Source organism: Pseudomonas sp. RIT-PI-r (genome assembly GCF_001297015.1).
In the GTDB taxonomy this organism is placed as follows: Bacteria; Pseudomonadota; Gammaproteobacteria; order Pseudomonadales; family Pseudomonadaceae; genus Aquipseudomonas.
Genome location: NZ_LIGE01000031.1, coordinates 111,501 through 169,171, shown reverse-complemented (window position 1 = coordinate 169,171; position 57,671 = coordinate 111,501). Strand labels below are relative to the sequence as shown.

General features: G+C 60.1%; 42 protein-coding genes (2 of these 42 cut by a window edge). 30 read left to right on the top strand and 12 right to left on the bottom strand.

Translation table 11 applies throughout. The annotated features are described in order from the left end of the window. On the bottom strand, window positions 1-135 hold the beginning of the coding sequence (locus AK821_RS19145) for a PepSY domain-containing protein (RefSeq protein ID WP_064391107.1). The gene continues 135 nt to the left of window position 1, outside the view; only the first 135 of its 270 coding nucleotides appear in the window; it begins with the start codon at window positions 133-135; its stop codon lies off the left edge, out of view. A gap of 152 nt (window positions 136-287) precedes the next feature. Between AK821_RS19145 and AK821_RS19140 the strand changes: the two genes are divergently transcribed. After that, window positions 288-1,289, top strand: coding sequence for a FecR family protein (locus AK821_RS19140; RefSeq protein ID WP_064391106.1), 1,002 nt, complete (start codon window positions 288-290; stop codon window positions 1,287-1,289). Window positions 1,290-1,516: 227 nt separating this feature from the next. On the opposite strand, the gene pvdQ is transcribed toward AK821_RS19140, so the two are convergent. Then, on the bottom strand, window positions 1,517-3,862 hold the full coding sequence (pvdQ, locus tag AK821_RS19135) for a bifunctional acylase PvdQ (protein ID WP_064391105.1): 2,346 nt from the start codon (window positions 3,860-3,862) through the stop codon (window positions 1,517-1,519). 302 nt (window positions 3,863-4,164) lie between these two features. Between pvdQ and AK821_RS19130 the strand changes: the two genes are divergently transcribed. Next, entirely contained in the window at window positions 4,165-4,542 is a 378-nt protein-coding gene (locus tag AK821_RS19130) for a fe2+ zn2+ uptake regulation protein (RefSeq protein WP_064391104.1), read from the top strand. 18 nt (window positions 4,543-4,560) lie between these two features. On the opposite strand, the gene AK821_RS19125 is transcribed toward AK821_RS19130, so the two are convergent. After that, window positions 4,561-4,749 carry a hypothetical protein gene (locus AK821_RS19125; RefSeq protein WP_064391103.1) on the bottom strand — a complete coding sequence of 63 codons (189 nt, stop codon included), beginning with the start codon at window positions 4,747-4,749 and terminating at the stop codon, window positions 4,561-4,563. Window positions 4,750-5,287: 538 nt separating this feature from the next. On the opposite strand from AK821_RS19125, the gene AK821_RS19120 reads away from it, so the two are divergent. The 5 genes from AK821_RS19120 to AK821_RS19100 are packed head-to-tail and all read left to right on the top strand — an operon-like array spanning window position 5,288 to window position 12,365. Continuing rightward, on the top strand, window positions 5,288-6,508 hold the full coding sequence (locus tag AK821_RS19120; RefSeq protein ID WP_064391102.1) for an MdfA family multidrug efflux MFS transporter: 1,221 nt from the start codon (window positions 5,288-5,290) through the stop codon (window positions 6,506-6,508). Between the two features lie 46 nt (window positions 6,509-6,554). Further along, entirely contained in the window at window positions 6,555-7,685 is a 1,131-nt protein-coding gene (locus tag AK821_RS19115; RefSeq protein ID WP_064391170.1) for a LuxE/PaaK family acyltransferase, read from the top strand. 1 nt (window position 7,686) lies between these two features. Then, window positions 7,687-10,089, top strand: a complete 2,403-nt coding sequence (locus AK821_RS19110) for an aldehyde dehydrogenase family protein (RefSeq protein ID WP_064391101.1) — start codon at window positions 7,687-7,689, stop codon at window positions 10,087-10,089. Between the two features lie 48 nt (window positions 10,090-10,137). Further along, entirely contained in the window at window positions 10,138-11,439 is a 1,302-nt protein-coding gene (locus AK821_RS19105) for a phenylacetate--CoA ligase family protein (protein ID WP_064391100.1), read from the top strand. Continuing rightward, window positions 11,427-12,365: a GNAT family N-acetyltransferase gene (locus tag AK821_RS19100; RefSeq protein ID WP_064391099.1), complete on the top strand. Its 939-nt coding sequence runs from the start codon at window positions 11,427-11,429 to the stop codon at window positions 12,363-12,365. Before AK821_RS19105 ends, AK821_RS19100 begins: the two co-directional genes overlap by 13 nt. 53 nt (window positions 12,366-12,418) lie before the next feature. Here the strand turns inward: AK821_RS19100 and AK821_RS19095 are convergent, their stop codons facing one another. Then, window positions 12,419-12,946 carry a hypothetical protein gene (locus AK821_RS19095; RefSeq protein WP_064391098.1) on the bottom strand — a complete coding sequence of 176 codons (528 nt, stop codon included), beginning with the start codon at window positions 12,944-12,946 and terminating at the stop codon, window positions 12,419-12,421. A 382-nt stretch (window positions 12,947-13,328) separates the two neighbouring features. On the opposite strand from AK821_RS19095, the gene AK821_RS19090 reads away from it, so the two are divergent. The 19 genes from AK821_RS19090 (at window position 13,329) to AK821_RS19000 (ending at window position 39,233) form a co-directional block, all read left to right on the top strand. Next, entirely contained in the window at window positions 13,329-15,320 is a 1,992-nt protein-coding gene (locus tag AK821_RS19090) for a methyl-accepting chemotaxis protein (protein WP_064391097.1), read from the top strand. Between the two features lie 314 nt (window positions 15,321-15,634). Then, complete coding sequence (locus AK821_RS19085) at window positions 15,635-16,081, top strand: DUF411 domain-containing protein (RefSeq protein ID WP_064391096.1); 447 nt, start codon at window positions 15,635-15,637, stop codon at window positions 16,079-16,081. After that, a complete protein-coding gene (locus AK821_RS19080; protein WP_064391169.1) occupies window positions 16,081-16,515 on the top strand; it encodes a YqaA family protein in 435 nt (144 codons plus the stop codon). Before AK821_RS19085 ends, AK821_RS19080 begins: the two co-directional genes overlap by 1 nt. Before the next feature lie 87 nt (window positions 16,516-16,602). Continuing rightward, the gene (locus tag AK821_RS19075) at window positions 16,603-17,652 is read left to right on the top strand and encodes an alpha/beta fold hydrolase (RefSeq protein ID WP_064391095.1); all 1,050 of its coding nucleotides are present in this window, start codon (window positions 16,603-16,605) and stop codon (window positions 17,650-17,652) included. 13 nt (window positions 17,653-17,665) lie between these two features. Next, window positions 17,666-18,619 (top strand): D-2-hydroxyacid dehydrogenase family protein, encoded by a 954-nt coding sequence (locus AK821_RS19070; protein WP_064391094.1) that lies wholly within the window; start codon window positions 17,666-17,668, stop codon window positions 18,617-18,619. 592 nt (window positions 18,620-19,211) lie between these two features. Beyond that, window positions 19,212-20,798 (top strand): glycogen synthase GlgA, encoded by a 1,587-nt coding sequence (glgA, locus tag AK821_RS19065; RefSeq protein ID WP_064391093.1) that lies wholly within the window; start codon window positions 19,212-19,214, stop codon window positions 20,796-20,798. Window positions 20,799-20,816: 18 nt separating this feature from the next. Beyond that, window positions 20,817-22,619, top strand: coding sequence for a malto-oligosyltrehalose trehalohydrolase (gene treZ / locus AK821_RS19060; RefSeq protein ID WP_064391092.1), 1,803 nt, complete (start codon window positions 20,817-20,819; stop codon window positions 22,617-22,619). Continuing rightward, window positions 22,616-24,694, top strand: a complete 2,079-nt coding sequence (gene malQ, locus AK821_RS19055) for a 4-alpha-glucanotransferase (RefSeq protein WP_064391091.1) — start codon at window positions 22,616-22,618, stop codon at window positions 24,692-24,694. The genes treZ and malQ overlap by 4 nt, the downstream gene beginning before the upstream one ends. Continuing rightward, the gene (locus tag AK821_RS19050; protein ID WP_064391090.1) at window positions 24,691-27,459 is read left to right on the top strand and encodes a malto-oligosyltrehalose synthase; all 2,769 of its coding nucleotides are present in this window, start codon (window positions 24,691-24,693) and stop codon (window positions 27,457-27,459) included. Before malQ ends, AK821_RS19050 begins: the two co-directional genes overlap by 4 nt. A gap of 27 nt (window positions 27,460-27,486) precedes the next feature. Next, complete coding sequence (locus AK821_RS19045) at window positions 27,487-27,801, top strand: DUF2934 domain-containing protein (RefSeq protein ID WP_064391089.1); 315 nt, start codon at window positions 27,487-27,489, stop codon at window positions 27,799-27,801. A gap of 224 nt (window positions 27,802-28,025) precedes the next feature. Beyond that, window positions 28,026-30,185 carry a glycogen debranching protein GlgX gene (glgX, locus tag AK821_RS19040; protein WP_064391088.1) on the top strand — a complete coding sequence of 720 codons (2,160 nt, stop codon included), beginning with the start codon at window positions 28,026-28,028 and terminating at the stop codon, window positions 30,183-30,185. Between the two features lies 1 nt (window position 30,186). Beyond that, window positions 30,187-31,185 (top strand): acyl-CoA dehydrogenase family protein, encoded by a 999-nt coding sequence (locus AK821_RS19035; RefSeq protein ID WP_064391087.1) that lies wholly within the window; start codon window positions 30,187-30,189, stop codon window positions 31,183-31,185. Next, entirely contained in the window at window positions 31,182-31,940 is a 759-nt protein-coding gene (locus tag AK821_RS19030) for a PIG-L deacetylase family protein (protein WP_064391086.1), read from the top strand. Before AK821_RS19035 ends, AK821_RS19030 begins: the two co-directional genes overlap by 4 nt. Beyond that, the gene (locus AK821_RS19025) at window positions 31,937-32,536 is read left to right on the top strand and encodes an SAM-dependent methyltransferase (protein ID WP_064391085.1); all 600 of its coding nucleotides are present in this window, start codon (window positions 31,937-31,939) and stop codon (window positions 32,534-32,536) included. The genes AK821_RS19030 and AK821_RS19025 overlap by 4 nt, the downstream gene beginning before the upstream one ends. Continuing rightward, on the top strand, window positions 32,533-33,189 hold the full coding sequence (locus AK821_RS19020; protein ID WP_064391084.1) for a glycosyltransferase: 657 nt from the start codon (window positions 32,533-32,535) through the stop codon (window positions 33,187-33,189). The genes AK821_RS19025 and AK821_RS19020 overlap by 4 nt, the downstream gene beginning before the upstream one ends. A gap of 187 nt (window positions 33,190-33,376) precedes the next feature. After that, window positions 33,377-34,135: a PIG-L deacetylase family protein gene (locus AK821_RS19015; RefSeq protein ID WP_064391083.1), complete on the top strand. Its 759-nt coding sequence runs from the start codon at window positions 33,377-33,379 to the stop codon at window positions 34,133-34,135. A 188-nt stretch (window positions 34,136-34,323) separates the two neighbouring features. Further along, window positions 34,324-35,106: an endonuclease/exonuclease/phosphatase family protein gene (locus AK821_RS19010; RefSeq protein WP_064391082.1), complete on the top strand. Its 783-nt coding sequence runs from the start codon at window positions 34,324-34,326 to the stop codon at window positions 35,104-35,106. A 195-nt stretch (window positions 35,107-35,301) separates the two neighbouring features. Then, a complete protein-coding gene (locus tag AK821_RS19005; protein WP_064391168.1) occupies window positions 35,302-37,839 on the top strand; it encodes an autotransporter family protein in 2,538 nt (845 codons plus the stop codon). 323 nt (window positions 37,840-38,162) lie between these two features. Further along, window positions 38,163-39,233 (top strand): autotransporter domain-containing protein, encoded by a 1,071-nt coding sequence (locus AK821_RS19000; protein ID WP_064391081.1) that lies wholly within the window; start codon window positions 38,163-38,165, stop codon window positions 39,231-39,233. A 123-nt stretch (window positions 39,234-39,356) separates the two neighbouring features. Here AK821_RS19000 and glgB read toward each other — a convergent pair whose 3' ends face one another. From glgB to AK821_RS18985, 3 genes are all read right to left on the bottom strand, one after another. After that, window positions 39,357-41,588 carry a 1,4-alpha-glucan branching protein GlgB gene (glgB, locus tag AK821_RS18995; RefSeq protein ID WP_064391080.1) on the bottom strand — a complete coding sequence of 744 codons (2,232 nt, stop codon included), beginning with the start codon at window positions 41,586-41,588 and terminating at the stop codon, window positions 39,357-39,359. A gap of 2 nt (window positions 41,589-41,590) precedes the next feature. Continuing rightward, entirely contained in the window at window positions 41,591-44,932 is a 3,342-nt protein-coding gene (gene treS / locus AK821_RS18990) for a maltose alpha-D-glucosyltransferase (RefSeq protein WP_064391079.1), read from the bottom strand. A 169-nt stretch (window positions 44,933-45,101) separates the two neighbouring features. Further along, window positions 45,102-47,096 carry an alpha-1,4-glucan--maltose-1-phosphate maltosyltransferase gene (locus AK821_RS18985; protein WP_064391078.1) on the bottom strand — a complete coding sequence of 665 codons (1,995 nt, stop codon included), beginning with the start codon at window positions 47,094-47,096 and terminating at the stop codon, window positions 45,102-45,104. Window positions 47,097-47,312: 216 nt separating this feature from the next. Between AK821_RS18985 and AK821_RS30930 the strand changes: the two genes are divergently transcribed. After that, window positions 47,313-47,471 carry a hypothetical protein gene (locus tag AK821_RS30930; protein WP_016985118.1) on the top strand — a complete coding sequence of 53 codons (159 nt, stop codon included), beginning with the start codon at window positions 47,313-47,315 and terminating at the stop codon, window positions 47,469-47,471. 125 nt (window positions 47,472-47,596) lie between these two features. On the opposite strand, the gene AK821_RS18980 is transcribed toward AK821_RS30930, so the two are convergent. After that, the gene (locus tag AK821_RS18980) at window positions 47,597-48,109 is read right to left on the bottom strand and encodes an MgtC/SapB family protein (RefSeq protein WP_064391077.1); all 513 of its coding nucleotides are present in this window, start codon (window positions 48,107-48,109) and stop codon (window positions 47,597-47,599) included. 123 nt (window positions 48,110-48,232) lie between these two features. Between AK821_RS18980 and AK821_RS18975 the strand changes: the two genes are divergently transcribed. The 3 genes from AK821_RS18975 to mapR all read left to right on the top strand — a co-directional run bounded on the left by AK821_RS18975 (window position 48,233) and on the right by mapR (window position 51,829). Next, window positions 48,233-48,481 carry a DUF3203 family protein gene (locus tag AK821_RS18975; protein ID WP_064391076.1) on the top strand — a complete coding sequence of 83 codons (249 nt, stop codon included), beginning with the start codon at window positions 48,233-48,235 and terminating at the stop codon, window positions 48,479-48,481. A 195-nt stretch (window positions 48,482-48,676) separates the two neighbouring features. Further along, entirely contained in the window at window positions 48,677-50,107 is a 1,431-nt protein-coding gene (gene ccoG, locus AK821_RS18970) for a cytochrome c oxidase accessory protein CcoG (RefSeq protein WP_064391075.1), read from the top strand. Window positions 50,108-50,419: 312 nt separating this feature from the next. Beyond that, window positions 50,420-51,829, top strand: a complete 1,410-nt coding sequence (gene mapR, locus AK821_RS18965; RefSeq protein ID WP_007919188.1) for a GntR family transcriptional regulator MpaR — start codon at window positions 50,420-50,422, stop codon at window positions 51,827-51,829. Between the two features lie 149 nt (window positions 51,830-51,978). Here mapR and AK821_RS18960 read toward each other — a convergent pair whose 3' ends face one another. From AK821_RS18960 to AK821_RS18945, 4 genes are all read right to left on the bottom strand, one after another. After that, window positions 51,979-52,725 carry an SDR family oxidoreductase gene (locus tag AK821_RS18960; protein ID WP_064391074.1) on the bottom strand — a complete coding sequence of 249 codons (747 nt, stop codon included), beginning with the start codon at window positions 52,723-52,725 and terminating at the stop codon, window positions 51,979-51,981. Between the two features lie 180 nt (window positions 52,726-52,905). Beyond that, entirely contained in the window at window positions 52,906-54,987 is a 2,082-nt protein-coding gene (locus tag AK821_RS18955; RefSeq protein WP_064391073.1) for a putative bifunctional diguanylate cyclase/phosphodiesterase, read from the bottom strand. Between the two features lie 348 nt (window positions 54,988-55,335). After that, window positions 55,336-56,808, bottom strand: a complete 1,473-nt coding sequence (locus AK821_RS18950) for an efflux transporter outer membrane subunit (protein WP_064391072.1) — start codon at window positions 56,806-56,808, stop codon at window positions 55,336-55,338. Next, on the bottom strand, window positions 56,805-57,671 hold the final stretch of the coding sequence (locus AK821_RS18945; RefSeq protein ID WP_064391071.1) for an efflux RND transporter permease subunit. Its footprint extends 2,241 nt past the window's final position; only the last 867 of its 3,108 coding nucleotides appear in the window; the start codon falls outside the window, past its right edge; its stop codon occupies window positions 56,805-56,807. Before AK821_RS18945 ends, AK821_RS18950 begins: the two co-directional genes overlap by 4 nt.

Genomic DNA, 57,671 nt, shown 5'->3' with positions numbered 1-57,671 from the left:
ACCGGCCTTGGTCTTGATAATCTCGATAGCCTTCTCGATGGTGATCCATCCCGCACCCGGTCGGTCGGCCATGGCCGCGCCGGCACTCAACAAGGCGGCAGTGGCCACGAAAGCTGCGAAGGTTCTTTTGATCATTTTTTCACTCCATTTATGGATGATGTTCCTCAGACGTCCTGTTTTTGGGTGTCGGCGAGGAAAATAAGTTCCAAATTGATGGGTAATTGCCATGACGGTTGTTCTCGACCAACGGTTCGCAAGGTTAGAATGCAGCAAACCAGGATGAGTCAATGACCGAAGACACCCTCTCGGAAGCCGAATACGATGCGATCACCGATGCCGCCGCGCATTGGTGCATGCGTCTGCACGCAGTCGACTGCTCCGCCGAGGAGCGTTTGGCATTCGAGCAGTGGCGCGATGCGCATCCGCTCCATGCCTTCGAATATGAAGCCATGCTGGAAATCTGGGACGTCGCCGAGCATCTGCCGCGTCCGGAACCCGTCGAAACGCTGCCGGCCATAAAACCGGCCCCGGCCTGGCATCCATACGCCGTCGCCGCCTGCGTATTCGCGCTGGGCCTGCCGCTGGCCGCCTACACCGGATGGAACATGGGCTGGCTGCCCAACAGCTATCAGCATTTCGAAGCCAGGGACAATGTCCGCCAGGTCACTTTGAACGATGGCAGTCAGGTCGAACTGAACCTGAATACTGAGCTGACCTACAGCAACTACAAGGACGAGCGCCAGGTCACCCTGAAAAAGGGCGAAGCGTTTTTCAACGTCAGTCACGACGTCACGCACCCCTTCATCGTCAAGGCTGCCGAAGGTCGAATCCGCGTCACCGGCACTCGCTTCAACGTGTGGATGTACGAAGATCTGGTACGCGTCAATCTGGTCGAAGGCTCGGTGCTGGTCACCAGCAACACGGCATTGCACGGCGATGGCCTGCGTCTCGGCCCGTCGATGCGGGCGCAGTACAGGCATGGCGACTACACGCCGCAAATCAGCCAGACCTACGCCAATGACAACTCAATGGCCTGGCGCAACGGTAAACTGGTCCTCGACAACCTCGCACTGAACGAAGCGCTCCCCCTGATCAACCGCTATCTGAACAACCCGCTGATGCTCGCCGACACCAGCACCGGCGCGATCCGCGTGGGCGGCGTTTACAACATCAAAGAGATCAACGGCCTCGTCAACTCCCTGCCCAAAGTGTTGCCGGTCTACCTGACCCGCAATGCTGAAGGCAATCCGGTAATCAACTCGATTCCCAAGCATCCAGCGAAGCCCTGACAGCACCTGTGGCGTGGGGATTTATCCCCGATGGGTTGCGCAGCAGCCCCATGCAAATCTCGGTTCAGCCCTTCAAATCCTTCGCCACCTGGAATGTTCCGGCTGCTGCACAGCCCTAAAACAGAGCACTGCATGCCGACCAGGTCCGGCGCCACAGACAATTGTCAGTAAAAAAAACCGCCGCCCTCAATCAGAGGACGGCGGCTTTCTCATACCGGTGCAGAGGCTTACTGCGCAGCCACCTTCGCCGCTTTATCTGCCGCCTCGCTGATGGTCTGTACCTGATACTGCGGATCGGCTTCGATCTGTTGTTGAGTGAAGGGCAAGACGCTCCATTGTTTCTTCGAAAACGCTTCGGTCTGGTCACGCGAGTATTTCGACGCCGGATCGCTGGACAGCGAGAAGGCCAGCAGCCCCTGAGCGTGCGGCCCTTTGTCATCAAAGGTCACCACTTGCAGATAGCTGGTACCGCTGACCACTTCGAGTTTGCCGTCTTCACGCGGGACACTCTGAATGGCGTTGTAGATGCCGAGAGTACCTGGCCCGCCATGAATCGCGGTTTGCTGACCGCCACTGCTGACCACTTGGATATCGCCCCAGCGGGTATCAGGCTTGATGCCCATTTTGCTGCTCAGTTCGAGCGAGGCCAACATCGCTTCGCGCACGGCTTTGCTGACGTCAGGCTGTTCGATGGCAAGCCCGCGCGGCGTGCTTTGCGCGGCCTTCGGGTCGAACGCGACACGCCAGATCTGCGGTGATTCCTGCAGGGTTTGCATGATGTTCTGGAAATGCACCAGGCCGCTGCCGGAGTCCAGGTTCGCGCGGCCGTCCCAGGCCTTGAGGCTGGCGCAGACCGGCTTCAGTTTGCTCGTGTCCGCACCAAGGTCATTCGCGCAGAATTTCAGCAGGTCCGGTAATACCTGGCTCGCCAGATAGACGTTGTCGTCCATCACCATCTGTTGCAGATCCTGCACCGCCAACGGACCTTTCTTCTCCAGCGAGGCGAGGCGATTCAGGGCGAAGCGCGAGCGCATGCCCAGCGGTTGGCTGTCCTGACTGATCAGCGGCGAGAAACCTGTCAGCGGTTGCACCGGGTTGGCCAGCCACGCGGAGTCGTTGGAATGCTGGACGAAGTCTTTTCGCAGCAATTGCGGCAACTGGCTGGAGGCATAAATGCCCGGCTGCGCGGCTTGCGGATCGATATCCCAGGCACAGCCGCTGTGAGAACCATCCAGCACGATCATCCGCAAGCCGGCACGCGGATCACTGCACTTGGCGAGCTTGTCGGCGCTGACGTTCGGCACTACTGACAGGTTCATGTACAGCGTCTGGCCCTTGTCATCTACCGCCAGTGTATTGACCCACGGAATGCCTTGAATCTTGTGTACCGAATCCTGCAGATCCTTGAGATTCGCGGCCCGGTTCATCGCATACCACTGATTGAGCACCCGGTCATTTTCGAGGTTGGCATCGCGCAGGCTGAACGCGTATTGATGATCCCAGTCAAGCTTGCCCGGCCACTGTACGATCGGCCCGAACTGCGAGCTGTAGATATCACGCGACACTGGCACGACCTGGCCATCCGCCTGTTTGACCTGCACGGTCACCGTCTGCTTGTTCAGCGGCAGTGATTTGCCGTCCAGCAGATAGCGCGTCGAATCCTTCGGATCGAGTTGCAGGCGATACAGGGTGAAGTGCTTGGAAGAGTCGACCGTGTGGGTCCAGGCCAGATGTTGATTGAAACCAATGTTGATCATCGGCAACCCCGGCAACGCAGCCCCCATGACGTCGAGTCTGCCAGGAATGGTCAGGTGCATCTGATAGAAGCGCATACCACCGACCCAAGGGAAATGCGGGTTGGCCAGCAACATCCCTCGGCCATTGAAAGAGCGCTCGCTGCCCACCGCCACTGCGTTGCTGCCGCGATCCAGGGCAAAGCGTTGTTGACGCGTATCGGCCAGTTGCCAGGCGTGTGATTGCTGCACGACCTGCGCACTGGATTGCGGCGGTGTGGCGCCGGCCAGAGCCTCGGCGAACTGCCCGACACCGCCTTCAACCAGCAGACGACGGGTCAGTTTGACCAGGTCTTCGGTGGCGATATCACGGACCCATTCACCTTGGCATTGTTGCGGCAACCCTTGCTGACGACGCTCGGCGAGATAGTGGTTATAGCCGGCGACATAACCCTGCATCAGGTCGCGCACCTCGGTGGGTTGTGCCTGCCAGAATGCCTGCACTGCTTGGGGCGTGTTCAGCCAGGTGAAGAACACATCGCTGACCCGGTTTTCACGCTCCTCGACAGTGAACTGGTCCGGGCCGAAATAACGCGAGCGTTGGCCGTTCACTGTAACGATCTCATTGGCCAGCAAGCACAGGTTGTCCTGCGCATAGGCGTAGCCAATACCGAAACCCAGGCCGCGCTCGTTCTCGGCGCGAATGTGCGGCACACCAAAAGCGGTGCGACGAATATCGGCGCTGGCCTGCGTGGCGGGACTGAGCGCATGGGCTGACAGACTCAGCCCGAGAAACATGCCAGCAAGGGCCAACCCGGTTAACTGCCTGGAAATAATCACGCTCGCTCCTGATCGATAAGGCAAGGATCGGCCCGGGCATGGCGTTGAAAATACCTGTTTCGCCGGAGCCGATCTGAAATTCATGCACGCGCCTGGGCGCATTGCGGCTGTTCAGGAAACGAATCGGCGAAAAAAAATTTAGGCCGGCCGACAGCAATGTGGTGCCGTGATTACGGGGAAACGACAAATAAGCGACAAATTTTATACATATTGCCCTTCATGATTTGCCGTGCTGAAACGTCTTGTTTAGAGAGAGCACTAAAAAACCCTTTCCTGATCAGGTCCTGAAAAGGAGTCACCGTATGTACAACTCGCAACTACCAACGGAAGGTAGCCAGGCGCCACAAGGAGCTTCCATGGGCCCCAGCGCCAGCGATTTCGGACAAAGGATCGAGCGTCACGGCAATGAGCGAATCCGCCTGCTGCTCAAAAGCTTCGGACTGCGCACCAGCCTGATTCGTCTGAAGGTCATTGACGCGCTGCTGAGCGCTGCGCAAAGCCAGCGTCGCCTTGGCGTACGTGGCGTGCACAGCCAATTGCTCGACCTGGACATTCCGTTGTCGTTTCTCAGCGTGCGCGAAGTATTGAAGCGTTTGTGCGCCGAAGGCGTGATCACCATCAACGCCGACAAGAGCTACAGCCTGCACCCGCAGGCTGCTGCGATTCTCGACAACGAGTGATGCAAAGCGCAGTCGCCGTCAGGGTTTGACCTTGCGGCGCATCACGCCGTTGATCACTACCACGATTACCGCCACACCAATGGCGATGTACTGGAACGTTTTCTCACTGATCGTCCCGGCGTTTTGCAGCCAGGACAGGCCGAGCATGATCGCCAGCACCATGAGGGCGATCAGAATCGAGTATTTCAAGCGTTGCGACTGAGTCATTGCAGTTTCCTGAAGCGTTGGAATGTATCCGGTTCGTATCCGCTTGCATGCCAGGCACATACCTTGTTTCGGGGATGCGCGGCAATTGCCGGAGTCTCATGTTACAGCCGCTGAAGAGTTTTGGCTTCATGGCGGCGTAACCATGAGGATTGTAGAAATGTTCCGTCGAATCGCCTGGCTGATTCCCCTGCTTGCCGTGCTGACCTTGAGTGGTTGCATCATATTTCCCCACGGCGGGTGGCACGCTGACCATCATCGCTATTATGGCGGTGGTCCTGGCTACTACCATCGATAGAACAGGATTGCTCGCCCCGCTGAGTGATGGCTGCTCCCATTGATTCAAAAGCAAAAAATGCTCGCCTTCTGGTGGGCATTTTTTTTTGCTTCAGATTCTATCAAGGAGCCGCCAGCGAGCGCGGAGGATTGCCGAAACAAGCAGGTACTTTTTGAAATCTTCTGTCGCAGCAAAGTGTTATGCCACCAAACCCAGCACTCCTAGGCTATGCAACAGGTTTTTGACAGAAGAGAAAAGGTTGCAATGCAGAGAACACTCATCGTCCTTGGTCCGGTAAAAATCATTGGATTTTGCCTGGCCATTACTCTCTTCGAACTTTTGACCTACATGGCCAGCGACATGATCATGCCAGCCATGCTCGGCGTGGTTCAGGAGTTCGAAGCAGACGCCCGCCACGTACCGAATGCATTCAATCTTTACCTGATCGGCGGAGTCTGCCTGCAATGGCTGATCGGGCCGTTATCCGATCGTTTTGGGCGACGACGCTTGTTGTTGATCGGCTGCGCTCTGTTTGGTGTAGCCATTACGGCGGCCACCGCAACGCGCTCGATCGAAGCATTCAACGTATTGCGCCTGATCCAGGGCATGGGCCTGGGTTTTGTCGTCGCCGTCAGCTATCCGGCACTGCAGGAGGTTTTTCGCGAGGGCGATGCCGTGCGACTCATGGCGTTGCTCGGCAACGTTGCATTGCTGTCCCCGCTACTCGCACCCTTGTTGGGCAGCCTGTTGCTGGAATGGTTGAGTTGGCGGCAGCTGTTTTTCGGCTTGGGGTTTGCCACCGCATTGGCCTGGCTGTTATTGCTGTCGTGCATGCCGGAAACCATTGGCGCGCAGCGCAATGATGGCGTGCACCTGGCGCCAACGCCGCTGTCATTGAGGCACGTCTTACGACGCTACGCAGCGCTGCTGCACAATCGCACCTTCCTTAGCGCAAGCCTTGCGCTGGGTTTCATGAGCCTGCCACTGATTGCCTGGATCGGCCTTGCCCCCCTGCTGTTGATGCAATGGAAAGGCCTGTCTGCCGTGGAATATGGCCTGTGGCAAATACCGGTGTTTGCCGCCGTCATTGTCGGCAACCTGCTACTGGATCGACTGCTGCCAACCCACGCACTACCGCGCTTGATTCGCCTGGCGCTCTGGCCTTACTGCCTGGGGTTGCTTGCCCTGCTCGGCTCGATGCTGACTGACGAATCCGTGCCGGCGCTGGTCACAGCGCTGGCGGTGTATGCGGTCGGCCTGGGCATGAGCAACGCGGTGCTGTATCGAATCGCCCTGTTTGCCAGCGATGACAGCAAAGGCCTGGTGTCAGCCATGATCGGCATGCTTTCGATCGCGGTCATGGGCGCTGGCGGCTGGTTGATGGCGACGCTCGGAAGCGGCGCCAGCCTCGAACTCTTTGGATTGTGGGCCGCCATCGGTGGCCTGTTGTGCCTGCCCCTGTTGCAGCGGGTTCTACGCACCTGACCGGGTGCACTCCCCCCTGCTTCCTTCTGGATGATGGATATTGATGATTAATCACTTCCCCCTGGGCGATGCGCTGTGTGCGTTGCCGCAGCCCTATTGCGCCGATTCCGTGCCGGCCGGTCTGTTCGACCGGGCGATGGCTGAAATCAGTCACTTTCATTGTCAGCAGACACCGGGCTACCAGCACTGGCTGAATGCCAACGGCTTGCAGGCCAGCGATCTGGACAGTCTCGATGACTGGTCGCGTTTGCCGGCGATCTTCGCCAACTTCTTCAAGCAACAATTGCTGCTCAGCTCAACGGGAGAGAACGCCATGGAGTTGACTTCCTCCGGCACCAGCGGCCAGAAAAGCCGTATGCGCTATGACGAGCGCAGCATTGCCGGTGCGCAATACATGGTCGAGCGGATTTTCCAGCATTACGGCTGGAACACCCCGGACACACCGTGCAACTACCTGCTGTTGAGCTATGAACCGCAGGGGCAAATCAGCCTGGGAACCTCCTACACCGACCAGTTCCTGTGTCGTTTTGCGAAAACCAATCGAGTCGCCTATGCGTTGCGCAACACTGGCGACGGACATCAATTCGATGTGTTCGGAGTGATCGCCGCTTTGCAGTCGTTTGCCGATGAAGGTTTGCCGGTACGGATTTTCGGTTTCCCCGCCTTCCTTTGGCAGACCCTCGAGCATATGCAGGCAACCTCCGTGAAAGACCTGCAATTGCCATCAGGCTCTCTGGCGTTTTTTGGTGGAGGCTGGAAAACCCGGGCCACCGAGGAAGTCCCCAAAGCGCAGCTGTATGCACGCATCCACCAGCAACTGGGCATCGATAGCGCGCATTGCCGTGATGGCTACGGCGCGGTCGAACATGCAGTGCCATATATCGAATGCAGTCACCACCACTTCCATGTACCGGTGTATGCCAAAGCCTATGTACGCGACCCGGTCGACTTCAGCGTCTTGCCCTATGGCCGGCGCGGCCTGCTTGGGCTCGTTTCACCTTACATCTCCTCAAGCCCTGCCCATGCGGTGGTCATGAGTGATCTCGCCACCCTGCATGCCGGTACAAGCTGCGGCTGCGGATTGAGCGCCGACTGGTTCGAACTGCACGGCCGTGCCGGCACCAGCGCCAGCAGAAGCTGCGCGATGGCTGCGGCTGAATTGCTCGGAGGGCATTGATATGTATTTGATCAACGGACAACTGCACGCCGATTACGCTCTCGACATGGCTCTGGAACAACTGCATGACGCGTTGCCGCATCATCTGGCCACCCCTCTGCACAGCAGCACGGTAATTGAAGCGGCAGCGCGGTTTGCCGAGCGACTGTGCAGCGGCGACAGCAACGTCGTGCTGGATGAAGAACAGCGCCAGGCATTGATCGGGTTTTGCCAGCCTCAGGCGCTGCAGAGCAAACTTGAACGGGAACTCGGCGACCAGCCCGGCTCCCTGCGGCGCCTCGATTACACGCAAGCGCGCTTCGAGAACTGGAGCCCGCTCGGGCTGGTAGTGCACATCACCCCGGCGAACGCGCCAATGCTGGCGTTCTGTGCAATCATCGAGAGCCTGCTGGCCGGCAACATCAACTGGCTGCGGCCCAGCAGCAGCGATCAAGGCCTGAGTGCACGCTTGCTCAACGCACTGGTGCAATGCGATCCAAGCGGTCAGCTTGGTCATTACCTCGCTGTGTTGCCGGTGACCACCGCGCAAATCGGTCAACTGTGCAAACGGGCCAACGGCGTTGCCGCATGGGGTGGCGCAGCGGCGTTGCAGGCCATTCGTCAACACCTGCCTTCCGGGTGCCGCTGGATCGACTGGGGACATCGCATCAGTTTCGTCTACATGACGCCCGATTCGGCCTCCGAAACAGCGCTGGATGCCATCGTCGACGAAGTCTGCCGACTCGATCAACAGGCGTGTTCGAGCCCCCAGTGGTTATTGGTCGACAGTGACGAGCCGGACGTGCTCAAGCACATCGGCGCGGCATTGGCTGAAGCATTCGGCCGGCGTGCCGAACGCTGGCCAGTGTTGTTGCCGACGCTGCAGGAGGCTTCGGAAATCACCAGCCGTGTAGCGATGACGCGGCTCGGCCAGAGTTTTTCCGAGCTGACCGCCGAAGTCTGGAGCGCACCTGGCTGGCGCGTGATCTGGACTCACGATCAGGCGCTGAGCCCCTCCCCGCTGTTTCGCACGCTGCTGCTCAAGCCGCTGCCGCGTTCACGCCTGGCACACGTCCTGCTGGATTGGCGAAACGTGCTGCAGAGCTGTGCGCTGATATGTCCCCAGGCACAGATCGGCGAACTGTCGCGCGCCTTGATAGCTGCTGGCGTCACGCGCATTGCGCCGATCAATGCCATTCATGACGGATACGACGGCGAACCCCATGACGGCGTGTATGCCCTGCAACGCCTGAGCCGCCGCGTCTCGGTCAGCTTGCCGGCAACCTTGCTGACGACTCACGCGACGCTCGATCCGCAGCCTGAGGCATCAGGTCTGAGCGGCCGGCCGATCATGGATAAACAAGCCTTCATCGATCGGCCGGCCAACGCGGCAGCGCAGTTGTATTTCCGTTCGGGAGGCAGCAGTGGCACGCCGACATTGTCAGGCTTCAGTCATCGCGACTTCCAGCGACAAATGCGTGCGACCGCCGACGGTTTGTTCGCCGCAGGCCTCGATCCACGCCACGACAGGGTGATGAACCTGTTCTTCAGCGGCGGCCTATACGGCGGTTTTTTCAGTTTCGCCAAAGTGCTGGAATTGCTGGGCGCCACGCACCTGCCGATGGGCGCACCGGCCGATGATGATTACAGCGAGATTGCCCGACTGATCGTTGAACAACGTGTAACAGTGTTGATCGGCATGCCGAGCACCCTGCACCGCTTGTTCCTCAACGAGCAGCAAACGTTGCGCGACTACGACGGGATCGAAAAAGTCTTCCTTGGCGGTGAACACCTCAGTGAGCCCTGCCGTGAGCTGCTGCAAAGTTGCGGCGTCAACAGCGTGCGTTCGGCCGTTTATGGCAGCGTCGATGCCGGTCCGCTTGGCCACGCCTGCGCCGCGACGGGCGATGGCATTTTTCATCTGCTGAGCGATATCCAGTCGCTGGAAATTGTCGCGCTCAATGAAGATGTGCCGGTTGTCGGCGACGAAGTCGGCCGACTGTTATTCAGCTCGAAAGCGCGTGAAGGCCAGCCGATCCAGCGTTATGACGTGGGTGACAGCGGTCGCTGGCTGTCCGGCCCATGTGATTGCGGCCTGACGTCGCCGCGTTTCGAACTATTGCAGCGACATGGCCGGCTGGTGCGTATCGGCACCGATTTCATTTGCCTGAACACCTTGGCCGAGCATCTGCAAACCGAATTTCAATTGCTGATGGCGCACGCGCCTGACGGCGTTGAAAGCCTGCTGTTTCGCAGTTCCCGCGAGCCGGCGGATGTGCTCGAACGCCTGCAAGGCTATTCCATTCTGGCAACCCTGGTGCGCAGCGGACTGCTGAAGCTGGAGGTCGAGGTTTGCCCACCGGCGTTATTCCACCGCAACAAGCACAGCGGCAAAACCCCTTTATTGATTGATGCGCGCCGTTGAAGTGCTGCCTCCGCACCCGGACTGGCGCCATTACTTAAAGAGAACACCATGACAGCTGCAATAGAACTGAACCAGTTGGTCGGCTTTGCTCGAGCGCATTCGAATTATTATCGCGAACATTTACACAATGTTCCGTCCTGTTTGACGAGCCTCTGTGAATTACCGCTGATTGATCCGCACACTTACTGGCAATCAAGCCATGACCTTGATCAATGGCCAGTACTGACAGGCAACTTCGCCAAGGCGCTGGTGTTCAAGACCGGTGGCACTACCAGCAACGGCAAACTGTCGGTATTCACCCGCGACGAATGGCAGACACTGGTCAGCGACTTTGGCGTTCAGCTCACCGCACAACTGAATGACGGCGACCGCATTGCCAATCTGTTTTTCGTCGGCGACCTGTATGCCAGTTTCGTGTTCGTCCACGATACCCTCGCGCATACGGGAAGTGCCGTCACCGAATTTCCGTTTACCGGAAGCGTCGATTCTGCAGTGTTGGCCGATTCGATTGCTCAATACCGGATCAACGTTTTAGCCGGCGTACCGGCGCACCTGCTGACGTTTGCCGCCTGGCTGGAGCGCCAATCGCGTACGCTCGAAGGTATCGACACCCTGCTTTATGGCGGCGAAAGCCTGTTCGGCGGGCAATTGCTGTTGTTGCGCCGGGTCTTTCCCAACGCCCGAATCGCCTCGATCGGTTACGCCAGTGTCGACGCTGGGTTTATCGGTTTCAGCAGCCGTGACTGTGCCCTGGACGAACACCGCATGCTCGAGCGCCACAGTGTGGTGGAAATTCTTGATGAACAGACCGGTGAGGTGATCGAGGATTGCGGGCGGAAGGGACGTCTGGTCCTTACCAATTTCACGCGTCGGCTCATGCCGCTGATTCGCTATCCGGTGGGCGACCTCGCCTGTTGGAAAGAACCTCGTGGCACACCGATGCGAAAATTCGCCCTGATGGGGCGCAGCATGGACAGTCAGCGTGTGCGGGTGGGCAGCATGACCCTGCTGACTGCAGAAATCGGCGAAATCGTGCAACGCATCGCTGCCGGAGGCGAATGGCAACTGGTGCTCGATCATTCGAATGATCGCGATGACTTGCACCTGAAATGGCGGCACGCGGCGCTGCACCTCGACACGGCGCAGGTCAATGCAGACCTGCGCACGGCGCTGATCGATCGCTACCCGTTGATCGAACAACTGACTGTCGATGGATTACTCGATCTGCAAGTGGTGAGCTGCGCCGGGGAGGATTTCGCTTGTCACCCACGTTCCGGCAAACACCAGAAAGTCGTCGACCTGCGCATCTATGGCAATGCTTATCCGGAGCCGCACGCATGGACACCGTGACCCTGAGAAACTACCGCAGTACCGATGCTGTGGCCGTCAGCCGCCTGTTCCGTGCAGTCTATGGCGACCACTACGTTCAACCCCACGTTTATCTGCCCTACATGATCAGCCAGAACCACGACGATGGCCGTTGGCATTCGCTGGTGGCCGTGAGCGGCAAGAAAATCCTCGGGCACGCGACACTGTTCAGAAATGCCGGCTCGCCGATCGCCGAACTGGCGCTGAGCGTGGTTCATCCAGCGACACGCGGGCAAAACATTGCCACGCGGCTGGGGCAACAATTGTTGATCCATGCACAAGCGCTGGGCTGCCGTGGCGTGACGATCAAACAAGTGACCCATCACGCCTACTCGCAAAAAATGGCCGACAGGCTCGGGTTTCACAGCACGGGATTGTTACCCGATTACGCGCCTTCGCCATTTGGCGAGGTGCTGCCAGAGTCGATCGTCATGGGTTTCAGAGCCATCGACGACTACGAGCGGCCGCTGCCATCGCTCGATTGGCCAGCCAGCTGCGCCGATTTCATGCAGCAGATGTGCAACGAATTTGGCACCCGCAAAACCCCATCACCCTGGGTCGGGCCAACGATGCATTTCGACCAACGTTCAGGGCGTTATGACATGGTGCTCAAACAGTTGAGCATTGCCGTGCTCCAGCAACTGCGGCAATTGCCGGCTCACTGGGTGGTTTCGATCAGGCTCAGGCTGGCAGAAGGATTTGCCGGCGCATTGCATAGCCTGTCGATGGCAGGGTTCACATTCACCGGAATTGTCCCCGATGATCGCAGCGAAGGTTGGCTGGCGCTGTTTCACCGGGACTACGTGCCGCGCCAGTTGCAATTGCACTGCGTGCGCATGCAACAGTTGCAGGATCAAATACAGCAGCGCTTCGCCGATTGCTGCAATAGCGAACTGCAAGCTGGCTGAATGAAAGACCGGCAGGCCCGCCAAGAGATTGTGCGGGCCTTTTTCCGTGGTTTTTACGCCTTGGCTTTGACGCCACTGTCCACAGGTTTAGGCATGTTGCCCTCACCGTAGGTTTTCAGGTTCTGCAGGACGTAAATCGCTTTCTTGAACTCGGGAATCAGGCTCTTGCCGTAGGCATTGCCATTGAGCCCATTGGTCTGGATGGCATCGAGCTGGGTCGCGAAATACTCAAGCGCGTTGAATTTCGCATCGATATCTTTCGTCACGCCAAAACGATCGAACTTGTCGCCAGCGTTCTTTAGCGTAAAGGAAGTGATCTCGGAGATCAGCCCGCGGCCTCGCAAGAGTTCACTCAGATTGCCCAATTGTTTAACCGAAACATTGGATGGATCGAAACCCTTGATAGCCTTGCGCAAACCCTGCTTGTCCATTTCGGCAGTATTCAGCGCGGTGGGGTTGTTGCCCACCATGGTGAGCATCTGCTGCACCTTGACGCTCTGGGACACTTGTTTTTTTGCGCCGGTGTCGCGTACCAGAATCCCTGCCTTGGCCTGCCAGCCGCCGACTATACCGATCGTCATGAGAAGACTCCCTGTGAAATGACCATGAAATGTCCGTGTTGAACGCCTCTAATGGCCGAGAGTATCAGCGGGCGAACTGATGGCACCAACTTCTTTCTGCATTTTTTTACAAATCTTGTACATTCCCGATACAAACAGCCCCAATGCCGACAAACGTTGAGCCAGAGGGGCTGCGCCTGTCGATGGACAATCGGCTTTTGACACTGACCAGCAGGCAAGCCCGCTTGAATGTATCGACGCTGATACCGACCAGTCATCGGCCGCCATCTTTTTAGTACGCCAGTGCCTCAAGCTTCTTGCCGGCGCGACGATACGCTGGGATACCCGCACTGTTTAACGCTTTGCCCCCTAACAAGAATCGCAGTTCAAGGACCGGATCCCCATGCCCGCATTCCGTACCATTCAGGCTCGCTACACGCTGTTTCTGGTTCTGTTTATCCTGCTGTTGTCGGTGTTGACCGTGGTCGGCATCAGCCAACTGGTCGCGCCCAAACTGCGTCATACCGAAGAACAAGTCGTCCTCAACCGCATCGCCGAAGTCGCCGAGCAGATTCAGGGCGAGTTGAACAAAGTGCAGGCGCAGCAACGCAGCATCACCCAGACCATCCCGCTGCTCGACAGCGCCGCGATCGACACGGTGCTGCCGGGGTTGGTGGATCAATACGGCGAGCTGAAGGTTTTTGGTGGCGGCATCTGGCCTCTGCCGGGGCAGCGTGAAGCCGGGCGCAACAAATTCAGTACGTTCTGGCATCGCGATGCCTCGGGCAAATTGGCGGTTAACACCTTCTGGAACAGCGACGCGGCGCCCAACTATTTCGACCAGAGCTGGTACAAGGGCGGCATGGCGACACCGCGCGGTCAGTGCGCCTGGGCCGCCGCCTACAAGGACGATGCCAGCGCCGAACCACGCACCAACTGCGCCATGGCCATCCAGAAAAATGGTAATGCCTGGGGCGTGTCGACCATTGACGTGACCCTCGGCTTCTTCAACGATCTGGTGGCGCGTAAGGAAAAAGACCTCAACGCCGAAATGCTCATCGTTGAAGCCGACGGCAAGATCATCAGTAACAGCTCGCGCATCAGTGGCCAGATCGTGCTGAAGAACATCAGCGAACTGGCCGGCACCTCGACCTTCGCCAGCCAGGTCAAGGCCGGGCTGCAGAATCGTGATCTGGCGCAGCGCATCGAGTTCGACAACAACGGCGAAGCCAGCACCTTCTTTATGCGCCCGATTGAAGGCACGCCGTGGTTCCTCGCCACCGCCCTGCCAACGAAAATGCTCACTGCCCAACGTGATGACGTCCTCAGCACCCTGAGCCTGTTGCAAATCCCGCTGGTGATCCTGCTGGTGCTGTTGCAGGTCTATGCGATCCGCCAGTTGATCTCGCGCCTGAAAGCGTTGAAAGCCAACATCGATTCGCTGTCCAGCGGCGATGCCGACCTGACGCGACGCATCACCATTCGCGCCGAGGATGAGCTGGGCGCCATCGGCCATTCGGTCAACACGTTTATCGCTTACCTGCAGAACATGATCGGCGAAGTCACCCAGGCCACCGGTGCCATGGCGTCGAGCCTCGACAATCTGCAACGTACTTCGGCGCATACCAGCCAGATCCTGCTGCGTCACGCCTCGGAAACCGATCAGACCGTCACCGCCATCACCGAAATGAGTTCGACGGCGGAAAGCGTCGCGCAAAACGCCGCCGAGACCGCTGCGTTCACCCAGCGCGCCAACGAAAACGCCGACCGCTCACGCGTGGTGGTGGGTGAAGCGACGAGCAGTGTGGTTGCGCTGATCGACGAAGTGGCCAGCGCTACACACAAAGTTGAAAACATGCAGCAGGACGCCCAACGCATTACCGAGATTCTCGGCGTAATCGGGGCGATTGCCGGCCAGACCAACCTGCTCGCGCTCAACGCTGCAATTGAAGCGGCCCGTGCCGGTGAGCAGGGCCGAGGCTTCGCCGTGGTTGCCGACGAAGTGCGCGCCCTCGCCGCTCGCACCCAGGCCAGCACTTCGGAAATCAACGAGATGTTGACGCGTCTGACGCAAGGCGTGAGCTCCTCGGTCAGCGCCATGGAAAATACCCAGGCGAGTTGCCAGTCGGCGGCGGATGCCACCGCGCGCGTCAACTCGGGCCTTGATGAAATGGCCGGCTCGGTCAGCCACATCAACAGTCTCAGTACCCAGATCGCTACCGCCGCCGAACAGCAAAGCGCAGTGACCGAAGAGATCAACCGCAGCATGGTGCAGATCCGCCACATGGTCGATGAATTGGTGCAGAGCGGTCAGGCCAGCGAACTCAACACCCGGCAACTGCTGGAAGCCAACAGCCGGGTGAGTGCGATCATGGGACGTTTCAAAGTCCGCTGATTCATGCAGGAATTCCTGCCAACCCTATAACCCCTGTGGGAGCGAGCCTGCTCGCGAAAGCGTCCTTTCAGTCACTACTTCCAGTGCCTGACACACGGCCTTCGCGAGCAGGCTCGCTCCCACAGGGCCACAACATCGCCAGATGTGGCCACCTGACAACTTTGTCATCTCTCGCTCAGCAACCTGTCAGCCTTGATCTACGATCATCCTGCCAGCCCGCCTCGCAACAACTGGAAACATTGCGTTGATGCCAGACGGGAAAAACCGGTCAAAATGCGTTCTTTTCTGATCGTCACCCGAGCCGAGAATCCGTCATGCGAACCCACCTGCGTCTGGTCGCCCTGAGCGCCCTGTTCCTTTCATCCCTGGCCCAGGCAGCCGATCTGATCCCGATCGAAGTCCATCGCGACGCCAATTGCGGCTGCTGCAAAAAATGGATCAGCCACCTCGAAGCCAACGGTTTCAAAGTTGAAGATCACGTCGAAAGCGACATGAGCAGCTTCAAGCAGCAACACGGCGTACCACCGCGTCTGGCGTCCTGTCACACCGCAATCATCAACGGTAAATTCGTCGAAGGCCACGTACCGGCTGAACAAGTGCTGGCCCTGAGCAAGCGCAATGACCTGCTCGGTGTTGCCGCACCGGGCATGCCGATGGGTTCGCCGGGCATGGAAATGGATGGCATGAGCGATGCCTATCAAGTGATCGGCCTGAAAAAGGACGGTGCTGACGTGGTGGTGGCGGACTACCCGGCCCATTGATCGGCGCGGCTTATTTCGGGCTGTTCTTCGCCGCGTTCGGTGCTGCGACATTGTTGCCGCTGCAGTCCGAGGCGTTGCTGGTCGGGCTGATCGTCAGTGATCGTTACTGGCTCTGGGGACTGCTCACGGTCGCGACGCTAGGCAATGTGCTCGGCTCGCTGGTCAATTGGTGGCTGGGCTGTCGGCTCGAGCGATTTCAGGATCGGCGCTGGTTTCCGGTCAGTCCCGCGCACATGGCCAAGGCGCGCAAGCACTATGAACGCTACGGCCACTGGTCGTTGCTACTGAGCTGGCTGCCTATCATCGGCGACCCGCTGACGCTGATCGCCGGTGTCATGCGCGAACCGCTCGGACGGTTTCTGTTTATCGTCACCCTGGCCAAAAGCGCACGTTACGGCGTGCTGGCCATGCTGACGCTGGGGTGGCTGGGTTGAACGATCGGGCGCGGGCATTGCCTGTGTTTAACGTCGCCATAATCCGGCCGTTCCAGCATCGGCCGTTTTCAAATGGAGTTTGACCTTATGTCTGTCACGTTTTCCCGTTGGCTCCCCTCCCTGCTCCTCTGCGCCGCCCTGCCCTTGTCTGCGCAGGCTGCCGCGCCAGCCGAAGCAATGCCCGAAGGCCCGGCTTACGGCCCGGAACTGCAAGGTTTCGAATACCCTTACACGCTTAAACACTTTGCCTTCCAGTCTCAGGGCAAATCCCTGCAGATGGGCTACATGGACGTCGCCGCTCATGGCAAAGCCAATGGCCGCACCGTGGTGCTGATGCACGGCAAGAATTTTTGCGCCGCGACCTGGGACAGTTCGATCAAGGCCCTGAGCGAGGCCGGTTACCGTGTGGTCGCACCGGATCAGATTGGCTTCTGCACATCGAGCAAACCGGACAACTATCAATACAGCTTCCAGCAACTGGCAACCAACACCCAGCAATTGCTCAAAGCGCTGGGCATTCAGAAGGCCACCCTGCTCGGCCATTCCACCGGTGGCATGCTCGCCACCCGCTATGCCTTGTTGTTCCCGGAACAGGTCGAGCAACTGGCGCTGGTCAATCCGATCGGCCTGGAAGACTGGAAAGCCCTCGGCGTGCCCTATCGCACCGTGGATCAGTGGTATCAGCGCGAGCTGAAAGTCAGCGCCCAGGGCATTCGTGATTACGAACGCACCACCTATTACGACGGCCGCTGGAAACCGGAATTCGATCGTTGGGTGGACATGCTCGCCGGCCTCAGCAAAGGCCCGGGTAAAACCCAGGTCGCCTGGAACTCGGCGCTGATCTACGACATGATTTTCACCCAGCCGGTGTTTTACGAGTTCAAAGACCTGAAGATGCCGACGTTGCTGCTGATCGGCACTTCCGACACCACGGCAATCGGCAAGGATCTCGCCCCACCGGAAGTAAAAGCCAAAATCGGCCATTACGAGGTGCTCGGCAAACAAGTGGCCAAGCTGATTCCGCAGTCGACGCTGGTGGAATTTCCCGGCATGGGCCACGCGCCGCAAATGGAAGAACCGGCGCAGTTCCACAAAGCTCTGCTCGACTGGCTGAATACATCCAATCCCGTTCGTTGATGAGGTAAGGCTGATGGCGGTGCAGATTGCAGTAATCGATGACTGGCAGGACGTGGCCCGCGATGTGGTCGACTGGTCAGTGCTCGATAGCCTCGGTGAAGTGACGTTTGAACATGATTACCCGGCCGATAACGCCACACTGGCCGAGCGTCTCGGCCGGTATCAGGTGATCTGTGTGATGCGCGAGCGCACGCGTTTCGATGAAGATTTGCTCAAGCGTCTGCCCAATCTCAAGTTGCTGGTCACCGGCGGCATGCGCAATGCGGCGCTGGACATGCCAGCGGCAGCCAGACTCGGAGTCAAGGTCTGTGGCACTGACAGCTACAAACATGCAGCGCCGGAATTGACCTGGGCACTGATCATGGCCGCCACGCGTAACCTGGTGAATGAAGCCAATGCCCTGCGCGCCGGCACGTGGCAGCAAGGTCTGGGCGGCGACCTGCACGGCAAGACCCTCGGCATTCTCGGTCTCGGCAGTATTGGCCATCGCGTTGCGCAGTTCGGTCAAGTGTTCGGCATGCGGGTGATTGCCTGGAGCGAAAACCTCACTGCAGAACGAGCTGAACAAGTGGGCGTGACGTACGTCAGCAAGCAGCAACTGTTCGAGCAGGCTGACGTACTGTCGGTGCATCTGGTGCTCAGCGAACGCAGTCGCGGGCTGGTCGATGCGCAGGCGCTGGGCTGGATGAAACCGACGGCTCTGCTGGTCAACACCGCGCGCGGGCCGATTGTCGATGAAGCGGCGCTGATCAAGGCCTTGCAGAAACAGCAGATCGCCGGGGCGGCGCTGGACGTATTCGAGCAGGAACCGCTGCCGGCCATGCACCCGTTTCGCACACTGGACAACGTACTGGCGACGCCGCATGTCGGGTATGTCAGTCGGCAGAACTATGCGCAGTTCTTTTCGCAGATGATCGAGGATATTCAGGCTTGGGCGGCTGGGGAGCCGGTTCGCCTGTTGAACTGACCCTTCTCTGCAAATAGAGGGTGAAGTCACTATTGCTATCGCGAGCAGGCTCACTCCTACAGGGGATCGCATTTCAACTGTAGGAGTGAGCCTGCTCGCGATAGCGTCATAACAGTCACCCCATCAACAAACTGCCCGCACCACAACAGTGCAACCGCACTGACCACTAGCACAAAATCGTGACCGCCCAGTCACCGTTTTGGCCCTCTCTCGCAAAAAAACCTGCACTTCGTCGGTGCGTTTGCCCCGCCAAAGTACGGTTTGCACAGACTGCCAACCGATTGTCGAACAATTTACCCATTTGCTCTGGCCCGCTCTAGGATCTGGCCTAGACTGGTTTTTTCGAGGTACGACCTGCCAGTCACATTGCGGAAAAAAACTCGAAACTTTTGCGCAAAGCGGCGGGTCATCTGAAAGGCAGGGCCAAAGCGACTGGTGCAATCCTTGCAATGGCCTCTACACCCATTCTGCTTGCGCGTGTTGGGTAGCGTTTGCTCACCGATGCGTGGCGCGTTTGCGCCCGGCCACAGGATGTGGCCATGGACATCACTTGTTCCAGACAAGAATCAGATCAACAAAACGGGAGTTACATATGATCAGTGCGGCATTGGATATTCAGGGAGAGCGTGCTCAGCAGTCAGTTGGCGAATCGAGCAGCGTCAGTGTTCCCGGCAGCCGACAGATCAACGTCCCCGGCACCAAGACGCTGACTCCGGTAGCGAGCCAGAATCCGAACAAAAAGAAAGTGCTGTTCGTGACTTCGGAAATCGCCGATCTGGTGAAAACCGGTGGCCTGGGTGACGTCTCCGCCGCCCTGCCCCGCGCCATGGCGCATCTGCACGATGTGCGCGTGCTGATCCCCGGTTACCCGCAGGTAATGCACAGCGAGAACCCGATCCACATCATCGGCGAACTCGGTGGCCACGCTGCGCTGCCGCCGTGCAAGATCGGCCGTATGGATATGCCGGACGGTCTGGTGATCTACGTGTTGATCTGCCCTGAACTTTACGAGCGCGAAGGCTCGCCCTACGGCGCCAACAACGGCCGCGACTGGCCGGACAATCACATTCGTTTCGCCCGTTTGGGTCTGGCCGCTGCCGACATCGCCGCCAACCTCGCACAAATTCACTGGTGCCCGGATCTGGTGCACGCCCATGACTGGCCGGCCGGCCTGGCCCCTGCCTATATGCACTGGCGCGGGCAGCGCACGCCGACCCTGTTCACCATTCACAACCTCGCGTATCAAGGCGTGACCAGTCTTGGCTCCTGCCCTGAGCTGGGCATTCCCAACCATGCTCTGCAACAGGAAGGCATGGAGTTCTACGGCAAGATGTCGTTCCTCAAGGCCGGCATGGCCTATTCGAGCCACATCACCACGGTCAGCGCGACCTACGCGCAGGAAATCACCACCCCGGATTTCGGCTGCGGTCTCGACGGTTTTCTCGCTGCCAAGACCCAGCAAGGCTTGCTCAGCGGTATTCCCAACGGCATCGACGAGAGCTGGGATGCTGCCACCGATCCGCACCTGTTCGCGCCGTTTGCCATCGGTGACTGGGAAGGCAAAGCGGTCAACGCTGCGCATGTGCGCGAACTATTCGAATTGAATGACTCCGAAGGCCCGTTGTTCGCCGTGGTGTCGCGACTGGTCTATCAAAAAGGTCTGGACCTGACGATCGCGGTGTCCGAGTACATCGTTGAAAACGGTGGCCAGATCGCGATCATCGGTCGCGGCGAGCCGGAAGAAGAGCAAGCCATGCGTGAACTGGCGCTGCGCTTTCCCGGGCAGATCGGCGTGCGCATCGGCTTCAATGAAACCGACGCCCGCCGCATGTTCGCCGGCAGCGATTTCCTGCTGATGCCATCGCGTTACGAGCCGTGTGGTTTGAGCCAGATGTACGCCCAGCGCTTCGGCTCGCTGCCGGTGGCGCGCAACACCGGCGGGCTGGCCGACACCATTGAAAACGGCGTCACCGGCTTCCTCTTTGACCAATCCACTGCTGAGAGCTATCAAGAAGCCCTGAGCCGTGCGTTCAAGGTCTTCGCCTTTCCAGAGCTGCTCAATGCCATGCGTTGCCGGGCGATGGCGGCACCTTTCAACTGGTGCAAAGCGGTTGAACCGTACGCCGAACTCTACGAGCAACTGGTGGCCAAGGCACTGGGTAAAGCGCACCACAAATAACCAGGGAGGTTTTCAACGATGCCGTTACGGTCTACTGAAACCTGGCCCCACGGCGCGATCATGCTGGACGCCGAACACACGCAGTTTGCACTGTGGGCGCCGGATGCGTTTTACGTCAGTGTCGAGCTGGACAACGGCCAGTCCCTGCCAATGCTGCCTCAGGCAGATGGCTGGTTCGTGATCAAGACCCGCTGTGCGGCGGGTTCGCGTTATCGCTATAACATCGACGGTGAACTGGAGGTGCCCGACCCGGCTTCCAGGGCGCAGGACGGCGACCTCGACCGTCACAGCGTGGTGGTCGATCCGCTGGCTTATCAATGGCGACACACGGCCTGGCACGGTCGGCCGTGGAGCGAAGCGGTGATCTACGAGTTGCACGTCGGTGCGCTCGGGGGATTCGCGGAAGTCGAACAACATCTGGCGCGCCTTGCGGGCCTGGGCATCACCGCCATCGAACTGATGCCGCTGGCGCAGTTTCCCGGCGAACGCAATTGGGGCTACGACGGTGTTTTGCCCTACGCCCCGCAAGCCTCCTACGGCACGCCGGAACAACTCAAACACCTTATCGACAGCGCCCACGGCCACGGCCTGGCGGTGATTCTCGATGTGGTTTACAACCACTTCGGCCCCGACGGCAATTACCTCCATCGTTACGCCAAAGGTTTTTTCCGCGAGGACAAACACACGCCGTGGGGCGCGGCGATCGATTTCCGCCGCGACGAAGTGCGGGAATTTTTCATCGAAAACGCCCTGATGTGGTTGCTCGAATACCGCTTCGACGGTCTGCGCCTGGACGCGGTGCATGCCATCGAAGACCCGGATTTCCTCACGGTAATGGCCCAGCGCATCCGCGCGCAGATCGACCCGAGCCGGCATGTCTGGCTGACGGTGGAAAACGAACTGAACCAGTCGAGCCTGCTCGAATACGACTACGACGCGCAGTGGAACGACGACGGCCATAACGCCCTGCACGTGCTGCTCACCGGCGAAACCGACGCCTACTACGCCGACTATGCCGCACAACCCACCGAACAATTGGCGCGCTGCCTCAGTCAGGGTTTTGTCTTCCAGGGCCACATCACCCGCCATGGCGAACCGCGCGGCGAGCCCAGCGAACACCTGCCCTCCACGGCGTTCGTGCTGTTCCTGCAAAACCACGATCAGATCGGTAACCGTGCGTTCGGCGAGCGCCTGCATCATCTGGCCGATCCGCGCGCCGTTCAGGCAGCGACCGTGTTGTTGCTGCTGTCACCGATGATTCCGCTGATGTTCATGGGTGACGAGTTCGCCGCCGAGCAGCCATTCCTGTTTTTCACCAGTCACCACGGCGAACTGGCGGAACTGGTGCGCGAGGGTCGGCGCAATGAATTCGCCGCGTTCAGCGCCTTCGCCGATCCGCACAAGCGCGAGCAGATTCCCGACCCGAATGGCGAAAAAACCTTCCACGCTTCACAGCCAAGGTTGGTCGGTCATGGCAGCGAAAAACAGCAGGAAACCCTCGCGCTCTACCAAAAGCTCCTGCAATTTCGCCATCAATACATCATTCCCCATCTGTCCGGCACGCAAGCGCTCGGCGCGCATATGCTCGGTTATGGCGCGGTCAGTGCGCGCTGGCGTCTGGGCAATGGCAGCGAGCTGCGAATTGACCTGAACCTCAGCGACACGCCAGTGGTCAACCCTCCACAGACCGAGGCCGTGTGGTTGTTTCAACAGCCACCCACCGTCGATCTATCGGAATCGGGCGTACTGCCCGCGTATTGCGCGCTTGTCAGCCTCACGGCCGCAACCCCTTTGCAACCTCTGAATGGAGAGCGCCTATGAGCGATGCGCAACTGGAAATTCTTGCAAGCCGCGCCGGCCTTGCCGTCGACTGGATCGACGCCAACGGCCGCCCGCAAAAAGTCGCTCCGGCGGTGCTGCGCAATGTCCTGATCGGCCTCGGTCACCCCGCCAGCACGGCGCAGGAAATCGACGCCAGCCTGTTGGAACTGCAAGCCGTTCAACAAGATCGCCACTTGCCGCCGTTGTTGACCGCCGATGTCGGTGTCGGCGTCGATCTGGCGCGTTATTTCGCCCCGCAAACGCCTTGTGAAATCCACCTTGAAGACGGCTCGCGGCTGAATCTGAAACTCGATTCCGAAGCGATATTGCCGGGGCTGATCCCGGTCGGCTATCAACAGGTGCACATCAGCGATCAGTATTTCACCTTGGCCGTGGCCCCGGAGCGCTGCTTCAGCGTCGGCGATGCAGTGGATAATCCGATTCCCCGCGTCTGGGGTCTGAGTGCGCAGCTGTATTCGCTGCGCCGCCCCGGTGACGGCGGATTCGGCGATACTCAGGCGCTGGAAGACCTGGTGCGCGTGGCCGGTGAGCGCGGCGCCGATGCGGTGGCGATCAGCCCGCTGCACGCCATGTTCAACGCCGATAACGGACGCTACAGCCCTTATTCGCCATCCAGTCGGTTGTTCCTCAATTCTCTTTACGCAGCACCCGGGACCATTCTCGGTGAGCGCGCCTTGCGTGATGCGATCGACGCGGCCGGCCTGGCCGAGCAGTTCGCGCAACTGGAAGACCTGACGCTGATCGACTGGCCGAGCGCCGCCGACGCCAAGCAGAAACTCCTGCAAGCGTTGTATGAAGGTTTCATCGCCGGTGAGCATCCGCTGCACCCGGACTTCGCCAGTTTCCGTCACGCCGGTGGCGAAGCATTGGAAAACCACTGCCGTTTCGAAGCGATTCAGGAAATGCGCGCCGCCCGTGGCGAGAACCTCGACTGGCGGCAATGGCCGGAACACTGGCACGACCCGCGCGGTGCCGCGCTGGAAGCCTTCGCCGAAGAATATGCCGAGCGCATCGGCTATTTCGCTTTTTGCCAATGGCTGATCCACCGCTGCCTGGAACGTGCGCAAACCGCCGCACGCAGCGCCGGCATGGGCATTGGTCTGATCGCCGATCTGGCGGTCGGGGCCGATGGCGCCGGCAGCCAGGCCTGGAGCTTTCAGGACGAACTACTCGCCTCGCTGACCGTCGGTGCGCCGCCCGATATCCTCAACCGCTCCGGTCAGGGCTGGGGCATTTCCGCGTTCTCCCCCGAAGGCCTGATCCGTAATGGCTTTCGCGCGTTCATCGACATGCTCCGGGCCAATTTCGCCCACGCTGGGGGCTTGCGCATCGACCATGTGATGGGCCTGCAACGCCTGTGGGTGATTCCCAATGGCGCGGTGCCGGCCGACGGCGCTTATCTGTACTACCCGGTGGATGACCTGCTGCGGCTGCTGACCCTCGAATCCCATCGTCATCAGGCGATTGTCCTCGGTGAGGACCTCGGCACCGTGCCCGATGGCCTGCGCGAGAAACTCATCGCCCGCTCGATGCTCGGCATGCGCGTGCTGCTGTTCGAACAGGACAACTGTCACTTCAAGCCCATCCTCGACTGGCCGGACAACGCCCTCGCTACCACCAGCACCCACGACCTGCCAACACTCAATGGCTGGTGGCATGGCCGCGATATCGACTGGAACGCGCGACTGGATTTTGTCGATGCCAACGGTGAGATCGAATGGCGCCATCATCGCCAGCGTGAGCGCGAAGGCTTGCGCAGCGCCTTGAGCCAGGACCCGCAAAACTTTCGCGAGGAATCCCACGAGGCCGATCAAGTAGTCGATGCCGCTGTGCGCTTCCTTGGCCATACCCGCGCCCCCTTGGTGTTGCTGCCACTGGAAGACGCGCTGGGTATCAACGAACAGGCGAACCTGCCCGGTACCATCGACACACACCCGAACTGGTCGCGGCGCTTGCCCGGTACCAGCGAAGCGTTGCTCGATAGCGACGACGCTGCGCGACGGCTTGAGTTGCTGGCGTGCGCGCGCCTTCAGGCGGCCGAGCGTGACCAATGAACCAAGCGCTCATCCAGCCACTGCGCGCGACGTTGCGTCTGCAGTTTCATAAAGGCTTCACCCTCGAACAAGCGGTGCCACTGGTGCCGTACTTTGCCCGGCTCGGCATCAGCCACATTTATGCCTCGCCGCTACTCGCCGCGCGTGCCGGCTCGATGCACGGCTACGACGTGGTCGATCCGACCCAGGTCAACCCGGAGCTCGGCGGCGAAGCGGCGTTGCGGCGTTTGGTCAGCACCCTGCGCGAACACAACATGGGGCTGATCCTCGATATTGTCTCCAATCACATGGCCGTCGGCGGCAGCGACAATCCGTGGTGGCTCGACCTGTTGGAGTGGGGGCGGCTGAGCCCTTATGGCGAGTTCTTCGACATTCAGTGGCACTCGCCCGACCCGTTAATGGAAGGCCAGTTGTTGCTGCCGTTTCTTGGCAGCGATTACGGGGTCGCGTTGCAGGAAGGCACGCTGAAACTGCGTTTCAATGCGCAGACAGGCAGTTTCCATGTCGAGCATTATGATCATCACTTCCCGATCTGCCCGAACGATTACGGCGAGTTGCTGAAGTCCGCGGAAGCGCTGAAACCCCTCGCGGATCGCTTCAGCACGCTGAGTTACCAGACCGATGCGCATGCGTTGGCGATCCCGCTGAAGGACGAGTTGCGGCAACTGGCGCGCGACCCGCAGATCCTTGCCGCGATTCAGCGCAACCTTGAGCATTACGACTCGACCACGGCAGAAGGCTTCCAGCAGTTGCATCAATTGCTCGAACGGCAAAGCTATCGCCTCGCCAGTTGGCGCACCGCCGCAGATGACATCAACTGGCGGCGTTTTTTCGACATCAACGAACTTGGCGGGCTGCGCGTCGAACGCCCCGCGGTGTTTGAAGCCACCCACGGCAAGATCTTCCAGTTGATCGCCGAAGGGCTGGTCGACGGCTTGCGCATCGACCACATCGACGGCCTCGCCGACCCGCGCGGCTACTGCCGCAAACTGCGCCGGCGCGTCGATCGGCTGGCACCGGGCAGGCACTTGCCGATCTACGTCGAGAAGATCCTCGGCGCCGGTGAAACCCCGCGCCGCGACTGGACGGTGGATGGCACCACCGGTTACGAGTTCATGAATCAACTATCGCTGCTGCAACACGATCCGGACGGCGAATACGTCCTCGGTGATCTCTGGCAACGCCGCACCGAACGCCCCGCCGCGTTCATCGAAGAAGCGCAACTGGCGCGTCAGCAGATCCTCAACGGCTCGCTCGCCAGTGACTGCGAAAGCGTCGCTCAGGCCCTGCTGCAAGTCGCCCGCGATGACCTGATGACCCGCGACCTGACGCTGGGCGCGATCCGCCGGGTGTTGCAGGCATTGATCGTGCACTTCCCGGTGTATCGCACTTACATCAGCGCCATGGGCCGCTCGGCGCAGGACGAGGGGTTTTTCCAGCAGGCCATGGACGGTGCCCGGCAAACCCTCAGCGAAGGCGACTGGCCGGTGCTCGACTGCGTGGCGAGTTGGCTCGGTGGCACGCCGTGGCGGCGCAAACCGCGCGGGCGTTCACGGAAGATTCTCAAGCATGCCTGCGTACGCTTTCAGCAACTGACCTCACCGGCAGCGGCCAAAGCCGTGGAGGACACCGCGCTGTATCGCTCGGCCGTGCTGCTGTCGCGTAACGATGTCGGCTACAACACCGAGCAGTTCAGCGCGCCGGTCAGCGACTTTCATGCGGTCAATCAGCAACGGTTGGATGAATTTCCCGACAACCTGCTGGCCACCGCCACCCACGACCATAAACGCGGCGAAGACACCCGTGCGCGGCTGGCCGTGCTCAGCGAGCGCAGCCATTGGTACGCGGAGCAGATCGAATTGTGGCGCGCCCTCGCCCGCCCGGTGCGGGTTGACGAGCAAATGCCGTCGAGTGGCGATGAACTGATCCTCTATCAAGCCTTGCTCGGCAGTTGGCCGCTGCAACTGCGCGATGACGATCAGGCCGGGTTCGCCGACTACGCCAAACGTATCTGGCAATGGCAGCAGAAGGCGTTGCGTGAAGCCAAGCTGCAAAGCAGTTGGAGTGCGCCGAACGAAGCCTATGAAAACGCCGCGCAAGCGTTCACCGAAAAACTCCTTACCGGAGAAGAAGGTGAACTGCTGCGCGCCGCGCTGAGCAAGACCGTCAACAGCATCGCCGCTGCCGGCGCGCTCAATGGTTTGGCGCAAACCTTGCTGCGCATGACCGTGCCGGGGGTGCCGGATCTGTATCAGGGCAACGAGTTCTGGGATTTCAGCCTGGTCGATCCGGACAATCGCCGGCCAGTGGATTACGCCGCTCGCGAGCGAGCCTTGCAGGAGCCATTGCCACCTGTGGAGTTGCTGGCGAACTGGCGTGACGGGCGTATCAAACAAGCCTTGATCGCCCAGGTGCTGAACCTGCGCGTCGAGCATGCCGAGCTGTTTCGGCGTGGCAGCTACCAAGCCCTGGAAGTGCTCGGCAGTCAGGCGCACAACGTGCTCGCGTTTGCCCGCGAGCACGAGGGGAAGCAGGCCATCGTGATCGTGCCGATCCGTTGCGCCACGCTGCTGGAAAACGGTGCTGTACCTCAGGTCGATGCGCTGCGCTGGGGCGATACGCGGGTGGTTTTACCGTTCGCCGCCTCTGACACAAACCTGAAGGGACTTTTTTCAAGCAGCGCAGTCACAAAAAACAGGGAGCTGAATATCAGCGACGCGCTGGGGGATGTCCCGGTCAATCTCTTTATCCAACACTTAACGTAAGCATGAGTTCAGTTCAGGAGCATTGCGATGAGTACCGACGATAAACGCATTCGCGAATTCGCCTATCAGATCTGGGAATCGGAAGGTCAGCCCGACGGTCAGGAAGAACGCCACTGGGAGATGGCGCGCAAACTGGCCGAAGCCGAGGCGCTGGCCCCGAAAAAGCCACCGAAAGCGGCTGGCAGCAAAACCGCTGGCAAGACTGCCGAAACCAAGGCGCCGGCCGCCAAACCGAAACCTGCGTTGAAAGCCAAGCCCGCCAGCGCCGCCAAAGTGATTCCCCCGGGCGAAAAAGCCGCCGAGAAAAAGCCCCGAGCGCCGCGCAAGCCTTCGGCGATCTAAAGCTTTAACGACGATTGAACTGAATGACCGTGTGGCGGGCTCGCTCGCCACCGAGGACGCGTTCGTCCTCAAGAAACCCACCAATCCCCTGTAGGAGTGAGCCTGCTCGCGATAGCGATTTGACATTCAACATCGATGTCGCCTGATAGACCGCTATCGCGAGCAGGCTCACTCCTGCACGGGGATGTGTAAGCCCAGAAATTACCCGTTTTGCAGGAGCAATCATGACCCGTCCAAACAAACCCGAGCCCACCGCGCACGCCGAGCCGTCGAGAATCCGTGAAGGCCTGCCCTTCCCGCTTGGTGCGACCTGGGATGGGTTGGGGGTCAACTTCGCGCTGTTTTCCGCCAACGCCACCAAAGTCGAACTGTGCATCTTCGACGATGCCGGCGAAGTCGAACTCGAACGCATCGAACTGCCGGAATACACCGACGAGATCTACCACGGCTACCTGCCCGATGCGCATCCGGGGCTGATCTACGGCTACCGTGTCTACGGCCCGTACGACCCGGCCAACGGCCACCGCTTCAACCACAACAAGTTGCTCATCGACCCCTACGCCAAACAATTGGTCGGCCAGCTCAAATGGTCCGAGGCACTGTTTGGCTACACCATCGGCCATCCCGATGCCGACCTGAGTTTCGATGAACGCGACAGCGCGCCTTTCGTGCCCAAATGCAAAGTCATCGACCCCGCACACACCTGGGGCAACGACCAGCGTGTCAGTGTGCCGTGGGACAAAACCATCATTTACGAAACCCACGTGCGCGGCATCAGCATGCGTCACCCCTCGGTGCCGGAAAACGTGCGCGGCACCTTTGCCGGTCTGATGAATGACGATGTACTCAAACACATTCGCAGCGTCGGCGTTTCGTCGGTCGAGTTGCTGCCGATTCACGCCTTCGTCAACGACCAGCATCTGCTGCACAAAGGCATGACCAATTACTGGGGCTACAACAGCATCGCGTTCTTTGCCCCCGACCCGCGCTACCTGGCCAGCGGCAAGATCGCCGAGTTCAAGGAAATGGTCGCGCACCTGCACGAAGCCAACCTCGAAGTGATTCTCGACGTGGTCTACAACCACACCGCCGAGGGCAACGAGCAAGGCCCGACCCTGTCGATGCGCGGCATCGACAACGCCTCCTACTACCGCTTGATGCCCGACGACAAGCGCTTCTATATCAACGATTCCGGCACTGGCAACACGCTGGATCTGAGCCACCCGTGCGTGCTGCAAATGGTCACCGACTCGCTGCGTTACTGGGCCACGGAAATGCACGTCGACGGTTTCCGCTTCGACCTGGCGACGATTCTCGGCCGCTATCACGACGGTTTTGACGAGCGTCACAGCTTCCTCGTGGCCTGCCGTCAGGACCCGGTGCTGCGTCAGGTGAAAATGATCGCCGAGCCGTGGGACTGTGGCCCCGGTGGCTATCAGGTCGGCAACTTCCCGCCGGGCTGGGTCGAGTGGAACGACAAGTTCCGCGACACCGTGCGCGCGTTCTGGAAAGGTGATGACGGTCAGGTTGCAGACTTCGCCAGTCGCATGACCGCCTCTGGCGAGATGTTCAATCAGCGTGGACGCCGGCCGTATTCGTCGGTGAACTTCATCACCGCGCACGACGGTTTCACCCTCAACGATCTGGTTTCGTACAACGACAAGCACAACGAAGCCAACGACGAGAACAATCAGGACGGCAGCAACAACAATCTATCGTGGAACCACGGCGTCGAAGGGCCGACCGACGATCCCGAGATCAACGCGCTGCGCCATCGCCAGATGCGCAATTTCTTCGCAACCCTGCTGCTCTCTCAGGGCACACCGATGATCGTCGCCGGCGATGAATTCGCCCGCACCCAGGACGGCAACAACAACGCCTATTGCCAGGACAGCGAGATCGGTTGGGTCAACTGGGACCTGAGCGAGGATGGCAAGGCGCTGCTGAAATTCGTCAAACGTCTGATCAAGTTGCGTCTGGCCTATCCGATTCTGCGACGCGGGCGCTTTCTGGTGGGCGAATACAACGAAGACATCGGCGTCAAGGACGTCACCTGGCTGGCGCCGGACGCCACCGAGATGACCACCGAGCATTGGCATGACGCACACAATCGCTGCCTCGGCATGTTGCTCGATGGTCGCGCGCAGGAAACCGGGATTCGCCGCAAAGGTGGCGACGCGACGCTGCTGCTGGTGGTCAACGCGCACCACGACATCGTCAATTTCACCTTGCCGCAAGTGCCTGACGGCGGTTTCTGGACGTGCATGATCGACACCAATCAGCCGTCGATTCGCGGTCAGGAACGTTTCGATTTCGGTCATGAATATTCCGTCACCGGGCGCTCACTGCTGCTGTTCGAGCTGCAACACGAAGAAGAAGATTGATATGGACTTGCACAGCTATCTCGCCCGGCGCCCGCCGGACTACGCCAATACCACCGCCCTCGGCAGTTGCCTGCGGGCGATGGTCGAGGCCGGGCATGACCGTTTGCCGCTACCCGGCAGCGGTCGCACCCTGGAACGTTTTCAGCACTTGGCCGATGTCGGCGGGCATGATCTGGGCCTGTGCAAACTCTTCGAGGGGCACACCGACGCACTGGCGATCATCGAGCAACTGGGCGGTTCGCCGACGCCCGGCAGTACGTGGGGCATGTGGGCTGCGGAGCCGCCGCAGGCTCGGGTCAAGGTTTCGGCGGCCGGGCACATGGTCGCCCTGCACGGGCGCAAGGCCTGGTGTTCTGGCGCGGCGGTGCTCAGCCATGCCCTGCTGACCGCGTGGGACGCTGACGATCAGCAACAACTGGTCGCCGTCGCCCTCGATCAACCGGGCGTGACCATCACCGATCAGGGTTGGCAAGCGGTGGGCATGGCGGCGACCGGCAGCGTCGAAGTGGTGTTCGAAGGCGCCGAAGCACAGGCGATCGGCAACCCTGGCGACTATCTGCAACGCCCGGGTTTCTGGCAGGGCGGGATCGGCATCGCTGCCTGCTGGTACGGTGCCGCACGGCAGCTTGGCGAAAGTCTGCGCCAACACTGCGCGCGACGCGAAGAAGCCCACGCCCTCGCCCATCTCGGCGCGGTCGACACGGCTTTGCAGGCTGGCGCTGACGTCTTGCGCTTCAGCGCACTGCACATCGATGCCCATCCCGAGGACGACGCCGAATTGCTCGCGCGGCGGGCCCGCGCGGTGGTCGAGCAATCGGCCGAACAGGTGATGCGCGAAGTGGGCCGAGCCCTGGGTGCCGGGCCTTTTTGCAAAGACCGGCATTTCGCCCGGTTGATCGCCGATCTGCCGGTGTTTCTGCGGCAAAGCCACGCCGAACGCGATCTCGCCGCCCTCGGCCAACTGATCACCGCGCAATCGGATGAGGTATGGACGCTATGAGAACCAATCCAATCGTCGGCCAGGGAACATCCCTGCATCAATGGCAAAGCTCACGACATCTGGCGGAGCTCGACAGCATCGACATCCTTAGTCTGGTGCCGCCTGGCTCACGCGCGGTGATTGTCGCGCCGCATCCAGACGATGAAGTGCTCGGCTGCGGCGGTTTTCTGCAACGGCTTGCCGCTGCCGGGCGTGAGCTGCAACTGATCTCGGTCACCGATGGCAGTGCCAGCCATCCCGGCTCCGCGCGCTGGCCGGTGGCACGGCTGAGCGTGGTGCGTGCGCAGGAGTCCGCCGAGGCCCTGCGCCGTCTCGGCCTGCCGATGCATCGTTTGAAGTGGCTGCGCGCGGGTTTCACTGACACACAGGTGGCCGCTGAAGAACCCGCCTTGCGCGCCTTCATCCAGCGGCATCTGCGCGCCAACGATGTGCTCTTCACCACCTGGAGCGAAGATGGCCATTGCGACCATGAAGCCGTCGGCCGCGCCAGTACCGAAGCGGCGCGGCTTGTCGGTGCGACCTGCCACGAACTGCCGGTATGGACCTGGCACTGGGCAACGCCGGAAGACGCTTTGGTGCCATGGCAGCGGGCGCGCAAGATTCTCCTGTCTCCCGAGCAAATCGCGCGCAAGCGTCACGCCGTGCACGCTTTCACCAGCCAATTGGAGGGCGACGCCGAATCCGGACTGGCGCCGGTGCTTGCGCCTTACGTGTTGGACCGGCTGCTGCAACCGTTCGAAGTGGTGTTCTTGTGAGCGTCGAAGACCGCTATTTCGAAGGGCTGTTTGCCGGCAACGATGATCCGTGGGCGTTTCGCCAGCGCTGGTACGAGCAGCGCAAACGCGCAATCACTCTCGCCGCCCTGCCGCGTGCGCACTATCGGGCGATTTTCGAACCGGGCTGCGCCAATGGTGAATTGAGCGCCGAGTTGGCAGGCCGTTGCGACCGTCTGCTGTGTTGCGACACGGCGAGTGCGGCCGTCAGTCTGGCGCGTACCCGACTAAGCCTGTTCGATCACGCCGAAGTCCGGCAAAACCGCTTGCCGGACGACTGGCCGGAAGAAAAATTCGACCTGATCGTATTTAGCGAAATCGGCTACTACCTCGACAGCAAGGATCTGACAGAAGTGATCCGTCGGATCAGTCACAGCCTGACCGCTGACGGTCAATTGCTCGCCTGCCACTGGCGGCCGCCGATCGATGACTGCCCGCTGAATGCGCGACAGGTACACGACCTGATCCACGAACAATTGCATCTGCCGCGACTGGCGCTGCATCAGGAAGCCGATTTCATTCTTGAGGTGTGGAGCCGCGAGCCACGTTCAGTGGCGGCACTGGAGGGTTTGCGATGATCGGCATCCTGATCCCGGCGCACAACGAAGAGGCGCTGCTCGACGATTGCCTGAGCGCAGCGATGCGCGCCAGCAGGCACGGACTGCTGGCTGGTGAGCGGGTCGAGGTGTTGGTGGTGCTCGACAGTTGCACCGATCGCTCGGCGCAGATTGTCAGCCGTTACCCGGTGCAGAGCCTGCACATTGAGGCGCGCAATGTCGGTCAGGCGCGTGCCGCCGGGGCGCAGGTTCTGCTGGAGCGCGGTGCCCGCTGGATCTCCTGCTCGGATGCCGACAGTCGCGTGGCCGACGATTGGCTGGTGGCGCAACTGGGCCTGGGGGCAGACGCGGTGTGTGGCACCGTGACGGTCGAACACTGGCCTGAGTCGTTCGCCGAAGCCGCGCAAATTCGCTATCACAGCCAGTATCAGGCCCGCGATGACCATCGGCACATCCACGGTGCCAACCTCGGCATCAGCGCCGACGCCTATCGCTGGGCCGGAGGCTTCCCGCCGCTGGTGTGCGATGAAGATGTGCAGTTGGTCCGGCAACTGCAATTGTCCGGTGCCGACATCGCCTGGAGCCATCGCCCGCGAGTGCATACCAGCGCCCGCCTCGACAGCCGCGCCCGTGGCGGATTTGGCGACTACCTGCGAAATCTGGCACAGCTTTGACAAATAAATCCGGATCAGATTGATCTGTAACGCGACGAACTGTACTTCATGAGCAATACTCTGCTGCGCGGCAATCCAGGGTTCGGAGCGTCGCATGGCATTTACCCCGCCTTCACGGGTCGTTCGCGACAACCATCGAGGTTGCAAGCACGACTGAGGGCCAGACTCAACAAGGACGTCATTCCCCATGAAACCGTTATTTCTCAGCGAAAACAGCCCGAACGGGCAGATCTGGAACAGCGCCGCGCAACTCGACAATATTCCGGTCATCGCCACCCAAAGCCTGGTTCCCCCTGGCGCGCGCGCCGTGGTGATCGCCCCGCATCCCGGTGATGAAGTGGTGACTTGCGGCGGCCTTCTGCAATTGCTCGCCAGCCTCGGCCATCCGTTGCAACTGCTGTCGATCACCGACGGCAGCGCCAGCCACCCCGGTTCACGTCAATGGTCGGAGAAACGCCTGAGCGTGTTCCGTCCGCAGGAAAGTGTCGAAGCCCTGCGGCGCCTGGGCTTGCCCATGCACAGTTTGAAGTGGGTACGCGGTGGTTTCACCGATAACGCGCTGCTGGATCAGGAACGCCAGCTGACCGACTTCATCGGCCGCTACCTGCGCCCCGGCGACGTGGTGTTCAGTACCTGGCGCGAGGACAGCAATGACGACCATGAAGTCGTCGGCCGCGCCAGTGCCAAGGCTGCCGAGCTGGCTGGCGCCAGCTATCACGACGTGCCGGTCTGGGCCTGGCACTGGCCGGAACGCGATCACGCGCTGATCCCCTGGCAGCGCGCGCGCAAGCTGCGCCTCGACACCTGGACCGTCGCCCGCAAGAGCCACGCCACCCATGCTTATGCCAGCCAGCTGAAGGGTGAGCCGGCCATCGGCATCGCGCCAATGTTGCCGCCGGTGATTCTTGAGAGGATGCGTTTGCCCTACGAAATCGTCTTCGTCTGACAAGTACCTTGGAGGAGCTGCCGAAGGCTGTGATCTTTTGATCTTGATCTGCAGAAGCAGAAGCAAAAGATCGCAGCCTCGTTTCACTCGACAGCTCCTACAGATGAATGGCGCCCCCAAGCAGAAGGAACTGCCGCCCCTCCCCATCAGTCGCATGAATAAGCCGACCGCTATCCAGAGGAGTCACCGTGTCCAGCGATCCCGAGCGTCATGTAGTCGACGCGCCCGTCATCCATCGTCTCAGGGTGCTGACGGTCAACACCCACAAAGGTTTTACCGCGCTGAATCGGCGCTTCATCCTTCCGGAACTGCGTGAAGCGGTGCGCAGTACCTCGGCCGATCTGGTGTTCTTGCAGGAAGTGGTCGGTGAACACGAGCGTCATTCCAGCCGCTACAACGAATGGCCGCAAACCTCGCAGTACGAGTTTCTCGCCGACAGCATGTGGAGCGATTTCGCCTACGGACGCAATGCCGTCTACCCCGACGGCCACCACGGCAATGCGCTGTTGTCGAAATACCCGATCCGTGAATACCGCAACCTCGATGTCTCGATCACCGGACCCGAACGGCGCGGCCTGTTGCACTGCGTGCTCGATGTACCGGGGCATGCCGAAGTGCATGCGATCTGCGTGCATTTAAGCCTGCTCGAAAGTCATCGGCAATTGCAGCTGCAGCTGCTTTGCCAACTGCTCGAATCGCTGCCCGACGACGCCCCTGTGATCATTGCCGGTGACTTCAACGACTGGCAACTTCAGGGCAACGTCGCCCTCGCCCGTCGCGACTATCTGCACGAAGCCTTCGAGCGGCATCACGGGCGCCCGGCCAAGACTTATCCGGCACGCTTTCCACTGTTGCGACTGGACCGTATCTACCTGCGCAATGCCAGCAGTCATGATCCCCGGATCCTCGGCAACAAGCCGTGGACGCATCTCTCCGATCACTTGCCGCTGGCGGTGGAAGTGCATTTGTAAGCGCGATTCTGACAAGACCGTCTGTCAGCCCCGCTTGAACCGCGAGGAAAACCATCTACACCTAAATCAGCTCAGGGAGTAGCGCATTCAATCTGTTAGGTCATGGAGTTGATGTAAGGCATCAGCTGTAAACGATGCCGGACCCATGGCATACCCAAGGATGAATTCCCCCCGAATTTGCCGTAGGGAATGACCATGCCGCGCTACTCCACGCCTCTGCGGACACTACCGCACGTTTTGTTCCTGCCCGCTTCCTTGCTGTTATTGACCCTCCAACCCGTTTCAGCGGCCTGCACGCTGGTGCCGGGGCCTGGCAATGACAGCTTCACCTGTGACAGCGGCACCAGCAGTTCACTGACGGATCTCGCCGGCAATAACAGCCTGACCCTCCCCGCCAACAGCACTGGCCAGATCAATGGCGGCGTAATTTTCGGCGCAGGTGCCGACCGGGTCGAGATCAATTCCGGCGTGATCACCGGCGCGGTCAGTCAGGGCAACGGCGTCGATGATTTCGTCATCAATGGCGGGTCTATCGGTTCACTGGCCCAAGGCGATAGCCGCGATACGTTCCTGATGACCGGCGGCACCATCGTCGGCGCTTTCGAGGACGGTGATGTCGCACGCATGACCGGCGGCACGATCGGCCGGGTCGACATGAAACTCGATAACAATATTTTCAACCTGTCGGGCGGGCAGATTCTCGGCAATCTGGTGACCGGGTTCGGCACCGATACGATCATCGTTTCCGGCGGCCGCATCGGCGGCAACATCAGTGTCAGCGGCGGTAACGACAGCATCACCGTCAGTGGTGGGGAAATCGTCGGCGAGATTCGCGCCAGCGTCGGTGATGACGCTTTCATGTGGGACGGCGGCGGGATTATCCGCTCGGCGATTCTGATGGACATCGGCAATGACACGGCCACCCTGCGTAATCTGGACGACAGCATTCTTGCGCTGACGCCCAGCATTGATGGCGGCGTCGGTACCGATACGTTGACACTGGACAACACGCGCACCGCCCTGCCTGTGCGCCTTATCAATTGGGAAACGGTCAACCTGAGCAATGCCTCGCAGCTTGATCTGGGTTCGTCCAGCCTGGTGCTGGGTGACGCGGGAACCGGCACGGGCGCGTTGAACATCGACGCCAGCAGCACACTGTTTTCCACTCAGGGCAGCGTTGCGCCAGCGCTGGCGGGACAAAACGTGACGCTCAACAACGCCGGGATCATCGACCTGACACAAGGCAACAGCCGCACCAACGACACACTGACCGTGCAAGGCAACTACGTCGGTAATCGTGGTCAGTTACTGCTGCAAAGCACCGTTGCTGGTGATGATTCGGCAAGCGACAGACTGATCGTCAACAACGGCAGCCTTGGCGGGTCGACGGTCATCAGTGTCAGCAACGTCGGCGGTCTGGGCGCACTGACTCAGGTCAATGGCATTGAACTGGTGCAGGCACAAGGCAGCGCTGTCAGCAGCAATACGGCGTTTACTCTCAGCGGCCCGGTGTCTGCCGGCGCTTACGATTACTACCTGTTCAAGGGGGGCGTCACCGCCGGCACCGAGAATAACTGGTATCTGCGCTCAGCCGTTGTCGCACCGCAATTGATGAGCGTGCCCAATCCCGATCCGGCATTACCGCCGCTCCTGGTTCCAGTCGTGGCCACGCCCATTGCGGCGGCCATCACCCCGCTCGACGGCGCGCCCGGCGAAGCGCTGTCCATCGCCTCGCTGCCGGTGTTACCTGCCGCCGTGGCCGGTGCCGCGCCAATTCCCCTGTATCGCCCGGAAGTACCGACCTGGTCGGTATTACCGCCCGCTGCCGCGCAACTGACGCTGAATGCACTGGGAACGTTTCATGATCGTCAGGGCGAGCAGCGCCTGCTCAGCGAAACCGGCGCATTTGGCGCCGGTTGGGGCCGGGTCTACGGCAAGAACCTCGAGCAGACCTGGGCCGGTACGGTGACTCCGCGTCTGGACGGCTCACTCAATGGCTTTCAGGTCGGCAACGATCTGTTCAGCTCGCAGACTTCCGGCGGCCAGCACCAGCGCGTGGGGTTCTTTGTCGGCCACAGCCGTTTGCAGGGTGATGTCGATGGTTTCAACGAGGGCTTCCAGCACAACAGCGCTGGCAAGATCAAACTCGAAGGCGACAGCTATGGCCTGTACTGGACGCTCACGGATCCCTACGGCTGGTACGTCGACACCGTGGTGATGGGCACGCGTTTCGACGGCGACAACCATTCCGATCGCGGGGTAAAACTGGACAATCGTGGGCACGCGCTGACCTTGTCGGCCGAAGCTGGTTTTCCATTACCGATCAGTGATACGTGGGTAATCGAGCCACAGGCACAGGTCATCCACCAGAAAATCTCCCTCGACAGCCAGGACGATGGTATTTCACGCGTCTCGTTCGATTCCGACGGTGCCTGGACCGGCCGTCTCGGTGCGCGCCTCAAGGGTCGTTATCAAGTCAGCGGTTTGCCGGTGGAACCGTACCTGCGCGCCAATCTATGGCATACGTTTTCCGGAACTGACTCGGTGACATTCGGCACCAGCGATGTCATTACCACCGAACAGAAATCCTCGACAGCGGACATTGGCCTGGGCGTCGTGTTGACCCTCGATCGCGCCGTCAGTGTGTACGCCAGTACCGATTACACCAGCAATATTGACAGCAATGACCTGCGCGGCGTGGTAGGCAATCTGGGTGTGCGGATTAGCTGGTAGACCTTCCGTCGGCAATTAAACCTCTCTACCCTGGGGCTTTCACTGCGTTTTACCATGCAAACAACAACTTAGTTATGTGCAGAAAAACAAACGCTTGCAAACGCTGCTTTACCACTACCGCTCATCGTTCAATTTCTTGACGGGCGCCTTCCAGTCTTCTTATCTCTACCTTACTACCCCCGGAATCACTACCCGGGACGAGCCTTCGGACACTCGCAAAATCGAGCGGTCAGGGTTCGCCCCGCTCCATTCGGTCGCCCCTCGTTCGGGGTAGGAGAGACGCCAAACTCGAGATACCGCATGCGCCTGCAAGGTAGACCTCCATGAAAACGCCCACCATCACCCCACACGAGATCAAAATCACTTTCTGCACAGTGTCGAGTTCGATCCTGCTGTGCTCATCCATGGAGGCGCAGGCCAGCCCTGTGTCGGATGAAACGACCCCGTGGTATCGCGCGGACGTTCCCGTCATGACTTTGCCCGCCACGGTCATTACCCCAGGCCCGCAACGCCTCAGTCCACGTCCAGACCTGCAGGGCACGCGCCTGATCACCGAAGACCTCGCACCGTCGGCCTGGGATGAGCTGTATGGCAGAAGTGCCCGTCAGGCACAAACCGATGTGTTGTCGTCGGGTTACGCGATGCCTGGCAGCGGCGACTTCAAAGGCCCGGCTGTGCTGACGCTGCGAAGTGGCAACCATACCCAGACCATCGGCCTGATTGGCGGTCTCAACCAGATTCAAGCCAATGGCAACGGGCCAATCACCAGCCGCGCCTTGGCAGACCCGAACAGTGACACGCTTAATCTGCAAGGCCAAAGCCTCGGCGCCTATTACAGCCTGATCGGCGCGCAGGGTTGGCACGTCGATTTATCCGCCAGCGGTGGCCGGGTCAGTGGCTTTAGCCGCAACGGCCAAGGCGCGCGGCAAGCCACCGAAGGCAGCGCCATGACTTTTTCGGTCGAAGGCGGTTATCCGATCGGCCTGAGTGAAAACTGGGTGGTCGAACCGCAGGCGCAACTGATCAATCAACGCATCACCCTCGACACGCCCTACGCCGGCTCGGGCAATGCCTCTTCCGCCGATCTGACGGCATGGAGCGGTCGTGTCGGCGCACGCTTGAAAGGCAGTTACGATTTGAACGGCCTGCCGGTCGAGCCCTATGTGCGCACCAACCTCTGGCACACGGTGTACACCGGCAATACCGTGACACTGGATCAGGTCGACAAGATCAGCAGCAGCCGCAAGTCATCTACCGTTGAATTGGGCTTGGGCCTGGTGGCGCGGGTGACGCCGGCAGTGAGTCTGTATGTCAGTGCCGATTACAGCAGTGATGTCGATGACAATGATTTGAACGGGATCATTGGCAGTCTTGGGGTGCGGATGCGTTGGTAGCGTTTGGCTTGGCGGCGAGAGTGTTTGTGCTGACGCCATCGCGAGCAGGCTCACTCCTACAAGGGGAACGCATTCCTAGTGTAGGAGTGAGCCTGCTCGCGATGGCAGCAACTCGCTACTGGATCAACCCTCCGGTTTGAGGATCAACACTGCCAACGGCGGCAGGTTCAGTTCCAGCGACAACGACTGGCCGTGGCTCGCCACTTCCTCGGTAAATGCCCCGCCGCCATTGCCATAATTGGAACCGGCATAGGTGTCGGCATCGCTATTGAGCAACTCAGTCCAGCGCCCGGCAAATGGCACACCGACGCGATACGCCTGACGCGGCACCGGGGTGAAGTTGGCCACCACCAGCACCGGTGCGCCCTCCTTGCTCCAGCGCAGCCAGGCATAAACGCTGTTGATCGCATCGTCACCAATCAACCACTGAAACCCCTGCGGCGCGTCGTCCTGATCGTGCAACGCCGGCTCCTCGCGATACAGCCGATTGAGATCGCCAACCAGTTTCTGCACGCCTTTGTGCTCGGAGTACTGCAGCAGATACCAATCGAGCTGTTGATCGTGATTCCATTCGCGCCACTGGCCAAACTCGCAGCCCATGAACAACAGTTTCTTGCCCGGATGGGTCCACATGAAACTCAGGTAAGCACGCAGGTTGGCGAATTTCTGCCAGCGGTCGCCGGGCATCTTGTCGATCAGCGAATGCTTGCCATGTACCACTTCATCGTGGGAGATCGGCAGGATAAAACGCTCGGACCAAGCGTAGACCAGGCCAAAACTCAACTCGTTGTGATGGTGGGCGCGGTACACCGGGTCCTGCTGAATGTAATGCAGTGAATCGTGCATCCAGCCCATGTTCCATTTGTAGGCAAAACCCAAGCCGCCCTGCTGCGTACTTTGACTGACACCGGGCCACGCCGTGGATTCTTCGGCGATCACCAGCGCACCCGGTGCTTCCAGCTCAACCACATCGTTCAAATGCCGGAGGAAATCGATGGCTTCGAGATTCTCGCGCCCGCCATGACGGTTCGGCACCCACTCGCCAGCCTTGCGCGAATAGTCGCGATAGAGCATCGACGCCACCGCATCGACGCGCAAACCATCGACATGGAAATGCTTCAGCCAATGCAGCCCGGAGGCGAGCATGTAGCCGTGCACTTCGGTGCGCCCCAGGTTGTAGATCAGCGTGTCCCAATCCTGATGGAAACCTTCCAGCGGATTGCCGTACTCGTACAGCGCGGTGCCGTCGAATTGCGCCAGACCGTGGGTATCGGTGGGGAAATGCGCCGGTACCCAATCGAGGATCACACCGATCTCCGCGCGGTGGCAGGCGTCGACGAATTCGGCGAACTGCGCCGGCGAACCGTACCGCGCACTCGGGGCGAATTGCGACAGCAGCTGATAACCCCAGGAACCGCCGAACGGGTGTTCCATGATCGGCATCAATTCGATGTGGGTGAAACCGAGTTCCTTGACGTAAGGAATCAGCCGTTCGGCAAGTTCCGGCCAGGTGTACTGACGCGCCACCTCACCGAGATCATCCAGCTCGCATTGCCACGAACCGGCGTGCAGCTCATAGATCGACAGCGGCGCCGAATGCTTGTGACGGTCGCGGCGGCTGCTCATCCAGTCCTGATCCTGCCAGTCGATCTGCAGGGGTTCCGCGACTTTTGACGCGGTATCCGGCGGCAGGCTGGTGGCCAGCGCCATCGGGTCGGCCTTGAGCGGCAGAATGCCGTGGGCGCCGAGAATCTCGTATTTGTACAACTCCCCCGCTTGCAGGCGCGGGATGAACAACTCCCAGACCCCGGACGGATGACGCAGGCGCATGGGATGCCGGCGGCCGTCCCAGACGTTGAAATCCCCCACCACTGACACGCGCCGGGCATTCGGCGCCCACACCGCGAAACGCACGCCGTCGACACCATCCACGGTTCTTAGCTGCGCGCCAAGGCAGGCGCTGAGGTCACGGTGATTGCCCTCGGCGAACAGATACAAATCCATTTCACCGAGCAACTGGCCAAAGCTATACGGGTCCTCGGCGACTTGCTCGCCGCCGGCCCAGCGCGTGCGCAGCTGGTAAGGCCGCGCCTGATCGAAATGACCGACAAACAGCCCCGGCGTTTCGGTTTGCTCCAACGGACCGCGTTCTTCGCCGCTGTCCTTGTCCAGCACCACGACGCTCAGTGCGCCGGGCAGATACGCGCGAATAAACTGCCCGCCAGCGCCATCGCCGTGCGGGCCAAGAATGGAAAAAGGGTCGTGATGTTCAGCGCGGACCAAGGCGTCGATATCTTTCGCCGAGGGCAGCAGCGCTTCTTTGACCTGACCCTGTTCCTTGTTTGAGAAACTCATGACTACTCTCCACCAAGATCGGAAAAGGGTTTAAGCCCCGTCAATAACCCATACAAACCGTGCAACGGCACGGGCAGCCACGTGGGGCGATTTTCGGCTTCATAGGCCACTTCATAGGCCGCCTTCTCCAGGCCGAACAACGCAAGCGCAGCGTCGGCACCTTCAGGATCTTGCCAGGCATGCTCAAGACTAGCTGCCGCGCGGCGATATGCCTGAACAAATGCCTCACGGGCCTCACGCAGATAGCGCTCGGCCACCAGACGCCGCGCAGTTTCAGACTCAGCGCTGTGGTCAACGTTGTGCACGTTGATGGTCATCGCTGCCGCGTAATCGAAGGAGCGCAACACGCCGCTGACATCCTTGTACGGGCTGTGTTTGCCACGGCGCTCGCTCAATGGCCGCGCCGGTTCGCCCTCGAAGTCGATCAGATAGGCATCGCCCTTGATCACCAGCACCTGGCCCAGATGCAGGTCGCCGTGGACGCGGATACGCAAGCCACCCGTGGCTTTTTTCGCCAGATCCTGCACATGCGCAAGAATGGTTTTCTTCTCGTCGATCAGGCGTTTGACCAGCTTCTGATCCGCTGCATTGAGCTCGCCCTGATGTTGCTTGAGCAGCTTCAAGGCATGTTCGACCTGCGCCACGACATCCTTGCCCGTGGCCTGCATGTCCTTGGTGGTCGCCACTTGCGGGGCGAAGTCGGCATTGTCGGTTGGCGCGGCGAGCACCTTGTGCATCTCACCCAAGCGCTGGCCGAGCATGCCGGCAAAGTCCCTCAGTTCACCCAACGCGTTGTAATGCTGCTCCTGTTCGGACATGGCATCGGCGAGTTCATCGCGCAGCGCCCGTTCGAGGTTGTTCTGCGTCCATTCCCAGGCGTCGCCCTGATTGCTCAGATAGCCTTGGGCGATCATCAACAAATTGTCTTCGCCCTTGCCATCGCGGCGGATAACCGAGCCGAGCAGCGGTGAAATATTGGCAAATCCGGCCTCGGTCAGGTAAGCGCTCATCTCCAGTTCCGGGTGTACGCCAGAAGCGACTTTACGTATCAGCTTGAGCACCAGACTGTTGCCGATCACCACCGAACTGTTCGATTGCTCAGCGGAGAGATAACGCACTTCCGCCTCGCCGCCGAGGCCGAGTTTTTCCAGTTGCGCGGTCGGCGCAAAACGGATTTCGCCCTCGGTTGATTCCAGCACCGTGTTGTTCTGCATGCCGTGCAGCACCGCGCGAATAAACGCTTCAAGGCTGAACGCATCGGTGATCAAACCGACTTGTCGCACTCTTCGTACACGCGACAACGCCAATTGCTGCGGCAACGCCGGGCCGACCTGATCTTCGGCAATGAAGCCAAACGGCAATTGATAACGACTGGTCTGCCCAGCGCTGGTGACTTCGATTTCGCTGAGCAGCACCGGATGCTGCGCGTCGCCGAAACGCACGCCATAGGCCAGATGCACCTTGTCGATGCCAGCATCTTTGCCAGCGAACCAGCGCCGGTTCTGCAGCCAGCTCGGCAGGATGCTCTGCTCCAGCGTCGTGCGCGACGGCGCTTCGAGCAATTCTTCCATGCGTTTCTTCAACACCAGCGTGGTGAAGTCCGGCAGGCTCTGCGCCGGTTCGACGTGCCAGCTCGGCATCTGGTTTTCCGCGGCCAGTGCAAACCAGTAGAAACCGTACGGCGCCAGGGTCAGGAGGAAATTCAACTGACCGATCGGCGGGAAGGCATTACCGCCGAGCATCTCCACCGGCACCATGCCGACGTAGGCCGACAGGTCCAGTTCCACCGCTTGCGCACTGCGCGAGACGTTGGCCACGCACAAGATGATTTCGTGTTTGCCATCGACATCGGTGAATTCGCGGGTGTAGGCCAGCACGCGACGGTTGTTCGGTGAGAGCATCTTCAAGGTGCCACGGCCAAAGGCTTTCGACTGTTTGCGCACAGCGAGCAAGCGTCGGGTCCAGTTGAGCAATGAATGCGGATCGCCGGACTGGGTTTCGACGTTGACCGACAGATAACCGTACTGCGGATCCATGATCGGCGGCAGTACCAGGCTCGCAGGATCGGCGCGGGAGAAGCCGCCGTTGCGGTCGATCGACCATTGCATCGGCGTACGCACACCGTCGCGGTCGCCGAGGTAGATGTTGTCACCCATGCCGATTTCATCACCGTAATACAACGTCGGCGTGCCGGGCATCGACAGCAGCAGACTGTTGAGCAATTCGATGCGGCGGCGATCGCGCTCCATCAACGGTGCCAAGCGACGGCGAATGCCGAGATTGATCCGCGCACGGCGGTCAGCGGCGTAGTAATTCCATAGATAGTCACGTTCTTTGTCGGTGACCATCTCCAGCGTCAGCTCATCGTGGTTACGCAGGAAAATCGCCCATTGGCAGTTGGCGGGGATTTCCGGGGTCTGGCGCAAAATGTCGGTGATCGGGAAGCGATCTTCCTGGGCCAACGCCATGTACATGCGCGGCATCAACGGGAAGTGAAACGCCATGTGGCATTCGTCGCCGTTTAGACCTTCGGCATCGGTGTCACCGAAGTACAGCTGAGTGTCTTCCGGCCACTGGTTGGCCTCAGCGAGCAGCATGCGGTCGGGATAGTTGGCGTCGATTTCCGCACGGATCTGCTTGAGGACGTCATGGGTCTCGGGGAGATTTTCGTTATTGGTGCCGTCGCGCTCGATCAGGTAAGGGATGGCGTCGAGACGCAGGCCGTCGATGCCCATGTCCAGCCAGTAACGCATCACCGAGAGCACGGCTTTCATCACTTGCGGGTTGTCGAAATTCAGATCGGGTTGGTGCGAATAGAAACGGTGCCAGAAGTACTGGCCCGCGACCGGGTCCCAGGTCCAGTTGGATTTCTCCGTGTCGAGAAAAATGATCCGCGTGCCGTCGTATTTCTGATCGTCATCCGACCACACGTAAAAGTCCCGCGCCGCCGAGCCGGGTTTGGCCTTGCGCGCACGCTGGAACCACGGGTGCTGGTCGGAGGTGTGGTTGATGACCAGTTCAGTGATCACTCGCAAACCGCGCTTGTGCGCCTCGGCGATAAAGCGCTTGGCATCGGCCATGGTCCCGTAATCGCTGTGTACGCCTCGGTATTCGGCGATGTCGTAACCGTCGTCGCGACGTGGCGAGGGGTAGAACGGCAGGAGCCAGATGGTGTTGACGCCGAGGTCGGCGATGTAGTCGAGTTTGGCGATCAGGCCGGGAAAGTCGCCGATCCCGTCATTGTTGGAGTCGAAAAACGATTTGACGTGGACTTGATAGATCACCGCGTCCTTGTACCAGAGCGGGTCTTTGATAAAGGTGGCTGCCTTGGGTTTCTTCGCCATGTGAAACTCCTGTTGAATTCTGGATAAACCGTGAGCCGATCATCTGGCTCGAAAACGCTGAGCAACCTGTAGGAGTGAGCCTGCTCGCGATAGCGGTTTCATATTCAGTAGAGTTGTCGCCTGCAAGATTGCTATCGCGAGCAGGCTCACTCTTACAATGGTTCTGTGTTCAGGCAGTGATTCGCCAAATGCCGAACGGCTGATACGCCGGGTCAATTCGCATGAACTGGTATTTGCCGTGCCAGTCCCAGCGATGGCCGTTCATCAAGTCTTCGCCGTGGGTCGTCGCGTCATCGGGCAGGCCCATTTCCCACAATGGCAGTTCGAAGTTCGCCTCCTGCACGTTATGCGGATCGAGGCTGACCGCGACCAGAATGAAATTGCTGCCGTCAAAACTGCGCTTGCCGAAATACAGAATGTTGTCGTTCCAGGCGTTGTAGACCTTCAAGCCCAGATGCGTGTGCAGCGCCGGGTTCTGCCGGCGGATGCGGTTGAGCTGGGCGATCTCGGCAATGATGTTGCCCGGCGCGGTGAAGTCGCGAACGCGGATCTCGTATTTCTCCGAGTCGAGGTATTCCTCCTTGCCCGGCACCGGCGCCGACTCGCACAGTTCAAAACCGGAATACATGCCCCACAAGCCCGAACCCATGGTTGCCAGCGCCGCACGAATCAGAAACCCCGGGCGCCCGGATTCGTGCAGGAATGCCGGGTTGATGTCCGGCGTATTGACGAAGAAATTCGGCCGGTAGCATTCGCGCCAAGGCGATTCGTTCAGTTCGGTGAAATACGTCGCCAGCTCAGCCTTGCTGTTACGCCAGGTGAAATAGGTGTAACTCTGGGTGTAACCAACCTTACCGAGGCGCGCCATCATCGCCGGCGTAGTGAAGGCTTCAGCGAGGAAGATCACTTCGGGGTAAAGCGCGCGAACGTCAGCAATCAGCCATTGCCAGAACGGCAGCGGTTTGGTGTGCGGATTGTCGACGCGAAAGATCTTCACGCCCTCCTCGACCCAGCCAATGACGATGTCGCGCAGTTCGACCCACAGACTCGGAATCGCGTCCGGCGCGTAGAAGTCGACGTTGACGATGTCCTGGTATTTTTTTGGCGGGTTCTCTGCGTATTTGATCGTGCCGTCCGGGCGCCAGTTGAACCAGCCCGGATGCTGCTTGAGCCACGGGTGATCCTGGGAACACTGGATGGCGAAATCGAGGGCGATTTCCAGACCATGATCGGCAGCAGCGGCAACCAGTCGGCGGAAGTCTTCGCGGGTGCCGAGTTGCGAGTGGATCGCCTCGTGACCGCCCTCCTCGCTGCCGATGGCATAAGGGCTGCCTGGATCATCCGGGCCGGCGGTCAAGGAATTATTGCGGCCCTTGCGGTGCGCGCGGCCGATCGGGTGGATCGGCGTGAAGTACAACACGTCGAAGCCCATGTCTTGAATCATCGGCAGACGCGCGTGCACGTCATTGAAAGTGCCATGACGGCGGGGATCATCGGTGATCGAGCGGGGAAACAGTTCATACCAACTGGCAAACTCGGCCAGTTCTCGCTCAACGTCCATGGGGAATTCGGCGCTGACGCTCAAGTAGGCGCGGTGATCGGCCTCAGCCATCAATTGCGCACTGCGCGAGTGCAGAAACAGCGCGACCTGCTCGGTTTCGAGCAACCCGGACAATTCGTGGTGCAACGCCGCCAGTTGTTCGCTGAGCTGGCCCTCGCTGCGTTCGGCGGCCTGCTGAACCATGGTCCGGCCTTCCTGCAACTCCAGCGAAACGGGGACGGCGGCATTGTGTTTCTTCTCCAGTTCGTACTGAAAACTGGCGAAGTGATCGATCCACGCTTCGATGCAATAGAGGTAGCGGCCCTGCTGTTCAGGGCGGAACTGGCCTTGCCAGCCATTATTGCCCTGATCGGCCATGACTTCGCTTTGCCATTGCTCTTCGCCTTCCTCGCGCCAGCGGATGCGCACCGCGAGTTTGTCGTGGCCGTCGGCGAACACCTTGCTGGTAACCACTACTTCACGACCGGCGATCGACTTCACCGCGAACTGCCCGCCATCGAGGGTCGGCATGGTGTTTTCGATGGCAATGCGTGGCAACAGCAAAGCCTGCGACAGTGGCATATGCGGGTTGTAGTTTAATTCTGAGGGTTTTTCAGCAGTCATTGAGCATCTCTCCTTAACGCCCCAAGGACGCTCTTGTGCCGGTTCAGCGTTCGCAATCGAGCGCCTGCCCGGAATGAACTCACTTAGGTTCCGAGCGACCGGCGCCGGGAAAAGTTCAGATGAAATTACCGTGTCAGAAAAGCGGATCGAATTCGCCATGAGGTGGTCAATCCACTTAAGCACTTCTCACGCCATGTGCCACACGGAGGTCATCAGATGAATATCCCGATCCCGGCGGAAACGCCCGATCCGAACATCGACAAACCCACCTTGCCCGAGACCGAGCCGCAGCCGATTCCCGAGCAGGAACCGCCGGGCACCACGCCACCGCCTAAGGAAGAACCGCCGAGCACGATGCCACCCGTCATCGTCTGACTGATCATTCCCACGCTCCGCGTGGGAATGCAGCCCGGGACGCTCCGCGTCCCAAAGCGGACGCGGAGCGTCCATTGAGGCATTCCCACGCGGAGCGTGGGAACGATCAACGTGGCAACGATCAGTCAGTGGTCATCAGTCTTTTCCTCGTCCTTTTCGAACAGCTTCACGACGCGCGGCATCACGCTGAAAATCCCCAGCGCCAGAAAGGTACTGAGCAGCGCCGTCGCTTCCCTGCCCAGCCCGGCCGCGACGCCAATGGCCGCCGTCATCCACAGCCCGGCAGCCGTGGTCAGGCCTTTGACATGACCTTCATCGCCTTCCTTGTTTTTCAGGATGGTCCCGGCACCGAGAAAGCCGATCCCGGCAATCACCCCTTGCACCACCCGGCTCATCGCATCCGACTCTGCCCCCGAAGTCTGCGGCACCAGCACAAACAACGCCGCGCCGAGCGCCACCAGCATGTGTGTGCGCACCCCGGCGGCCTTGCCTTTGTGTTCGCGCTCGAACCCGAGAATGCCACCCAGAATCGCCGCCATCAGCAGGCGCACGGTAATCCGCGTCAGTTGCGAGGCATCGCCGACGTCAGCGAATTCCGCTTGCAGGGTTTCCCACACTTCATGCCACCACGCGTTCATCCGGCAGTCCTTTCCAAGGGTCTATAAAGGATGGACAGCGGCGACCATTAATCAGTTGCGCAGAACGATCGGCGCAGCGTGCGCCCTAACCTTGCAGACCTCCCTGAAAAAAGGACTGCTCCCATGCCTCTTCGAGTCGATGAATCCAACCCCGAACAAAAAGTGTGTTTTTTCACCGTTGAACATGGCGAGGAAATTCGCATTTGCGACACCCTGGAAGTCATGACGGATAGCGAAAAATCCATGTCGTTCGTGGAAATAGAAGGCCGGCGCGTTTACATCAGCGAAAAAGAAGCTGACGCCTTGACCGTCGCAGGCGCCAAAGACGGTCGCAAGCACTTGAAGGCCGACGAGAGTGATTCGGTGATTTGACTGACCTTGATCAATAGCCCGCGCAAACGCCTGCGATAGGCGTTTGCGCCTTTGCCTGCGGGCTGCTTCAAGTTGTCGCAGGCGTTGCGCGAAATCCCATCTGATCCGCTTTTTATTGAAATACCTGAGTCTGTTATGCAAACAGATCGACGCTCATAGTGCTCTGGCCTGATGGAGGCTGATGAGCGAATAACCATGAGCGAACAAATCCCCGTCCGAACCGTAGAAGCAACGCCAACCATTAAAAGTGTGCCCGCACGCCCAATGAAGGCGACGGCCAAGTCCAGTGACAACCAGATCCACACCCGCAGCTTCACCGGTCTGTTCCGCACCCTGCGCATGAGCGGCGCGGGATTTCTGTTCGTGCTGTTTTTCGGCACTGTGTGGCTGAACTGGGGCGGACGTCAGGCAGTGCTCTGGGATCTTTCTGAAAGCAAATTCCACATCTTCGGCGCGACGTTCTGGCCGCAGGATTTCATCCTGCTGTCGGCGCTGCTGATCATCGCCGCGTTCGGCCTGTTCGCCATCACCGTGTTCGCCGGTCGGGTCTGGTGCGGTTACACCTGTCCGCAGAGCTCGTGGACGTGGATTTTCATGTGGTGCGAGAAAATCACCGAAGGCGAACGCAACCAGCGGATCAAGCTGCAAGCCGCACCGTGGAGCCTGAACAAACTGGCCCGGCGTGCGGCCAAGCACACGCTGTGGCTGGCGATCAGCGTGATGACTGGCCTGACCTTCGTCGGTTACTTCACCCCGATCCGGCCACTGGCTGAAGAGCTGCTGACTTTGCAGATCGGCGGGGTCAGCCTGTTCTGGGTGCTGTTCTTCGCCGCCGCCACGTACATCAACGCTGGCTGGTTGCGTGAAGCGGTGTGCATGCACATGTGCCCGTATGCGCGGTTCCAGAGCGTGATGTTCGACAAGGACACCCTGACGATTTCCTACGACGTGGCCCGTGGCGAAAACCGTGGCCCGCGCAAACGCGACGTGAAACCGGTAGAAGCAGGTCTGGGTGATTGCATCGACTGCCAGTTGTGCGTGCAGGTCTGCCCGACCGGCATCGACATTCGCGACGGCTTGCAGATGGAGTGCATCGGCTGCGCCGCGTGCATTGACGCTTGCGACTCGATCATGGACAAAATGAACTACCCGCGCGGCTTGATCCGCTACAGTTCCGAGCGCGAATTGCAGGGGGGTAAAACCCATCTGCTGCGTCCGCGTCTGATTGGCTACACCGTGGTGCTGGTAGCGATGATCGGCGCGTTGGCATTGGCGCTGGTCGAGCGGCCAATGGTCTCGCTGGACGTGACCAAGGATCGCGGGCTGTTCCGCGAGAACGGTCAAGGCCAGATCGAAAACATCTATAGCCTCAAAGTCATCAACAAGACCCAGCAACGCCAGGACTACAACCTGACGCTGGTGGATGGCGATGGCTTCCAGTTGCAAGGCAAGACCGAGCTGAGCCTGGCGCCGGGGGAAATTGTCGATGTGCCGGTGTCGGTGGCGATGACCACGGAGCGCCCGGCCAGCAGCTCGCAAACCTTGAGTTTCAAAATTGCCGACAGCGATGAGCCTGAGGTTTACAGCGTGGCGAAGAGCAGGTTTGTGGCGCCGATGAATCGCTGATCCCTTAGAATCCGCTCCCTCACCCCAGCCCTCTCCCAGGGGTAGAGGGAGCCGACCGAGGTGTCTGTCGCTATCCATCGACCTGACAGACCGAGTCGATTACGGATTCAGCAAAGTATTTTCAGGCCGAGTCGATTGTGGATTCAGCAAAACACTTTCAGGCCGAGTCGATTGTGGATTCAGCAAAGCACTTTCAGGTCGGTGTATTTAGCAAGCATCCCCCAATCAGTCCCCTCTCCCTCTGGGAGAGGGCTAGGGTGAGGGGCAGTACTCCTGACACACCTCATCATCAACCAGCACCAAGGCTCCTCGATGAAACGCTACGAAAAATTCGCCGACGACATCGCTGAACTGATCCGCTCCGGCGTCCTCGGCCCCGGCCAGCGCGTGCCGTCGGTGCGTTACGCCAGCCAGACCTACGGGGTCAGCCCGTCCACGGTGTTCCAGGCCTACTACCTGCTCGAACGCCGCGGCCTGATCCGCGCGCGGCCGCGCTCCGGCTACTTCGTCAACACTCACGCGCCGAGCCCGTTTTCCGAGCCGGTTATCAGCAGCCACGTCAACGACTCCACCGAAGTCGACGTCAGCGAACTGGTGTTCTCGGTCCTCGATTCGATCAAGGACCCGAGCACCGTGCCATTCGGCTCGGCATTCCCCAGCCCCACGCTGTTCCCGTTGCAACGCCTGTCGCGCTCGCTGGCCAGCGCCGCCCGCGAGATGGACCCGCGCATGGTCGTCACCGACATGTCGCCGGGCAATCCGCAACTGCGCCGGCAAATCGCTCTGCGCTACATGGTCGGCGGCCTGATGCTGCCGATGGAAGAACTGCTGATCACCAACGGCGCCCTCGAAGCGCTGAACCTGTGCCTGCAAGCCGTGACTGAACCGGGCGACCTGGTGGCCATCGAGGCCCCGGCGTTCTACGCCAGCCTGCAAGTACTGGAACGGCTGAAACTCAAAGCCGTGGAAATCCCCGTGCACCCGCGTGACGGCATCGACCTCGGCGTGCTCGCACAGACGCTGGAACGTCACCCGATCAAGGCCTGCTGGTGTATGACCAGTTTCCAGAATCCGATGGGCGCAACCATGCCCGAGGCAAAAAAACAGGAACTGGTCGAACTGCTGCGCCGCCATCAGGTGCCGCTGATCGAGGACGATGTCTACGCCGAGCTCTATTACGGCCAACAGGCGCCGAAACCGGCCAAGGCCTTCGACACCGAAGGTCTGGTGATGCACTGCGGCTCGTTCGCCAAGAGCCTGGCCCCCGGCTATCGCATCGGCTGGGTCGCTGCCGGGCGTTATGCGCAGAAAATCGAACGGCTGAAACTGATGACTTCGTTATGTGCCTCGATGCCGGCGCAAGCGGCGATTGCCGACTATCTGCAACATGGCGGCTATGACCGTCACCTGCGCAAACTTCGCTATGCACTGGAAGAACAGCAGAGCGCGATGCTTGCCGCCATCGCCCGTTACTTCCCGGCGCAGACCCGGGTCAGCCAACCGGCGGGCGGCTACTTTTTGTGGCTGGAACTGCCACCGCAAATGGATTCATTGAAGTTGTTTCAGATGGCACTGGCGCAAGGCATCAGTATTGCGCCGGGGCCGATTTTCTCGCCGACGCAGCGCTTCAGGAATTGTATTCGCCTGAACTATGGCAGCCCTTGGACCGAGGATTCGGAAAAAGCCATGGAGACGTTGGGGCGGATTGTGCGGTCGTTCTGAAAGATTGTTGCTGACTGCACTGGCCCCATCGCTGGCAAGCCAGCTCCCACAGTGTTCTATGTCACCGCGTATGTTGTGTACGACATAGAAACCTGTGGGAGCTGGCTTGCCAGCGATGGGGCCGGATCAGGCAACAAAAATCCCAACGATCAGCGCCCACCCCCCAAATCAACAAACGTCCCGGTCGCATACGACGCTTTATCCGACAACAACCAGACAATCGCCTCCGCCACCTCATCCGGCCGCCCGCCACGGGCCATCGGAATCGCCGACTCCAGCTTGCTGACCCGATCCGGGTCGCCGCTCAGAGCGTGGAAATCGGTATAGATGTAGCCTGGGCGCACGGCGTTGACCCGAATCCCCTCACCCGCCACTTCCTTGGACAAGCCAATGGTAAAAGTGTCGAGCGCGCCTTTGGACGCGGCGTAGTCGACGTATTCATTTGGCGAGCCCAGACGCGACGCCACCGACGACACGTTGACGATACTGCCACCCTGCCCGCCGTGCTTGGGCGACATGCGCAGGATCGCGTGTTTGGCACAAAGGATCGGCGCCAGGACATTGGTTTTCATGATCTTGAGAATGCGGAATTCGGACATTTCGTCGACCCGCGACTTTTGCCCGACGGAGCCAGCATTGTTCACCAGGGCGGTGACACGGCCCAACTCGGTGTCGACCCGCTGGAACAGCGCGATCACTTCGTCTTCGATGCTGACGTCGGCGCGCACCGCGATGGCTTGTGCGCCCAATGCGCGGACTTGCTCCAGCACGCTTTGCGCGGCTTGTTCATCCGACTGATAGTTGATGCAGATCCGATAGCCTTGCTCGGCAGCCAACAACGCCGTAGCGGCGCCAATCCCGCGCCCGCCACCGGTGATCACAATGACTTTATCCATGCTGGCCTTTCTCCCCCAATGCACACGTAACAGTCGGGGGGAAGAATAACCGCCATTGGCGGGTTTTGCATGGAGTCTGTGGTGTCTGGGCAGACGCCTTCGCGAGCAGGCTCGCTCTCACAGGGGTATGCATTCCAAATGTGGGAGCGGCCCGCTCGCGAAGAACGATAACGCAGTCGATCAGACCACCGCCAACTGCTCACCCCGTGCAATATCCTGCATGAATTTCTCCGCCGGCATCGGGTGCCCCAGCAGATACCCCTGCAACGAATCACACCCCAACTGCGTCAGAAACTCCTGCTGCACTCCGGTTTCCACGCCTTCAGCGACAATGCGCAACCCCAACGCCTGGCCCAACGCAACGATCGCCGAGACAATCGCCGCATCGTCACTGTCATGCTCCAGATCGCGCACAAACCCACGATCGATCTTCAGCTCATTGGCCGGCAACCGCTTGAGGTACATCAGGCTGGAATAACCGGTGCCGAAGTCGTCAATCGACAGGTCGACGCCCATGTCCGACAACTCCTGCAACACCGTCATGCTCGCATCGGCATCGCTCATGGCCGTGGTTTCGGTGATTTCCAGGGTCAGGCTGTTGGCCGGCAAGTGGTGAGTAGCCAAGGCCTTGGCCACGCTACGGACCAAACCGGTGTGGCAGAACTGCAACGCCGACAGATTCACCGCAATGCGCCAATCGGTGTAACCGAGCACGTACCACTCGCGCATCTGCCGGCAGGCTTCGTTGAGCACCCATTCACCGATGGGAATGATCAGACCGGTTTTCTCGGCCAGTTCGATGAACTTGTCCGGCATCAGCATGCCGTGGACGGGATGCTGCCAACGCAACAGCGCTTCAGCGCCGACCGGACGGCCATTGGCGGCGTCGAACTTGGGTTGGTAATGCAAGCTGAACTGGCTGTGTTCCAGCGCCGCACGCAGATCCTGCAACAACTGCAATTGCTTGCGCGCGTTGGTGTTCATCGATGCGTCGAAAAAGCTGTAGCCGTTTTTGCCGCCGCCCTTGGCGTGGTACATCGCTGCGTCGGCGTTCATCAACAGTTCCTGGGCGTTCTGGCCATTGCCCGGATACAGGGCGATGCCGACGCTGGCGGAGATCTGCAAGTCATGCTCGGCGACGCGGAACGATTGCGCAATCAAGCCGACCTGGCGTGCCGCCAGCCCCAGCGCGTCGTTCGGCTCAGTCAGACGCACCAGCAGGACGAACTCATCGCCGCCGATCCGCGCGAGAGTGTCGAGGCTGCGCAAATCTTCACGCAGACGCACACCGACTTCGCGCAACAACTGATCGCCCATGTGATGACCAAACGCATCGTTAACCGGTTTGAAGCCGTCCAGATCGATGAACATCAAGGCAAAACAGCCGCCCTGCTCATGGACCTTCTTCATTGCCTGATTAATGCGATCGTCCAGCAGCATGCGGTTCGGCAAACCGGTCAGGGTGTCGTGCAGGGCCAGTTGCGTGAGTTCGCGGTTGGCCACGGTCAACGAGTGCGCGAGATCGGCGGTGCGCGCTTCGAGGCGCGCGTCGAGAATCGAGGTCAGCAAGGCAATCGACAGCACTGCCAGCGTAGTGATCAACACCAGACTGTCGAGGCCGTTGCCTTTGAGGCCATTGATCGTCGCACCGCAGAAGCTGCCGTCGGGAAATTGCGCGGCAGCCATACCGGTGTAGTGCATGCCAACGATGGCGATGCCCATGATGATCGCTGCGCCACCACGGATCAGCCGCACATAGGGAGAGTGCTGACGCAAGCGGAAGGCGATCCACAGCGCCGCCGCCGACGCACCGACCGCAATCAGCAATGAGGCGCCAAACAGCGTCGGGTCGTAGTCGATCCCGGGGGTCATGCGCATCGCCGCCATGCCGGTGTAATGCATGGCGCTGATGCCGCTGCCCATGATCAGCGCGCCGAATGCCAGTTGCAGCAATGGCAGTTTCGGCTGGCTGACCAGCCACAAGGCGAATCCGCAGGACAACACCGCAATCAGTAGCGACAGCGCGGTCAGGCCGATGTCATAGCCCAGATCGATCGGCAGTTTGAAGGCGAGCATGCCAATGAAGTGCATCGACCAGACGCCGATGCCCATGGCGAACGCGCCACCGGCCGTCCAGAAATGCACGGCACGGCCCTTGGCGGTGGCAATGCGACCGGTGAGGTCAAGTGCGGTGTACGAAGCGAGAATCGCCACACACAACGAAATGAAAACCAGGGTGGAGGAATAACTACCGATGAGCATGGGATTTCTCGTGGCCACCCAACGCGGATTGCGTCCATTCCCGGTCGGGCAAATGCGGCGATTGTACTGATTGCACAGAAGAACGCACTGACAAAGTAATCAAATGGCCATCAAGCCGATGAAACGCTTGTTCGATCGTCCGACAAGGCTCTGGAGTGGGCCTTTCTGCAGCTTGCGCAACTCACTGTGTGAGCGAGCCTGCTCGCGAATACGTCCTCCGATTTGATCGTTCCCACGCTCCGCGTGGGAATGCAGCCCGGGACGCTCCGCGTCCCTTCAAAGCCGAACGCGGAGCGTCCGTTGAGGCGTTCCCACGCGGAGCGTGGGAACGATCAGTGAAGCCAACCTTCAGCGGGTGTTATCGCTGACATCCAGCTGCCCGTCCCAGCCACCGCCCAGCGCCGCAATCAATTGCACGCTGGCAATCAAGCGGCTTTGCAGAATGTTCAGCACGCTGCGCTCGTTGCTCAACGCCGTGGCTTGCACCACCACCACATCGATGTAGGCAATCAGCCCGGCCTTGTACTGGTTTTCCGTCAGGCGCAGGGAGTCGCGGGCAGCATCGAGGGCTTCCTGGCGCACCGCCGCTTCGTCCTCATAGACCTTGAGCTGTACCAGATAATTTTCCACCTCGCGGAAACCGTCGAGCACGGTCTGGCGGTACTTGGCCACGGTCTGGTCGTACACCGCTTCCGTGCGATCGACTTCCGCCGAACGAATGCCGCCGTCGAACAGCGGCAGCGCCAGTTTCGGCCCTACCGACCAGAAGCGGTTTGGCAGGCTGATCAGGTTCTGCGAGGTACTGCTGCTGTAGCCACCGCTCAGGCTCAGACTCAGATCCGGGTAATACGCCGCTTTGGCCACGCCGATGTTGGCGTTGGCCGCAATCACCGAGCGCTCCGCCGAAGCAATGTCCGGGCGCCGCTCCAGCAACTGTGATGGCAGGCTCAACGGCACCTGCGGCAGCTTCGGAATGGTCTGCACTTCGGCAATGTTGAAATCCGCCGGCGCTTGCCCGGTCAGCACGGCAATCGCATTTTCGAATTGCGCACGTTGCCAGATCAGATCGACCAGATCGGCCTGGGTACTTTTCAACTGCGTCTGTGCCTGCGCTACCGCATCCCGCCCGGAAACACCCGCGCGATATTGATTCTGCGTCATTTTCAGCGACCGCTCATACGCAGCCACCGTCGCTTCGAGCAGGCGTTTTTGCTGATCGATCACGCGCAGTTGCAGGTAGTTTTGTACCAGTTCCGATTGCTGGCTCAGGCGCATGGCGGCCAGATCGGCAAAACTGGCCTGGGCGCTGGCCTCATCGGCTTCCAGTCCACGGCGCAGCTTGCCCCACACGTCCGCTTCCCAACTGACACCCAGTTCGGCGTTATAAGTGTCGCGGATGCCACTGGAGGAACTGCTCAGACTCGAACTGCTGCTGCCGGTGCCCTGGCTGGAACGGGTCTTGCCCACGCTGAGGTCGACACTCGGATAGAACGCCCCGCGTGCGCTGCGCACCAAGGCTTGGGCCTGACGAAACTGTGCTTCCGATTGCGCGACGGTCTGGTTGGAGCTGTTTAGTTTTTCGATCAGCCCGTTGAGCTGTTGATCGCCATACAGCTCCCACCAGGCACCTCGGGCCAGCGAATCGCTCGGGTTGGCCTGGGTCCAGCCTTCGGCCTCCTTGTACTGGGCAATTTCAGCGGTCTGCGGACGCTGGTAGTCCGGGCCGACGGCGCAGGCACTGAGCATCGCCACGCACAGTGACAGGCTCAGCAGACGCGAGCCGCGAACAGTGGCCAGATTGAAAAGCGAACGGTCAGTCATAGCGGAGTTTCCAGAGCGGCGTCAGTACGCACGCCACGCCATTTGTTGAAACGATGGCGCAGCTTGTCGAGATAGAGGTAAACCACAGGCGTGGTGTAGAGCGTCAGCACCTGGCTGAAAATCAGCCCGCCGATGATGGTCAGGCCCAACGGCTGGCGCATTTCCGCGCCTTCGGCCCGGCTCAGCAGCAACGGCAAGGCACCGAGAATTGCTGCCAGCGTGGTCATCAGAATCGGCCGCAGACGCTGCAGGCAGGCACTGCGAATCGACTCCAGCGGCGACAGGCCCTGATGACGTTCCAGTTGCAGCGCGAGGTCGATCATCAGAATGGCGTTTTTCTTCACCACGCCAATCAGCAGGAACAGCCCGAGCAACGAAATCAGACTGAACTCGCCGCCCAGCGCATAGATCGACAGCAACGCGCCGACCCCGGCCGACGGCAGGGTCGACAGGATCGTCAGCGGGTGGATGTAGCTTTCATACAGCACGCCCAACACCAGATACACCGCCAGCAGCGCGCCGAGAATCATGAATGGCTGGCTCTTCTGCGTCGCGGCGAAGGCATCGGCGGTGCCGGCCATTTTCGCGATCACGTTTTCCGGCAGGCCGAGCTTGGCAATCGCCCGCTCGATGGCGGCACTGCCCTGCTCCACCGTCACGCCTTCGGCCATGTCGAAAGAAATGTCCTCGGAGGCAAACTGGCCTTCGTGGCTGACGCGGTCGTCTTCCAGGCTGTTTTCGTAATGAGCGAACGTCGACAGCGGCACCCGCGCACCGTCAGCGGTGATCACCTGCACTTGCTTGAGCGTCACCGGGTCCTGGGCGTATTTCGGATTGACCTCCATCACCACTTGATACTGGTT

Bases quoted from the DNA above. Each gene is read 5' to 3' on its own strand.
- AK821_RS19140 (WP_064391106.1), top strand. From the start codon at position 288: ATGACCGAAGACACCCTCTCGGAAGCCGAATACGATGCGATCACCGAT.
- AK821_RS19130 (WP_064391104.1), top strand. From the start codon at position 4,165: ATGTACAACTCGCAACTACCAACGGAAGGTAGCCAGGCGCCACAAGGA.
- AK821_RS19125 (WP_064391103.1), bottom strand. From the start codon at position 4,749: ATGACTCAGTCGCAACGCTTGAAATACTCGATTCTGATCGCCCTCATG.
- AK821_RS19120 (WP_064391102.1), top strand. From the start codon at position 5,288: ATGCAGAGAACACTCATCGTCCTTGGTCCGGTAAAAATCATTGGATTT.
- AK821_RS19110 (WP_064391101.1), top strand. From the start codon at position 7,687: ATGTATTTGATCAACGGACAACTGCACGCCGATTACGCTCTCGACATG.
- AK821_RS19105 (WP_064391100.1), top strand. From the start codon at position 10,138: ATGACAGCTGCAATAGAACTGAACCAGTTGGTCGGCTTTGCTCGAGCG.
- AK821_RS19100 (WP_064391099.1), top strand. From the start codon at position 11,427: ATGGACACCGTGACCCTGAGAAACTACCGCAGTACCGATGCTGTGGCC.
- AK821_RS19095 (WP_064391098.1), bottom strand. From the start codon at position 12,946: ATGACGATCGGTATAGTCGGCGGCTGGCAGGCCAAGGCAGGGATTCTG.
- AK821_RS19090 (WP_064391097.1), top strand. From the start codon at position 13,329: ATGCCCGCATTCCGTACCATTCAGGCTCGCTACACGCTGTTTCTGGTT.
- AK821_RS19085 (WP_064391096.1), top strand. From the start codon at position 15,635: ATGCGAACCCACCTGCGTCTGGTCGCCCTGAGCGCCCTGTTCCTTTCA.
- AK821_RS19075 (WP_064391095.1), top strand. From the start codon at position 16,603: ATGTCTGTCACGTTTTCCCGTTGGCTCCCCTCCCTGCTCCTCTGCGCC.
- AK821_RS19070 (WP_064391094.1), top strand. From the start codon at position 17,666: ATGGCGGTGCAGATTGCAGTAATCGATGACTGGCAGGACGTGGCCCGC.
- glgA (WP_064391093.1), top strand. From the start codon at position 19,212: ATGATCAGTGCGGCATTGGATATTCAGGGAGAGCGTGCTCAGCAGTCA.
- treZ (WP_064391092.1), top strand. From the start codon at position 20,817: ATGCCGTTACGGTCTACTGAAACCTGGCCCCACGGCGCGATCATGCTG.
- malQ (WP_064391091.1), top strand. From the start codon at position 22,616: ATGAGCGATGCGCAACTGGAAATTCTTGCAAGCCGCGCCGGCCTTGCC.
- AK821_RS19050 (WP_064391090.1), top strand. From the start codon at position 24,691: ATGAACCAAGCGCTCATCCAGCCACTGCGCGCGACGTTGCGTCTGCAG.
- AK821_RS19045 (WP_064391089.1), top strand. From the start codon at position 27,487: ATGAGTACCGACGATAAACGCATTCGCGAATTCGCCTATCAGATCTGG.
- glgX (WP_064391088.1), top strand. From the start codon at position 28,026: ATGACCCGTCCAAACAAACCCGAGCCCACCGCGCACGCCGAGCCGTCG.
- AK821_RS19035 (WP_064391087.1), top strand. From the start codon at position 30,187: ATGGACTTGCACAGCTATCTCGCCCGGCGCCCGCCGGACTACGCCAAT.
- AK821_RS19030 (WP_064391086.1), top strand. From the start codon at position 31,182: ATGAGAACCAATCCAATCGTCGGCCAGGGAACATCCCTGCATCAATGG.
- AK821_RS19020 (WP_064391084.1), top strand. From the start codon at position 32,533: ATGATCGGCATCCTGATCCCGGCGCACAACGAAGAGGCGCTGCTCGAC.
- AK821_RS19015 (WP_064391083.1), top strand. From the start codon at position 33,377: ATGAAACCGTTATTTCTCAGCGAAAACAGCCCGAACGGGCAGATCTGG.
- AK821_RS19005 (WP_064391168.1), top strand. From the start codon at position 35,302: ATGCCGCGCTACTCCACGCCTCTGCGGACACTACCGCACGTTTTGTTC.
- AK821_RS19000 (WP_064391081.1), top strand. From the start codon at position 38,163: ATGAAAACGCCCACCATCACCCCACACGAGATCAAAATCACTTTCTGC.
- glgB (WP_064391080.1), bottom strand. From the start codon at position 41,588: ATGAGTTTCTCAAACAAGGAACAGGGTCAGGTCAAAGAAGCGCTGCTG.
- treS (WP_064391079.1), bottom strand. From the start codon at position 44,932: ATGGCGAAGAAACCCAAGGCAGCCACCTTTATCAAAGACCCGCTCTGG.
- AK821_RS18985 (WP_064391078.1), bottom strand. From the start codon at position 47,096: ATGACTGCTGAAAAACCCTCAGAATTAAACTACAACCCGCATATGCCA.
- AK821_RS30930 (WP_016985118.1), top strand. From the start codon at position 47,313: ATGAATATCCCGATCCCGGCGGAAACGCCCGATCCGAACATCGACAAA.
- AK821_RS18980 (WP_064391077.1), bottom strand. From the start codon at position 48,109: ATGAACGCGTGGTGGCATGAAGTGTGGGAAACCCTGCAAGCGGAATTC.
- AK821_RS18975 (WP_064391076.1), top strand. From the start codon at position 48,233: ATGCCTCTTCGAGTCGATGAATCCAACCCCGAACAAAAAGTGTGTTTT.
- ccoG (WP_064391075.1), top strand. From the start codon at position 48,677: ATGAGCGAACAAATCCCCGTCCGAACCGTAGAAGCAACGCCAACCATT.
- mapR (WP_007919188.1), top strand. From the start codon at position 50,420: ATGAAACGCTACGAAAAATTCGCCGACGACATCGCTGAACTGATCCGC.
- AK821_RS18960 (WP_064391074.1), bottom strand. From the start codon at position 52,725: ATGGATAAAGTCATTGTGATCACCGGTGGCGGGCGCGGGATTGGCGCC.
- AK821_RS18955 (WP_064391073.1), bottom strand. From the start codon at position 54,987: ATGCTCATCGGTAGTTATTCCTCCACCCTGGTTTTCATTTCGTTGTGT.
- AK821_RS18950 (WP_064391072.1), bottom strand. From the start codon at position 56,808: ATGACTGACCGTTCGCTTTTCAATCTGGCCACTGTTCGCGGCTCGCGT.